This window comes from Arthrobacter sp. AG367, assembly GCF_007828995.1.
Classification (GTDB): Bacteria; Actinomycetota; Actinomycetes; order Actinomycetales; family Micrococcaceae; genus Arthrobacter.
In genome coordinates this window covers 457,921-512,744 of record NZ_VIVE01000003.1, presented here as the reverse complement: position 1 = coordinate 512,744, position 54,824 = coordinate 457,921, and the positions used below count along the sequence as shown (strand labels likewise).

The following is a 54,824-nucleotide window of genomic DNA, read 5'->3' as shown; positions in this document are numbered from 1 at the left end:
TCTAGAATGTTGCGAACTAACGCGAGGAATGCATTGTACTTAGGCTCATAATCATCTAACTTGTCCTGCGGCGGTCGTTCCATCAAGGCAATGGTCCCAACGAGGCCTTTGCCGTTCGGGAGGCTTGAGTATATGTTCCCGTTTAGTGCGTCAGCCGTGATTTCCCGCTTCGCTTCCAATTTAACGGTCCTTGGAATGAAGGACCAAAAGGCAAGTTTCTGGAAGTATCCTGCTAGGTCTTGGGCCGGTCCGTATATGGAATCGGAAGCATCGTACTCGTCGTCGACAAGACCGCGCAGATCTCGGACGGCTGTAGTCGGGGAGATTGAAGCGCCCTTGCATGCGGCCTCAAACTGCTCAAAGTTCGGTACCAATTCGTAACTGTCGTCAAGATAAAAATCAAACCAGCAATATCCGGTCTGGCCGCGAGAATATTCTTCCTGGAGAAAAATCTTTTGGTATATGTCGTCTCCAAGTATCCCCAAGTGCCGCCAAGCATCGTCATCTGCCTCGAAGCAAAGCGATAGTTCCAAGGGATTTCTCGCTTGCCCCGCAGGTATATCCTCATTGCTCAGTGCGCCGCCGAAGTACGGGCGCCCGTCCAGATTCCTACTCTCGGTGCTGAGAGCATTGATTAGACGGAGCAGGGATGATTTCCCTGCATTATTGCGGCCAGCGATAAGGTGCACCTTCGCCAGCGTGCCTACCCTTGACATTCTCGGCCCGAAGCTTCTGTAGTTAGCCACGCCAAACCCGGCAAATTTACACATAGGTATAGAATAGTCGGCGGTGGACACAAGCCTTGGCCGTGATCGCCGCGTTCTGCATCATCCGCACCGTGCCCGCCGGCCGCCCCTTTTAGCGTCCGCGGCGCGATGGACTGGTGGGGCTTCGCCACGAGCGTCTGGCCGGCGCCGGCGAGAACCTCCTCGAAGGGGCGGATGCGTTGGATGCCGATGCGGGGGAGTGTGTCCGAGATGAAGCGTCCGACGCCGCGGCGCCCTGAGGCCGTCCTCCTCGAGTGGCATTAGGGCTTCGGGGGCATGGTGCGGCTGACCGTCATGTCGGCGCCGAGTTCGGTCTCGGAGGGAGCATGGAACCGGGAGAAGGAGCCCGTTGCGGATGTCCTCGGCAATCCGCGAGTAAACCGCCACGCGCAGCGGTGAGCCGGGCTGGGCGGCCACCGGCTCCTTCCATCAGCAGTCTTCTACTGACCCCAGGGTCCGTCAGTTCAACTACCGGAGGATGCGCGAAACGCGAGGTATTGGGCATCGGCGCGTCCCACAAGCTGGCCGAAGGCTTCCACGGCGAGGGGATCCCGGCAGCCCATGTCCGTGGACAGCCACCGGACCAGCAGCCCGGCGTCCCCGCTGGCCGTTACCGCTGAGCCAACAGCCATGTCCAGCTGGTCCCGCAGCAGCTGAACGGCGAGAACACCGGATCGGCTGAGCAGGGGAGCGGTATACTCCTCCAGCGCTTTCGCCACAAGACCCTCACGCAGCATCCGCAGCACCCGCCCCGAATCCGAGCATCCGGCCAGACCGGCAGCAAGCCGGTACGGGTTCGACTCCACCGCGTCGCCCAGCATTGACCGCACCCGGAACATCTCCGTCCGGATCGCCTGCGGCGTACCGGCATCGCCGTGCAGCTCATACGCCAGTTCGTCCGCGCTCCACCCCTGCGACCGGGAATCCAGCAACACCAGAATTTCAGCCCGACGCAGCGTCAGCGGCACCCGGCTCCCATCAGCAAACACCGCGGCAGGCCTGTCGCCCAGCAGCTCCAGCGACGAAACAACAGCACCAGGCCGGCGCGCACCCTGCCGGGACGCACGCCCTGAAGAAGAGGCACCAAGGGAGGAGCCGCCGTCGGACGTTCCCAACAGGGACTCGGCCACCCGGACGGCGCACCGCACCATCCGCAGCGTGTCCGCGCTGATGGTGTCCAGCGGCCCGGAAACATCCAGCACCCCGAGCAGCCCGCCCGTCAAAGGGTCCGTGATGGGCGCCGCCGTGCAGGCCCAGTCGTGGTGGGTGCGGACCAGGTGCTCGGCGGAGAACACCTGCACCGGGCCGCCGGTGACGAGGGCCTCGCTGATCGCGTTGGTGCCGATCCCGGCCTCGGACCAGTCCGCCCCTTCGGAGAACTCCAGCCGGTCCGCCCGGCGCAGGGCCTCCCGGCTGCCCACCCGCCACAGGATCTCACCAGTGGCGTCGGTGAGCACCAGCAGGTGCCGGCCGGAACTGGAATCGTCGGCCAGCAGGTCCTGCAGCGCCGGCATCACCTGGTGCAGCCGGTGCTCGCGCCGCAGCTGTACCACCTCGGACGGATCGTGCAGATGGCGCGGGCTGTGCTGGTCCGGGCTGATGCCCAGCGCCATGGACCGGCGCCACGACTCGGCCAGGGGTGTGGGGATCTCCGGGCGAGTGACACCGGAGATGACCAGCTCGTGGGCGCGGCGCAGGGCACGCGCGTACTTCGCCGGGTCCGAAAACCTCAGGCCGTAGTCCACCGTCTCCTCCTCACCGCCGGCGTCCTTGCCGGCAGTGCCCGTGTAACGCGCTTGTTACCCCCGCCGCGTTCCAATAGTGATGCAGCTCACGACCGCCCCAGCATACCGCAGGGACCCCGGCGGGACGGAGCCGCCCGGACCACCTGAGGGACCGACACAAAGGAGTGGAGATGACCGAAACACCCACCGCCGCCGCGCAGGCCTGGCTGGCCAGCCTGGACGCCGCGCTGCAGCGGCGCGACGTGGACGCCGCGCTGGACCTCTTCGAGGACGAGGGCTACTGGCGCGACTTCGTGGCGTTCACCTGGAACCTGAAAACACTGGAAGGCAAGGCGGATATCCGCCGCATGCTCGAGGCCATGCTGGACCATGTGCAGCCGGCCAACTGGGCGCTCGCGGAGGACGCCACCGGCAGCGCCGACGCCGACGGAACCGTGGAAGCCTGGATCACGTTCGAAACCGGTGCCGCCCGCGGCTACGGCCACCTCCGGCTCCGCAACGGCAAATGCTGGACGCTGCTCACCACCATGCAGGAACTGAAGGGCTTCGAAGAGAAGAAGGGCCCGCGCCGCGAGCAGGGCGTGGCGCACGCAATCATCCGCGGCCGCCGCTCCTGGAAGGAACTCAAGGAAGAGCAGGAGGCGCGGCTCGGCTACGAGGAACAGCCCTACTGCGTGATCATCGGCGGCGGGCAGGGCGGCATCGGCCTCGCCGCGCGGCTGAAGCGGCTCGGCGTGCCCACCATCGTGATCGAGAAGAACCAGAACCCCGGCGACTCCTGGCGCAACCGCTACAAGTCCCTGCACCTGCACGACCCCGTCTGGTACGACCACCTGCCCTACCTCAAGTTCCCGGACGACTGGCCCGTCTTCGCCGCCAAAGACAAGATCGGCGACTGGCTGGAGCACTACACCCGCATCATGGAGCTGAACTACTGGTCCGGCACCGAGTGCGTGGGCGCGGAGTACGACGACGGCACGCAGGAATGGGAGGTCAACGTCCTCCGCAACGGGTCACCGGTGACCCTCCGCCCCAAGCAGCTCGTCTTCGCCCTGGGCGTCTCCGGCTACCCGAACATCCCCGCCTTCGACGGCGCGCAGTCCTTCCTGGGCGAGCAGCGGCACTCCTCCCAGCACCCCGGCGGCGGCGACTGGACAGGCAAGAAGGCCGTGGTGATCGGCTCCAACAACTCCGCGCACGATATCTGCGCCGACCTCTGGGAGCACGGCGCCGACGTCACCATGGTCCAGCGCTCCTCCACCCACATCGCCCGCAGCGAATCACTGATGGACCTGGCGCTGGGGGACCTGTACTCGGAACGGGCTTTGGCTGCCGGGGTGACCACCGAGAAGGCCGACCTGCTCTTCGCCTCCCTGCCCATGCGCATCCTGCCGGAGGCGCAGGTGCCCGTGTACCAGGAGATGGCCAAGCGGGACGCGGAGTTCTACTCCCAGCTGGAGGCCGCGGGGTTCGAGCTGGACTTCGGCGTGGACGGGTCCGGCCTGTTCCTGAAGTACCTGCGGCGCGGCTCCGGCTACTACATCGACGTCGGCGCCTCCCAGCTGATCATCGACGGCCGGGTGAAGCTGAAGAACGGGCAGGTCTCCAAGATCACCGGCAACGCCGTGGTGATGGACGACGGGACAGAACTGGAGGCCGACCTGATTGTCTACGCCACCGGGTACGGGTCCATGAACGGCTGGCTCGCGGACCTGGTCTCGCCCGAGATCGCGGACCGGGTGGGCAAGTGCTGGGGCTACGGCTCCGACACGCCAAAAGACCCGGGCCCCTGGGAAGGGGAGCTGCGCAATATGTGGAAACCAACCAACGTCCCCAACCTCTGGATCCACGGCGGCAACCTGCACCAAAGCCGGCACTACTCCTCCTATCTGGCCCTGCAGCTCAAGGCCCGGATGGAGGGGCTGGAGACGCCGGTCTACGAACTGCAGCCCAGCCACCACACACGCTAACGAAAGAACCCATCATGAAGGCAGCACGATTCCACGCCCGCAAGGACATCCGCATCGAGGACATCCCGGAGCCGGAACTCCGCGCCGGGGCGGTGAAGATCGACGTCGCGTGGTGCGGCATCTGCGGCACCGACCTGCACGAATACCTGGAAGGGCCCATCTTCTGCCCGGCACCCGGGCATCCGCACCCGCTCTCCCACGAGGAATCCCCGGTGACCCTGGGGCACGAATTCTCCGGGACTGTCTCCGAGGTGGGCGAAGGGGTGACGGGCCTGGCGGAGGGGGACAACGTCGTCGTCGAACCCTATTTTGTGGACGGAACCTGCGACATGTGCCAGGCGGGCAGCTACCACCTCTGCCGGCAAATGGGCTTCATCGGGCTGTCCGGCGGCGGGGGAGGGCTGAGCGAGAAGATCGTGGTGGACGCACGCTGGGTGCACCCCATCGGGGACATCCCGCTCGATGAGGCGGCGCTGATCGAGCCGCTGTCCGTGGCGCACCACGCGGTGGCGCGCAGCGGCGTGAAGGCCGGCGACACGGCACTGGTGGGCGGGTCCGGGCCCATCGGGCTGCTCACCGCTGCGGTCCTGAAGGGCATGGGGGTGACCACGATCATCAGCGAGCTCACCCAGGCGCGCAAGGAGAAGGCCACCTCCAGCGGCGTCGCGGACCACGTCCTGGACCCGAGCAAGGAGGACGTGCCGGAGCGGGTGCGGGAGCTCACCGGCGGCACCGGGGCCGACGTCGCCTTCGAATGCGCCGGCGTGAACGCGGTGCTGGACACCATGCTCGACGCCGTCCGGCCCGGCGCCGTGGTGGTCAACGTGTCCATCTGGGGCGCGCCCGCCACCGTGGACATGCAGAAGATTGTGCTCAAGGAGATCGACCTGCGCGGCACCATCGCCTACGTCCGCGACCACCCCGCGGTGATCAAGATGGTGCAGGAGGGCAAGGTGGATCTCAAGCCGTTCATCACCGGCCGGATCGCGCTGGAGGACCTGGTGGAGCAGGGCTTTGACACGCTCATCAACCACAAGGACACGGCGGTGAAGGTGCTGGTGCACCCGTAGGTTCTGCCGGGCGGACCCCCGGCACGGAGGGAAGGAAGGACGACGGCGGGACGCACGTGCCGCCGTCGTGCCGCCTACCCTGCCTGCTGTCCAATGCCCGGGTAGCCGGAAACATAACAAGGGACATTTCCCCCTACCTAGCTGGGGCCTCGTCTGCGGAAGATTACCCCCATGAAAAAACTCTTGCTCGCCAGTCTCGCCGCACTTCACAACAGGTAGTACCGGTCCAAAAGACAGGTACGGGCCAACGGTGACCATGGTTTTGCCTGGTTTATAGACTCCGCTCACGCCGTATTTTCGGCCAGCCGTCAGAGGGTGGCTTCCGATGTCCGCACGCTCCACAACAGAATTCGCTCTTCAAGCAGGGGGAAACGTGATGCAGCTACTCAATACAGGGTCCCGGCGCTACCAAGGACCACGTTCGTTCGCTGCCCGCCTTCGCGGCCGGAGTGTGGCACTCATCGGGACGATCCTGGCGGCCCTCATGCTGGCGGGCAGTACCCCTGCAAACGCTGCAGCCACGGTGACTGCCACGATCCCGGTCGGTTCAAGCCCCAGGGAGGTTGCGTTCACCCCGGACGGGTCGAAAGCCTACGTCACCAACGGGGAAGCCAGGACGGTGTCGGTCATCGATGTCGTCTCGGACACGGTAACCTCCACAATCCCGGTCGGGGTGTCTCCCATCGATCTGGCGATCGCCCCGGACATGTCGATCGCCTATGTCACCAGTGGCGATTCCGACAAGGTGTCCGTTATAGATGTCACTTCGGGCACGGTGACTTCCACGATCACGATCGGCGCGGCTCCGTTCGCCGTTGCGTTCGCCCCGAACGGGATGACGGCCTATGTCACCAGCGGCGGCAGCAGTTCTGGCACAGTGTCGGTCATCGATGTGGCGTCGGGCACGGTGGCTTCCACGATCCCGGTCGGGCCCCTTCCGAATGCCGTTGCGTTTGCGCCGGACGGGTCGACGGCGTATGTCACCAATGGGCAGGATTCCGACATGGTGTCGGTCATTGATGTCGCCTCGGGGACCTGGACCTCCACGATCCCGGTCGGGTCGTCTCCGACCGATGTTGCGTTCACCCCGGATGGATCGGCAGCCTACACTGCCAACAACGAGGGCGATTCCGTGTCGGTCATCGACGTTGCGTCGGGTAGGGTCACCTCCACCATCCCGGTCGGGCGCGCTCCGGACGGTGTTGCCATCGCCCCGGACGGGTCGGAGGCCTACGTCACGAACTCCGGTGCCGACACGGTGTCGATCATCGGTGTGGCCTCGAATACCGTGACCTCGACGGTCCTGAGCGGGGCGCATCCGACGGGTGTTGCCGTCTCCCCGGACGGGTCGGCTGCCTACGTCGTCAACACCATTTCCAACACGGTATCGGTCATCACCGTGGACGCAGCACCGCCGGTGTTCACCGCGGCCACACCGCCCACCAAGGCGAACACGCGGACCGCCTACAACTACACGTTCGCCGCCACGGCTGCCCCCGCGCCGACCTTCCATGTGTCCTCCGGTGCACTGCCTGCAGGCTTGAACCTGGACACCGCCACGGGAGTTCTGTCCGGCACCCCGGCCAAGGCCGGCAAGTTCACATTCAGGGTCACCGCCTTCAACGGGGTCAGCCCCCACGCAGTCACGGACCGCATCACAATCACCGTGACCAAGGCGAAGGCCCGCTGAGCGGACACGCCACGGTCGGTCGAGCACGCCCGCAGGGCTGGAGAGCGGACGCCCGGCACGGAAGGAAGAACGACGGCGGGACGCACGTGCCGCCGTCGTCCTTCCTGCCCTGCCTGCTGGCCACAGCCCGGGTGGCCGGGAAAATATCAAGGGGCTTTCCCCCTATCCAGCCGGGCCACGCGCGCGGATGATAAGCCCATGAAAAAGCTTGTGCTGGCGAGCTTCGCCGCCCTTCTCCTGGTTATTGGCTCCTTTCTGGGCGGTGTGGTCCCCGGCAATGCCGCGGCCAACCCTGCCATCACTGCAGGACAGATCCTGGTCAAGTTCCGCGACAATGCCGCCGCCGCGGGCGCCCTCAGATCGCACGGGCTGACCGACGGGCCCGACGTCGGCAGCACCGGCGCGCACCTGATCACCGTGCCGGCAGGGAAGGAGCTGCAGCTGGTCGAAGCGCTGGGCCGGAACCCCGCCGTGGAGTACGCCGAACCGGACTATGTGGTCACTCCGGCATCGGACGACACCTACTTCTCCAGCCAGTACGCGCTGCAAAACACAGGCCAGTCATTCACGAATACCGCCGGTACGGTGAGTGTAGGCAAGGGCACACCTGACGCCGATGTGGACGCGGTGGAGGCCTGGACCGTCACCACAGGTACCGGGATCCGGGTGGCTGTCCTGGATTCCGGCGTCGCGATGGACAACCCCGACATCAACCCGAAGGTCGTGGCGCGGACCAACTTCACCACGTCCAGGAGCAACGACGACAACTACGGCCACGGAACCCACGTCGCCGGAATCGTTGCCGCCACCGCCAACAACGGCATGGGCGTGGCCGGCGTGTGCCCGGGATGCAGCATCCTGGCCGGGAAAATCCTCAGCGACACGGGGATGGGATCAAGCTCAGGCCTGGCGAACGGCATCAACTGGGCCGTCAAGAACGGCGCGAAGGTCATCAACATGAGCCTGGCGGTCGGCGCGTCAACCACCCTGGAAACTGCGGTCAATAATGCCTGGAACGCGGGTGTGGTGCTGGTTGCTGCGGCCGGCAACGGTGGGAACACCTCCATGAATTACCCGGCCGCGTACCCCAACGTCATTGCCGTGGGCGCAACCGACAACAACGACACGAAGGCGACATTCTCCACCTATGGCACGTGGGTGGACGTGGCAGCGCCGGGGGTCAGCGTCTACTCCACTTTCCCCAACCACAAGTTTGTCCTTGCCAGGGAGTACAACCGATCCCAGGGGTATGACATCGGCAGCGGCACCTCGATGTCCTCGCCTGTTGTCGCCGCGGTGGCCGCGCTCGCCCGCAGTGCCAACCCCGGCGGCACCACCTCGGACATCCGCGCCAAGGTCGAATCCACCACCGACGCGGTTGGCGACATCGGGAAGGACTGGGCCCATGGCCGGGTTAACGCCTGCAGAGCGGTCGGGGCGCTAGGTTGTTGACCCTTCCGGCGGCGTGGAGCCCGTTGTAGGGTCGTGGCGTGATCGTCCCCGATATCTCCCAGAACGCCGTGGCGGTGGCGGATCACTACGACGAGCTCGACCCCATCTATCGCCGGATATGGGGCGAGCATGTCCATCACGGCCTCTGGGTGACCGGCCATGAGACACCCGGCGAGGCCGTCGAGGCGCTGGTCGAAACAGTTGGCGACCGGCTGAGGCTGATGCCGGGCCAGGCGTGCATCGACATCGGCTGCGGTTACGGCTCCACAGCGAGGCGGCTCGCAGTGACACGAGGTGTCCGGGTCACCGGCTTCACGCTGTCCGCTGAGCAGGCCCGCTACGCCGCTGCGCATCCCGTACCGGACGTGGACATCCAGGTCCGCGACTGGCTCGCCAACGGGCTGGCCGACGCCTCGGCCGATGCGGCATGGGCCATCGAGTCGAGCGAGCACATGGTCGATAAACCCAGGTTCTTCGCCGAGGCGCACCGCGTGCTGTCGCCCGGTGGCCGCTTCGTCATCTGCGCGTGGCTCGCCGAGACCGGTGCCAGCTGGTGGAAGGTCCGTCACCTGCTGGAGCCGATCTGCCGCGAAGGGCGCCTGCCCTCGATGGGCACGCGCGAGGAGTATGAGGCGATGGCGAGGGCGGCGGGCTTTGCGGTCACCGGCTATGAGGACGTCAGCCTCCGCGTCGCCCGGACCTGGCCGATCTGCGCCGCCCGACTCGTGAAGTTGTTGCTCACCGACGGCGAGACGCGGCGTCTCGCCCTTGGCGCACGCAACCGCACCTCGTTTCTGGGCATTCCCCGCCTGATCCTGGCCTACCGCACCGGTGCGATGCGATATGGCATATTCACGCTCGCCAAGGCTGCGGAGAGCGGGCCGTAGCCCGCACGCCAACTGCCTCAGGGCAGCGGCTGCCGTTCGCCCACGCTGACGGAGGACGACGGCGGCAGGTACTCACGCCGTCGTCGTTCCATCCGCCGCTGCTGGCCCGGAGACGGGACCCTGGCACGTTTGGCTCGGTTGCACCTGGCACAGGCTGCCACGAAGTTCTGCAGACTGGTGGAACCGCCCTTGGACCACGGGTAAAAGTGGTCGCCGTGCTCGGCCGGGCGGCCGCAGCGACGCCCAAACCCGGCTTCCAGCTCGCATAGCCCGCCAGCGCGGGCCATCCCTTCGCGGCGCTGCTGGCGGGTGAAGCGCCGCACGGGATCCCGGCGTCGTGGGTCCCGGCTGCTGATGATGGCGGCCGTAATGCCAAGAACGACGGCGGCCACGCCGGGGACAGTGACCGCGGCGACGACGCCGTCGAACAGGCTGCGCAACACCCCGGCGGCGGAGGACGCTCCCGCAGCCGGAGCTGCCTTCGGCATGAGCGCTGACATCACCGCGACAGCGAGCCAAACCATCACCGCTGAATACGCCAAGCGAAGCCCCTGCCGGGTCCAATAGATGCGGCTGAGTTCCGGCATAGATCCCCCCTGTTTTGTTCGCCGGAAGCCCCAGATCCCGGTCATCCAGGAAATCGTATAGGCCGGGTGGGCGCGGATGTCCCAGGTTTTACCGAGTTTTTGCTGAACTTCCCGGATCAGGGGCAGCCGCCGCCTCAGGGACTAGCGGCGCTGGGCGATCAGGACCAGAGCGCCGGACGCCAGCACGCCGGCGAGGGCGAAGACGAGCATGCCCGTGAACGAACCACCGGCCGATTGGATCAATGCCCCGCTGACAATCGGACCGATGGAGAAGCCGGTGCCGATCATGAGGTTGGTGGTGTTCATCAGGTGTGCGCCGCTGGAAAGCGAGGACAACGTGGACAGCAGGTACGGCAGGATGAAGGTCCAGGCGAACTTGAAGATCACAGCGGCGACGGCGAATTGGATCAGGGCCGGTGAACCGAAAAGAAGCACGATGCTAAGGGCCATGCCTGCGTAACCTGCCGCCAGGTAAAGCTTCCGGCGCGGCGTCTCACCAAGTGCGGTGGCAACAAGGGCTGACAGGATGCCGCCGACGGTAGCAAGGGAAAGGACAAGGCTGCTGGCGGAAAGGTCGATGCCGGAAGCGGCCGAGATCTGGGCAATGAAAGACCAGACACCGCTGAGCGCGATGTAGAAGAGGAGGACAGCGGCCATTCCCGCGGCCGCTTTGAGCACCGGGACGCGGTTCGCTGCCTGCCCTGGGGCGGGTGCGGCGGCGGTCCGCAGCACCTCGCCGTCGATGCGGTTGACAACCAGGAGGCACAGCACGGCAAGTCCGGCGAGTGTCCAGTAGATCGCTGAAACTGCCGCCCCCGCGAACAGGGAGGGGAAGACGGCAAGAATCAGTGCTCCCATGGCCAGCTGGAAAACGACGAATATTCCAAAGGCGCGGCTGGGGTTGGCGGTTTTGCCACTAAGGGTCAAGATGATCACGGTGATGGAGCCGGCCGCGAGGCTGGTCACCACCCGGGCGATCATCAACAGGCCGAAATCGTCCACAAAGCCGGAAACCACGTTGCCGGCAATGACCACCGCGGTGAAGATATAGCTCGCCGTCCTCAGGTTCAGCCGCCGGAGCCAGAGATAGGCCGGCACGGTGGCCAGGCTGAAGGCGCCGAGCTCCAGGGAGAAGAGCGTCCCCACCTGGACTGGTGTAAGGCCGAACTGCTCGATCAGTTTGCCTGCGATCACCGGGGCAATCAGCAGGACGGTGTACAGGACTGCGCTGAAAACGGCGATATAGGTGTACGTCCCCTTATCTGGGGAGACGGCTGCCCGGGCAGCTTGTGCGGTGGTGGCCATGATGTTTGTCTTTCGGGCAGGACGAAGCGGCGAAGGCCGCCGTCGGCGGGAATTGGGTGTTGATGAGCCCCTGCCGGGCACACACGGAGCAGGGGTTATGCGGAAGCCGTCAGGCGCGCTGCGCTGCGCGTCCTTCGGCCGGGGCTGCGGGGTCCGTTGTTTCTGCATCGAAGACCTTGCGGCCTGCGAACCAGGTCTGGCGGGTTTTGATGTGCGCGATTTGTTCGGTGTCGATCTCGTACGGATTGGCACTCAGGACGATGAAATCCGCCGACTTTCCCGGGACCAGGGAGCCGGTGACATCGTCCAGGCCCATCGCCTGTGCCGAGTCGGTGGTGTACACCCGGATGGCTTCCGGGAGTGAAATGGCCTGTTCGGGCCAGAGCGTGCCAGGGAATTGCCCTGTTGGGTCCTGGCGGGTTACCAAGCCGTAAATCCCTTCCCACGCATTCGGCGACACGCTGACTGGCCAGTCCGAGCCGCCGGCGATGCGGGCCCCGGCGTCCAGCAGGGAGCGGTTGGGCTGCATTTTCGACGCCCTCTCCGCCGGGAGCACCGTGGCAATGGCCTCGGAGATGACACCGGGGAACCACAACGACGGGGAGATGTCGGCGGTGACATCGAGTTCGGCAAACCGGGGGATGTCCTGTTCCTGGACAAACTGGCCGTGGGCGATGTGGTACTTCGGCATGATGTGTCCGGCTGAGCGGACCTTCGCCACGGTGTCGAGCACCAGCCGGACCGACGCGTCGCCCGTGCAGTGGATCTTGGCGGAAATACCACGCTCCGCCGTGCCCATCAGCCAGCGCTCCAGCTCTGCTGCAGACATGGTGGTGCCCCCGCAGTGGCACTCCGGGAAGCCGACATCCGGCAAATAGGGTTCGATGAACGCCGCAGTCCCCGCCGGGGGCACCCCGTCAAGGAAGATCTTGATGAAGTCCGGCCGGTGGTGCCGGGACCGTGTCTCTTCGCGATGGGCGATGATGCCCTCGCCGAGCGGCGTGGTGCCGAAAATAAAATCATTGGCCTGCATGGACGTCACCACCCAGGCAGCGAGTTCACCGGATTCGTCGAGCTCTTTCAGCGCCTGCAACATCTGGAGTGAGGATGCCGCATCCTGGAATCCCGTCACGCCGTAGGAATGGAGGATCTCGATGCCGCGCGCTGCGGCCCGGGAGAGGTCTTGGGTGGACCGCGGCTGCAACCGCGCCAGCGTCTGTTCCGCCAGGACGCCACCGGCCTCGATGAGGACACCGGTGGCACGCCCCGAAGCATCCCGCATTATCTGGCCACCCTCGGGATCCGGAGTGTGCTGGCCGATGCCGGCCAGTTCCAGGCCCCGGGAATTCACCCACCTGTTGTGCTTGCTGTCGTCTTTCAAGATGGCAGGCCGTCCGCCGGTTGCGGCATCAAAACGGAGGAGCGTTTCCACGGAGTTGAGTTCGGCCAGGAGTCCGGAACCCCAGCTTCCACCGACCACCCACTCGTCGTGGCCCAGGCTCCCTGCATACTCTGCGACGGCGGTGAGGAGGTCATCGAGCGACTTGGTGGGCGCCTCGTTGCATTCGAACAAGTCCATCTGCCCTGCCAGCATGTGGTGATTGTGGACGTCAAGCAGCCCGGGCATGACGTAGGCGCCGCCGAGGTTGATGATCTCAGTGCCCGGCCCCGCCGCGGCCTCGGCCAACGATCCGACGGCGTGGACCTTCCCGGCCTTGACCGCAAGTGATGTGACGCGGGGGAGTTCATCGTGCAGGGTGTCAATGACGCCGTTGATCAGAAGAAGGTCAGCTGTGTTGTCCATAATCCCAGTCCCTGAAGGTGCTTTGGATCACAACACTAAGTTGCCGCGCTACTGGTTGCTTGACTCTCCGTGCACGGCATTTGCAAATCCCGGCAGGCCGCCGTCCCAGCCTGGCCTTAGGGGTGGACGGGGGTGGCCGCCTCTTTTCCCAGCACCGTTGTCCAGGGGCGGGCGGTCCAGGACGTCACGACCCCAGCTTTGACGTAGGGATCGGCGGCTGCAAAGGCCTTTGCCGCCTCGAGTGCGTTCTCGCCGGTGAAGATCAGCAACCCGGTGAAGGGGCCGTCACCAACGGCCCCGCCCAGCAGAAGCTCGCCGCGTTCCACTGCTTCCCAGCCCGCCTTGAGGTGGTCTGAACGGTATTGTTCGCGGGTCTGAAGGTAGTTGTCCTCGTAGGTGTATTCGAGCACGGCGTGCATGTGGTTCCGTCCATTTCGTTGAGTGGTTTCGCTCGTTGTAGAAGTAGCGTACCCATGGCTGGCGCTGCTCAGGGCTCCGAATGGACCCCGGGCTGTTCGTGGATGCCGCACCAGCCGGCGATGAACAGGGCGATGCTCTTGGTGATCCGGCGGATGGATTCGACCGAGACCCGCTCGTCGAACCCGTGGATCGACTCTGAAACGGGGCCGTAAACCAGCGCCGGCGTATCGGCATAGAGCGTGAAGACCCGGCCGTCGAGGTAGCCCGGCGTGGTGAAGCTTTTCAGTTCACTGCCGAACACCTGCTCATGGGTGCGCTCCAGCATGGCCTCTGCTTCGCTTCCGGGCTCCAGCACATAGCCCTCGGAGAAGAAACCTGTCTTCACACCGACCGCGTTGATCGGGTCGGGTCCCCGGCCCAGGGAGGCAAGGCAGTCCTGAAGTTCAGCCCATGCCTGCTCCGCGGGGATGCCGGGATATATTGCCGCGCGCACGTCGAACTCGCACCAGGCCGGGACGCTGGAGGGCCAGTCCCCGCCCTGGATGCCGCCGAAGTTGAAGTTGATGGGGTGGTCCAGGTCTTCGAAGTAGCGGTGCTGTCCGCGGTCCGCATTCCACTTCTCTTCGACCTCCCGCAGCGCAGAGATTGCCGTATACGCTGCGTCGATGGCGTTGAAGCCGGTGCCCATCTCACGGGGATGGGTCGGATTCCCGGTGACCCTGACCCTGAACCAGAGCACGCCGACGTTGGCGCGCACCAGCATGTCTTCTTCTGGTTCGGGGATGATGACGGCGTCGGCACGATAGCCGCGCATCAGTGCGGACAGGGAGCCGTTGCCTGTGCATTCCTCCTCGACGACGGACTGGAAGTGAATGCGGCCGGCGGGCTCGAACCCCGCCGCGCGGACGGCGTCGAAGGCGAAGAGGTTGGCTGCGAGACCTGCTTTCATGTCTCCGGCGCCGCGGCCATACATCCATCCGTCGATGATGGGGGCGTCCCAAGGGTAGCGGGACCAGGACTCGGACGGACCCTCGGGGACGACGTCGATGTGGCCGTTAAGGATAAGGGATCGGCCCTGCTCGGAGGCTGGACGGTACGTGCCCACCACGTTAGTCATGCCCGCATAGGAAACCGTTGTGGGCCCGTAGCCCTCATGGGCGGACAGGTCATCGGCGTCCAGCTCCCACCGGTCCATCTCCAGGCCACGGCCTGCCATGGCCGCATGCATCAGGTCCTGGGCGCTGCCCTCCCGGGTGCGCAGCGACGGGTGCTTGACCAGGTCCTGGGTGAAGGTCAGCTGGGCATCGAAGGCGGCGTCGACGGCCTCCAGGATGCGGAGTGTTTGGTCGTCACTGAGCAATATTGTCTCCTAACGAAACGGGGAGCCGTCCGGTGGACGGCTCCCCGTTCTGGTGGTTGAGCATTCGAAAGAGAGTAAAGCTTGGGCTACTGTCTGCGGCCGGCCCTAGCTGCCGGCGACAAGCTTCTTGTCCTGGACCCGCAGGCGCTCGCCGAAGAACCCGCCGACGGCGGTGAGCAGGGAGATGATCGCCAGGATCAGGGCCGCACCCCACGACTGGTTACCGGAGACGCCCAGCATGGCCGTGGCCAGCAAGGGCATGAATCCACTGGTGGCACCTGCGATGTTATAGCCCAGGGCCACACCGGAGTAGCGCAGCTTCGGCGGGAACAGCTCGGTCAGCAGGGCACCGTTGACGGCGTACGCCACCGCTATAAGCATGATCCCGACGGTGATTGCCAGCGTAATCAGCAGTGGGGATTTCGTGTCAATCATGGCGAAGAGGGGGAAAGCGGCGACGGCGCTGACGATACCGCCCCACATGGTGACCTTGCCCGGCCCGATCTTCTCTGCGAGCCGGCCCATGAGGAACGTGACTCCGATCTGGGCCACGGCGGCAACCAGTGTTGCGTTGACCATGACGTTCCGGTCCACCTTCAGGGTGTTGGACCCGTAGCTCACCGCGAAGGTGGTGATCATGTAGAAGCCACCCACGCCGAGGAGGGCCGCGAGTACGGCCACGAGCAAGCGGCCGGAGGCGTGGCGGAAGACCTCGAACGCCGGAACCTTGGACGTTTCACCCTGGGCGAGCAGATCCTTGAAGATGGGGGATTCTTCCACCTTGAGGCGGATCCAGAGCGCGATGCCGAGCATGGGGAAAGCCAGCAGGAATGGAATCCGCCAGCCCCAGGCGTCAAAAGCTTCCGACGGGAATAGGAGGACGAGCGAGAAGGCGCCCGAGGCCAGCAGCGTAGCCACCGGCGAACCGACCTGTACCAAGGCGGCGTACCGGCCCCGCTTTTCAACGGGGGCATGCTCGACGGCCATGGTTACCGCACCGCCCCATTCACCGCCGACAGCCAGGCCCTGGACAAGCCGCAAGACGGCGAGCAGGATGGGCGCCGCCAGGCCGATGCTGCCGAAATCGGGCAACAGGCCGATGAAGGCCGTGGCCGCGCCGATCATGACGATGGTCATCAGCAGCGCGGGCCGGCGTCCGTAACGGTCGCCGATGTAGCCAAAGATCATGGCCCCGATCGGACGGGCTGCGAAGCCGACGCCGAACGTGGCAAAGGAGGCCAGCAGCGCCGCGGTGGGGTCCATATTGGTGAAGAACAGCCGGTTGAAGACCAGCGCCGCAGCCGTGCCGAAGAGGTAGTAGTCGTACCACTCCAGCGCGGTCCCGACGAAGGCGGCACGGGCAATCTTTCCTGCGTCCTTGCCGGAGATCACCGGAGGAGCACCTGCGGCGGGGGAAAGTGAATTTGAGGTGGTCACTGCGTGGGCCCTTTCGAGCGGGGTTGAGTTCTTGCATCTCGGGTCCCGCGGCGGGCGAAGGGCGATGGCCTGCACTGCTGCGGTGATTATTCGAGAGTAGGTGAGTGATAACGCCCTAAACAATGATAATTTCCACCCACTTTCGGCCCCTTTCTTAGGCATTTTCACAAACTAGTCGGTGAACTCGCTGTAGCGGCTGAGGGCGATGAGTGCCCGCGCGGCCTCGCCCGGCACTGTGAGGTCAAGGCCGATCGCCTCGTGAAGGCTGTGGAGGCGGTTCACTACGGTGTTGCGGTGGCAGAACAGCTCCTCCGACGTTTCTTTGATGGATCCGGTCCGCCCATAGCTGCGTGCCACCTCCAGCAGGCGTTGGCGTTCGACGGGCGTGCACTTGTCCAGAGCGTTCTTTATGGAGGTGGAAAAGCCGGGAAACTTCTGCTCCAGGAGGCCGCTGGCGATTCCCATCCATGCGTCCTCCATCGTGGCCAGCCGGGTGCCGCGGCGCTTCTGCTGTGCCAGCACAAGTGCCGAAGCCGCAGCGGAGGGAACGGCATCCAGTCCCTCCACTCCCGGTACGTACCCGGCAGGAAAGGCGGGCGGTTCGTGACGCCAGGTCAGCCCCTTCCGCTGCTGCCGGAAGACATACAGGACTCCGCTGTTCTCGTACATATAGATGCTGTGGTCAGACTCGAACTGCTGCTGGGCCTGGGATACGGCGTCCAAGGTCACTGCGAGCACTTCGAAGGTCCCGGTGGCCCGCACTTCGAGGGCCGCTGCAAGGTCCTGGACTTCACGTGGGGTGCCAGGTCCGGCATTGAACAGCCGGGAAAGCAGGCGCTGGCGGTACAACTGCTTGTTGCGGGCCAGGCGCGCCTCTTCCTCGGCATAGGCCTGTTGGATGCTGGTCACGTAGCCTTCGACGGCGTCCAGGACCCGGTCCATGTTGGCCACCAGGACACCGATCCCCTTGTCCCGCGCGACCCGTTCCAGCCCCTTCCAGAGAACACGGAAGTCATTGCGGATGGCTACCAGGAACGCGTCGAGGGGAACGCCCTGGCGGGCGCGCCGGGCGGCCACCTCGCGGGGAAGCGTCTGCAGGTCCGGGGGGAGCTCCAACCCGGCCATCTGATAGAGGAACATGTCCATGGTGTCCGCTGCGGTCCGGTAGATGTCCTCCTTGGGAACCACTGCTTCACCATAGGAAATGGAGGAAAAACGCTCCAGGAAGTCGTCCACCAGCAGGGATCGATCCTTCCAAAGACTCTCCAGCAACTCGGTCCATTCCGGCTCGGTGGGACGGCCGGGACGGAACTCCCTGGCGGTCGTACCGTAGGATCGCGCATCGTCACCATCATTTGCTGTCATGCAGGCATTTTATGCAAAAGCCTAAAGTTTGACCATGAAACAGCGTTCTATATCCATTGAAGGCAGCGATATCACAGAGTTGAATGGACGGAGCCGCACTTTCAGGCCGCGGCCTTAACTCCTCGGAAAGGCCCGGGGACCCTAGCAAAGAGGATCCATGCCCTTCGATCTCCTGATTCGCAATGCACGCATACTGACCCAGGATGCCTCCCGCCCCACCGCGACAAGCCTGCTCATTCACGACGGCAGAATCCTCGATGTGGATCCCGACGCCAGCCTTTGCGGCCACGCCCTCTGGACCATTGATGCCGCCGGAACCACGATTGTCCCTGGGTTCAATGACGTCCACGCGCACAGTGTCTGGTTCGGTCTGGGGCTCATGGAGGCCAACGCAGGGGCAGCGGCAAATCTGGACGGGCTGTACCAGATCATCGCCGAGGCCGCCGCCGAAATGGCCCCGGGGGAGTGGGTTGTGGCATCCGGTTACAGCCCGCTGCTGCTCGACGGCCAGCAACCGGACAGGGACCGGTTGGATGCGGCGGCAGGGGGACGTCCAGTGTGGATCAAACACTCCTCCGGCCACGCCTGCACGCTCAACGGCGTAGCACTGGAGCTCGTAGCCGCCCAGGCCGATCTCAGTGCACCGATCGAAGGCGGAGCCGTCGTCATGGGCGAAGATGGCCTGCCGACGGGGCTGCTGGAGGAAAACGCCCTGCGCTTGGTGCAGGACATCCTGCTGCCGTATCCGCTGGAGACCATTGAACGCGCACTGGATCTGGCCACGTCACACTACCTCTCCGAAGGAATTACCAGCGTCACGGATGCGGGCATCGCCGGCGGCTGGATCGGCTATTCGCCGCGGGAGTTCGCCGCGTACCAGAATGCCCGCGACAAGGGGATGCTGAGCGTCAGGATGCAGCCAATGCTGGTTATGGATGCCCTCCACGATGTGCCCGGCCACGCCGATGACCCGGCCTCCATAAGCCTCGACGCCGGAATCCGCACCGGCTTGGGCGACGATTGGCTGCGCCTGGGACCGGTGAAGATCTTCAGCGACGGTTCGCTCCTTGGCAGTACCGCCTACATGACCGAGGACTATGTCGGCTGCACCCACAACCACGGCTACCTGCAAATGGACGCGGACCAGCTGCGCGAGTCGGCGCTCAGCGCCTACCGGGCGGGCTGGGCGATTGCGATGCATGCCATCGGGGACCACGCGATCGACCACGCCATTGACATCATCACTGAGGCGCAGGAAAGGTTCGGTTCCAACGCACAGCCCAACCGGATCGAGCACGGCGGCGTGGTCCGCCCCGATCAGCTTGACCGGATAGCCCGGGCCGGCATCGTGCTGGTCCCGCAGCCGCACTTCATCACCGAGTTTGGAGACGGTATGGCCCGCCTGCTGGGCCCCAAACGCACCTCGTGGTCCTATCCCGCCAAAAGCCTGCTGAAGCGAGGAGTTACACTGCCGGGAAGTTCAGACCGCCCCGTCTCCAACGGCCGGCCCCTGGATGTCATGCAGTCGTTCGTGGAGCGGCTGACTCCTTCAGGCGACGTGTACGGCCCGGCCGAAAGGATCACCGCGGCCGAAGCGCTGGCAGCCTATACCACGGGATCGGCCGCCGCCACGGGAACCGGGCACATCAAGGGCCGCTTGGCACCGGGGTACCTGGCGGACCTCGTGTTCCTGGACCAGGACCCCACCGCCGTGGACCCCTCAAACATCTCAGCTACCCGCGTGCTCGCCACCATGGTGGGCGGGCAAATCCGTTTCGGCGAGGAAAATCTGCCGGCGCCGGTCCGCGCCACAGACCTTGAGGCAGCATTGACAGGGAAGGAAACCCCATGAGCACCGCACACGACGAGTTCCTCGCAGACTTCGCCACGATGTCAGGCTTCGGCGCCACGCCCGGGGGAGGCGTGGACCGGCAGGCCGGCACGGCCGCAGACCACGCCACACGGGCGTGGTTCAGCCAGTGGCTGGCCCGGCATGGCTATACCCAATCAGTGGATGAGGCAGGCAACCAGTTCGGCACCCTGGACCTGGTCGCCGGCGCCCCTTATGTGCTGGTCGGCTCACACCTGGACTCCCAGCCGCTGGCCGGCCGGTACGACGGGGCCTATGGCGTGCTCGCAGCGGCCCATGCAGGCGCCCGCGTCGCTGCGGAAGTCCGGGCCGGAAAGCTCCACCCCACCTACAACCTGGCCGTTGTGAACTGGTTCAACGAGGAAGGCAGCCGCTTCGCGCCCAGCATGATGGGAAGCTCTGTCTTCACCGGAAAGCTGCCGCTTGAGGACGCGCTTGCCACCGCAGACCCTGCCGGAATCACAGTGGCGGAAGCCCTGGCGGCGGGACACAGCACTTCGCAAGGAAACGCCCCGGTCCTCGCCGAGGTTGCACGCTATGCCGAGATCCACATCGAGCAGGGCAGGAACCTGGAAGAAACCGGCACCCAAGTGGGGATCGTGGACCGCACCTGGGCCGCCAGCAAGTACCGGGTTACCGTGGACGGAACCCAGTCACACACTGGCGCCACCCGCATGGAGGATCGCCGTGACGCCCTCTTTGGGGCTGCGCTGGTCATCGCCGCCGCTCGTGAACTGACTGCGGAATTCGAGCCCGGGCTGCTGCACACATCGGTATCCGAGCTGTATGTCCTGCCGAACTCACCGGTCACCATCGCCCGCCAGGTCCTGATGAACCTGGACCTGCGTTCCCCCGATGAGTCCGTCCTGGGCGTGGCCATGGAACGGCTGGGCAAGAGGATTGTCGACGCCGAGGCAGATTCCCGGACGGAGATCCGCCTGGACCTGACGCACAACTGGGGTGTGGTGTCCTACCAGTCCAAGGGCGCGGCCTTGGGCAGGGTAAGCGCAGAGAGTCTGGGCTACAGCCACAGGGACGTGATGACCGTCGCCGGGCACGATTCCACCAACATGAAGGATGTGGTTCCGACCGTCATGCTCTTCGTTCCCAGCGTCGAAGGCATCTCGCACAACGAAGCGGAGTACACCCGCGACGACGACGCGTTGCGCGGCGTCGAACTGTTGACGGACGTTACGCGGCGGCTTGTCTGCGGCGAATTGGAAGAGGACTGAGCCGGTAGCCTTTCGAACCAGGCGTTTCGGGGAAGGTTAAGAGGCATGAGCGGTAGGGCCTTGCCCGCTTGGGTGGCCCTACTGTCCTGGCACGAGGGCGCCGGCGCCCCGCCGCAGGCCGGCCGTCACCCCAGCCAAGTCCGTCATGGCGTGGACGGCGTCCTCATTTGCGAGCCCGTTCTCGTGGCAGAGGGAACGCCAGGTCCAGAAGGACACCGCGTGGGCGACGACGGCGCGCAGCCTGGCGCTGCCCGGCTCCGGAAATGCCTCCAGGAGGCGGTCACGGAAGAACGTGTCGCGCTCCCGGAGGCCTGTGCGGTGCTTTTCCGGAAGGGCGGCCCAATCGCCGTAGATGTTCCTGAGCATTGGCTCGCCGTCGCGGTAGAACCGGTACAGGTCTGTGAGTCCGGCATGGAGGCGTTGGAGGGGGTCCGGGTGCTCACACCACGCCGAAGGATCTGGCAGCTGCTGTTGTGAAAGCCAGTGCGAGGAGCAGGCGGAGAACAGCGATTCCTCGTCGGCGAAATGACGGTAGACCGTCAGCCGGGTGACCTGGGCCTGCTCGGCGATGCCCGCAATGGTGGTCCGGGCAGGGCCGACTGACCCGTGGAGCGCCACCGCCGCGTCCACGATGCGCTGCCGGGTGGTGTCCACCTGCTCGGCACGCTTGTTCATCTGGTACTTGCGCGCTTTGGCTGAACGCTGCTGTTCACTCAAAGTATTGACACCGGTCCTGCGTGGGCTGACAATTCGATATACACAACTGTATATCGAAATGGAAAGGGATGGATGCCATGGGCGCTGAGGAGGCTCCGCGGCTGACAGTCGTGCAGCCTGGGGAGGGACGCCAGGGCAGTCTCGGAAGTATCGGGGTTGTCTTCAAACTGTTCGGTGAACACACCAACGAGCAGATCTCCATCGTGGAACACCCGTTTCCGGTGGGGGCCTTGGTTCCAGTGCATATGCACAGCCGCGAGGACGAATACTCAATCGTCCTGGAAGGCGAGATCGGATTCCGGTCCGGTGAGCGCGAGGCAGTGCTGGGCGCCGGGGGCTACATCACCAAGCCGCGCGGCGAACTGCACACCATGTGGAATGCGGGCAAAGTTCCGGCGCGGATGATCGAAGTCATCAGCCCGGCCGGGTTCGAGCATTTCTTCTGGGGACTGGCCGACCAGCTTGAAGCCGGTGGACCGCCGGACCCTGAAGCCATCGGCAAACTGGCCGCAGAATACGGCCTCCAGTTCGGCGAGGCGCCATGGCTGCCGGACATCATCGCCCGGTACGGGCTAAATCCACCGATGGGCTGACGGGAAGGCCATGGGCCTCCAGGTTCCCCTTTACCGAACGGGACGGCGACGTGGCCCGCCGCGCAGAAGCCGGGCGCGCCGCTGGCCGGAATGGCCGCCGTCGTACTTCTGCTGCACGCGGTGGGCTGGGGAGTGCTGGTGCTGGGCGTCGTCCCGCAGAACCTCCTCCTCGGCTCCAGCCAGGTCTTCGGACTGGGGATCGGGCTAGGTGCCTACCTGCTGGGCATGCGCCACGCCTTCGACGTGGACCACATCGCCGCGATCGACGGCACCACCCGAAAGCTCATGGGTGAAGGCCTTCGCCCCGTCACTGTCGGTTTCTGGTTCTCCCTTGGCCACTCCAGCATCGTCCTTGGCCTCTGCCTGCTGCTGGCTGCGGGAGCCCGCAGCCTTGGAAACCAGCTCGGAGATGGCGCCTCGTGGTGGCGGGAGGTCCTGGGACCAGTAGGCGCCACCATCTCAGGACTGTTCCTTTACCTCCTGGCCTTCCTCAACCTTGCCCTGCTGATCCGCGTCGCCACGGACTTCCGGCTGCGGGCAGGGCAGCCGGGATTGGGGACGACTGTCGAGGTCCCGGGCCTTCTGGTCCGCCTGCTGCGCCCGGTCCTGCGCAGCATCACCCGGCCCGCCCAGATGTATTGGGTGGGGCTGCTGTTCGGCCTGGGATTCGATACGGCCACCGAGGTGGCACTGCTGGTAGTGGCCGGGGGAGCGGCGGCGCTGGAACTTCCGTGGTACGCCGTCCTCACCCTGCCCGTCCTCTTCGCGGCGGGCATGAGCCTGCTAGACAGCCTGGACGGATGGTTCATGAACGCGGCCTACGGTTGGGCGTTCGCGCACCCGCGCCGGAGGCTGCTGTACAACCTGGTCCTGACCGGGCTCTCGGCCACCGTGGCGCTGGGTGTGGGGACCGTGGAACTGCTGTCCGTGGTTACGCCGAATACGGGAGCGGTTTCCGGGGTCTTTGCGGCCATCGGCGGCATCGATCTGACGGGGCTTGGCTACGCCGTGGTGGGCTTGTTTGTTCTCGCCTGGCTGGCCGGGGTCTTCATCTGGAGGTTCCGGGGCGGCTCGCCCACTGCTGCCAGCCTGGAGGAGTGAGCCGCCTCTTGGTTCCCGTTTCCTCAGCCTTCCGGCAGGAGGTTGGCCGCCAAGGTACGGGCCATGAATCGTCCGAAATGCTCGGCACTCCAGCCGCGCTTGAGGACCAGGGTTTCGTAGAGCTCGGCTGAGGTGCTCATGAAGAAGACGTCGGCCACCTCCTCCGCCGTCAGGCCCGGCCGCAGGAATCCCCTCCCGAGCACCTGGCGCGCGTTGTGCAGCATCCGTTGGTACCGCCCGTCATCCACGTCGCGCAGGAGCGCGGCCATGTCCTGGTCCCCGCTCGCCGCGGCGTCCCGGATGAGGAGGTAGACGGGGGAGCCCAGCGGGCTCACCTCGGAAATGAAGCGGCCGAACTGCTCCATGAGTTCGCGGGGTTCGGTGACCGTGGCCTGGGCGCGGTCCGACCGCTCTTCCGCCGGCGGGCCGCCGGCGCCCAGCAGGCTCTGTTCGTAGATGGCACGCACCAGCCCAGGCTTTCCGCCGAACCCCTTGTACACGGACTCCTTGGAGACGCCGGCCGCGTGGGCGATGGCAGCGATGGTGGTCCGGCCGTAGCCGTGGGCCAGGAACAGCGCGCGGGACTGGGCCAGCACCCGATTCCTGGCTTCCCCGGCAGCCTCCTGCCGGCGCCGGGCGTCGTAGCTGCGGGAGCGGGGTGGCGCACCATTGACCGCGGGTCCCATCGGGCTTAAGCTCCTTGTATCAGTTAGATACAGCTAACTGTATCAAATTCAGCGTACCAGCCTCTCCGCCTCCCGCGACGGAACCTAAGGAGCAGATCATGGACGCTTCAGGAATCGGGCGCGTCCCCGAAGGCCCGGTCCGGCGCATGCTGGCCGCGGCCAACCGCCATGACCTCGAGGCCATGGTGTCCCAGTTCGCGGAGGACTACCGGAACACCACCCCCGTCCACCCGGCCCGCAGCTTCACGGGCTCCGCGCAGGTCCGGAAGAACTGGACGGCACTCTTTGCCGGCCTGCCGGACCTCACCCTGACGGTCCATGACGCGGCAACCGGACCGGACGGCAAGGTCTGGATCGAATGGAGCAACCGCGGCACCCGGCCGGACGGATCCGTGCAGCAAGCCGCAGGGGTGGCCATCTTCACCCTCCGCGACGACAAAATCGCCGCCGCCCAGTTCTACCTCGAACCTGTGGACCAGGACTCCGGCGACGTGAACCAGGCCGTCCGGGAGGCAGTCCATGGTGCGGCCGGAGGTGACCGGTCATGATCCTGGTGGTCGGCGGCACCGGGCGCCTTGGCCGCGCCGTGGTTCCCCTGCTCGTTGCCGCAGGGCAACAGGTCCGCATCATGGCCCGGGGCAAGTCCCAGCCCTTCCCGCAAAAGATGGGCGACGCCGTCGAACTCCTCCGCGGGGACCTCGGCTCCGACGCGGACTGCAGGCAGGCGGTGGCTGGCTGCAGCGAGGTGGTGTTCGCGGCGTCGGGGTTCGGGATCAAGGACTCCAGCCCGCGCGCAGTCGACCGCGACGGCGCCATCCGGCTGGCCCGCGCGGCGGCCGCGGCCGGAGTGCGGCACGTGGTGATGATGTCCATGCCCGGCGCTGCCGCGGACGGGCCCATCGATTTCCTGCGCTGCAAAGCCGCGGCCGAGGACGCCGTGCGCTCCTCCGGCATGGACTGGACGATCGTCCGGATCGGCGCCCTCCTGGAACAGCGGCTGGAGATCATGACGGCCCCGCTTGAATCGAAGGGCAAGGTGCCCGTGTTCGGCTCGGGGTCCGCCCCGGTGACCTATACCTCGGTCCGGGACGCGGCCGCCGTCGTGGTCCGTGCCCTTCGCGACCCGGCGCTGCGGAACCGCGTCATCGAATGGGGCTCACAGACGCTCCCCGCACATGAGGTGGCGGAGGCTCTGCTTGCCCGGGCCGGCCATGGATCAATCCAGCGGGTTCCGGCTGCCGCCGTCCGGCTGCTGTCCGTGGCGGCCAGGCCGTTTTCACCGTTCCTTGCCCGGGTGGCGGGTGCCGCGGCCTGGGAGGAATCGGGGGCGGCGGCGTTCGAGTTTGGTCCCGCGCGGGCCGAGTTTCCCGACATCCCGGTCACCGGGCTGCAGCAGGTCCTCGAGGCGTCAGGTGCTCCGGGATCTCTCGCCTAGCCGCGTGCAACAATGGCGCCATGACCCCTGAGCAGCATGAAACCGCCGCGCCGGAACCGGACCGCGCCGCCCACCCCGCATTCGAAGCCGCCTACCAGGCCGCCCAAAAGAGCCTGGCCGAGGGCGGGATCCCCATCGGGGCGGCGCTCGCCCGGGACGGCGTGGTGGTTGCCAGCGGGCACAACGAACGGGTCCAGAACGCCGATCCGATCGCGCACGGCGAGATGTCCGCACTGCGCGCCGCCGGCCGGCAAAAGAGCTACCGGGACACCACGCTCTACACCACGCTGGCACCCTGTGCCATGTGCGCGGGAACCATCCTCCAGTTCAAGATCCCCCGCGTGGTGGTGGGGGAGGCACAAACGTTCGACGGCGAACTGGAGCTTTTGCGGTCACGCGGGGTTGAGGTGGTGGTCCTGGACGATCAGCGCTGCGTGGACATGATGCGCACCTTCCAGTCCGACCACCCGGAGCTGTGGGCCGAGGACATCGCCGAGTAGGGGTGCGAGGCAGCTGGTTAGCTGCCCGGGGAGATCGTGTGAAGTCCTGCCCGGGTTGCTGCCCCCAGCAGTTCCTTGTCGAAGGCGATCAACCGGTCAGCTTCAAGCCTGATCGCAGCCGCGAGGTGGATCGCGTCCGCGCTGCGCAATTTACCTGGCAGTGCGGCCGCGTACAGGAGGTCTGAACGCGTCAGGTCCACCAGGTTGATTCCGGTCAACACCGCGTTGACCAGTTCCGGCGGCAGGCCGCGGCGGTTGGCGGCGCAGTGCAACTCCGTGTGAAGGAGCATCGAGGCAACAAGTCGGTCACCCCGCTGCGCCGCCGTTGAAAGAAACTCCGCAGTGGGACCGGACTCAGGTTCCTCGACCACCAGTCTCAGGGCCGCCGACGTGTCGACGTACAGAATCACCGGTCGCCGCGGAGGTCTGCGATTATGTCGGCCGTGCCCACATCAGACGTCACGCGTTGGAGCAACTGGAAGTCGACCGGGCTTTCCGCGGCCTGCCGCACGCTGCCGGACAGGAGCAGACGCTCGAAGGGTGAGGCTGCAGGCGGGATAAGGGTGGCGGCAACTTCGCCGTTATTCGTGACATCGATGGTTTCGCCGTTTTTCACCCGCTCCAGGATTTTGCTGCTTTGATTCCTTAGCTCGCGGTGGGGGATTGTTGTCATGGCACACCTCCGTAGCAATCGTAGCATTTGCTTCGAAGCCTAGGACTCAACGACTGACCGCAGCCACCTCAACCTGTACCCCTGCGTCCCCGAACTTCTGCACCTGGGCGGGGTCGGCGCCGTCGTCCGTCACCAAAGTCCACGGCAGCGCCAGCCGCACCCAGGCGTGGAAGGGGCGCAGCCCCAGCTTGGAGGAGTCGGCCAAAACATAGACTTCCCGGCCGCGCCGGGCCATGAGCTCCTTGAGCCGGGTCTGGGCATGGTCGGCTTCGCAGATGCCGTCCTCGGCCGTGACGGCGTCGGCGCCCAGGAACACGCGGTCAAAGCTCATCCGCTCCAGCGCCGCCTCCGTCAGCGGACCCACAAAACTCTGCGAAAGGCTGCGCAGCCGGCCGCCCAGGCAGTCCACCTCGATGCCCTCGGACTCGGCCAGTTCCTGCATCGTGTTGATGCCCGGCGTGGTGACCGAGAGCTTCCCGAACCCGCGCAGTTCGTGGGCCAGGGCACCCACGGTGGAGCCGGCGTCGAGCAGGATATTTTCCCCGGGCCGGATCACGGCCGCCGCCCAGCGGGCGATGGCGTGCTTCTGCTCGAACGCCTCGCCGGTGCGCTGCCGCAGCGACGCCTCGGGGTGGGCGCCCAGTGCCATGGCACCGCCGTAGGTGCGGGCCAGCCGGCCCTGTCCGTTCAGCAAAGCCAGGTCGCGGCGGATGGTGGAGGCCGTCACCTGGAACCGGGCGGAGAGCTCCTCCACGGAGGCCAGGCCGGTGGTCACGGCAAGGTGGTAGATCTCCTCACGCCGCGCGGTTGCGCTGAGCATTCCCGGTCTCCTTCCCGTGGGCATGGCGGTGGCAGTGCTAACCATGCTAGTTCCGGCTCCGGCAAGTTCCGCAGCCAGGAGCCGGCAAAACGGCCGGTCAGCAATATTACGCTGACCGGCCGATTCTTCCGTGCGGCTAGACGGCCTCGTCGCGCGACGGCGCCAGGTCCACTGCCTGCCGCAGTGCCTCCAGCAGCGACTCATGGTCCGCGATGTTCTTGCCCGCGATGTCGAACGCCGTGCCGTGGTCCACGGACGTGCGCACCACGGGCAGGCCCACCGTGATGTTCACGCCGTTCTCCAGGCCCAAAACCTTGACGGGGCCGTGGCCCTGGTCGTGGTACTGGGCCACCACCAGGTCGAAGTCGCCGCGGCCGGCCAGGAAGAACAGGGTGTCCGCCGGGAGCGGGCCGAAGGCGTCGATCCCGTCCGCCTGGGCCTTCTTGATGCCCGGCTGGATCTTCTCCGCCTCCTCGCCGTAGCCGAACAGCCCGTTCTCGCCCGCGTGCGGGTTGATGGCGCACACGGCGATCCGCGGGTTCTCAATGCCGGACGCGCGCAGCAGTTCATAGCCCCGCTTGATGGTCCGGTACACCAGGTCGCCGTTGATCTTGGCGATCGCATCGATCAGGCCGATGTGGGTGGTCACGTGGATGACGCGCATCTTGGGCGCCGTCAGCATCATGGACACTTCCTCGGTGCCGGTCAGTTCGGCAAGGAGTTCGGTGTGGCCGGGGAACTTGTGCCCGGCCGCGTGCAGCGCCGCCTTGTTCAGCGGCCCGGTGCAGATGGCGTCCACCTGCCGGTCCATGGCCAGCTGGACGGCCTTCTCGATAAAGAGGTAGGACCCGTGTCCGGCGGCGGCGGAGAGCTCACCCCAGGCAAGGTCCTCCGGGATGCAGTCGATGTCCAGCACGTCGATGGTGCCTTCCTCGAACAAAGCCTCGGACGGCTCCAGGACCGGGCGCAGGGTCAGCGGGCTGGCGACGATGTCCGCTGCCAGCCGCATCCGGCGGAGGTCGCCGATGACCAGCATCCGCGCCTTTGACCGAAGCTCCGCGTCAGCAAGCGCTTTGACGATGATTTCCGGGCCAATGCCGGCCGCATCGCCCATGGTGATGGCAACAATCGGGCGTCCCATTATTTGATACTCATTTCAGTCGTGGTGGCAGTAAGGAAGTTGGTGGTCCGGGCCAGGGTCCCGGCGTCGCCGAACGCGCCGGCCTTGGTGACCAGCAGGGGAAGTGACCCGGGAAGCAGGCTCATCACGACGCCGGGCTCAATCTCTCCGAGGACGGTGAAGCTGCCGGCGCCGAGGGCTTTCAGGACCGCCGTGGCCGTCTCCCCGCCGGTGAGGACCAGGGCGTCGCAGTGCCCGATGCCCGCCGCGGTGGCACGGGCCAGGGCCGCCGCCACAACAAGTGCCTGCGACTTGTCCACGGCGCCCATGGGGTCCGGGGTCAGCACCACGTTTGTCCGCGCCATCGCCTGGGCAACCAGGCGCGGAACCGCGGTGCCGTCCAGGGTGGCGTGCTCCAGGGTGATGTGTTCAGCCCCGGCCGCGACCAGCTCACCAATCTGCTGCCGGGCAAGGGCGGAGTAGCTGCCGATCACGGTCAGGGTCCGGCTGACGAGCCGAACCTGCGCGTTTTGCGCAGAGGCTCGTTCTTCCTGGTCCGCGATGTGCCCTGCCAGGCCGCCGGAGCCCACCAGGAGGGCGGGAAAGTCCAGCAGGTCCGCGGCAGCCGCGATGGCCTTGAGGTCATCGTCGGAGACGGCGTCCAGTACGACGGCGTCAATTCCGCGTTCCTGCACGTCCCGCAGGTGCCGCGCGATTTCCTCCGGCGTGCGTCCGGTTGTTCCGGCGACTTCGGCGGTGAGGCCTCCGGCGGCGAGTGCCGCGGCGATGTCCCCGTCAAAGTTCCCTGCGGTGTTGGGAACACCGTTGACGTGCACGATGCCGCCGAGGGTGGTCCGTCCCGTACCCGGGAACGCGGGGGCAACAACGGCCAGGCCTTTGCCGCGGCCCTGGGTGAGCCGTGCCAGGGTTGCCGCGACTTCCACGCCCACGTTGCCGCGCAGCAGTGAATCCATCTTCTTGAAGACCCGCCGGTGCTGGCCCAGGGCCCGGCCGGCCGCCGTCGTGACGGCCTTGGCTGCTTCCGCGGGGGCCAGGTAGCGGCTCTCGGTATTGATCGAAAGGATCTCGGCGTCGGGCCAAGCGCTGTCGATGTCGAGGATGACGGAACTGCTGTGCGTGGGCCCGTAGGCTGCGGCCGCATCCGCCGCTCCCGTCAGGTCGTCGGCAATGATTGCCCAGCGCATGGCTGCGTTGGTGTTCATACTGCTGGGGACACCTCGAGAGTCTCCACGGTCTGCTTGGCTTTCAGGCGCTTAGCGTACCAAGCGACCATGAGGGGGCAGCCGATGGCGGTGACCACCACGGAGGCGGCAACCAGCACGGTGGCGGGGCCGGCTGCGGGAGCGTAGGCCGGATTGGCTGCCGCCACCAGCATTGGAACGGTGGCTGCGTTGCCGGCCGTGGTGGCTGCCTCCAGGCCGGCAATGCCCGAGCCGCCGGTCAGCTTGTCCGCAAGGAAGAGCACGGCGCCGCCGGCGATGAGGACGAACAGGCCGAGCGCCACTCCCAGCAGTCCCGCGTTGACAACCTGTCCCAGGTTCAGGCCGAAGCCAAGCGCGAGGGCGAAGAACGGGATGAGGACGGGGGCCGCGGAGGACAGGAACTTGCGCATGGCCGGATCCAGGGCGCCCAGGATGGCTCCGAGGAGCAGGGGGATGATGGCACCCACCAGGGCCTGCCAGGGGAAGGCGGACAGTCCGGCGACGCCGAGGGTCACCATGGTCAGGAAGGGGCCGGATTCCAGGGTCATGACGGAGTAGGCCGCCACATCCTTGGGCTTGCCGTACTGGCCCATCAGGGCCATGTACATTCCGCCGTTGGTGTCATTGAGGGCCGCCAGGATGGCCAGGACAGAAAGGCCCGACAGGATCCCGCCGTCAATGGGAAGTTCGCCCAGGAACCTGCCGGCGATGACGCCGATGATGATCGCGAACAGGACCTTGCTGCCGAAGAGGACGCCGCCCTTTTTCAGGATGTACGGGGTGGCCTTGATATCGATGCTGGCGCCCATGCAGACGTAGAAGACCGCAAGGATGGTGGTGCCACCGGTGAAGAGTGCGCCGGTGAAGGAGCCGAAGAACTTGGCGGAATCCGGGGCGAAGGTGCCGAGAAGGGCACCGATCAGCAGGGGAATCAGCATCATGCCGCCGGGAACTTTTTCCATGGTGGCCTTGATTGGGACAGACATGAATCAACCTCATTGTTGTTGGGGGAGAGGGGCCGAGCAGTCAGCTCGAAGCATGATGTAGATCATATGCGGCATTGCGCGTTTAGCGCAAGCTACCTTGCGTGAACCGCGCAGCACGTTGCAGGCCGGCATCGCGGCGTTCCGATGTCTCACGCTTCCCGCGAGTAGCATTGCTGCCACTTGACCAGCGTCGGAAGGAAGCAGCGCCATGCAGTACGTCGTCATGCAGGTGATCCTCAAGGAGAAATTGTGGGGAACCGTTCGGGCAACCTGACCTCGCTGGAAAAAGCCATCAACGACCAGGCCGCAAAGGGCTACCGGCTCCACACCATCACCACGTCCAGCAGCGGGAGCAAGGGACTTGGCGGCGGTGACCGCATCCAGGCAACGATGGTCTTCGAGAGCCTGGTCTAGGTCCACACCGCCAATCGAGCCGCGACCCCTGAATAGCACGCCGCGATGAGTCAGGCTGCTGTCCGGGAGGCCCGCCGCCGATGGACTGGAACCATTGGGTGGCCTTTGTTCGTCCTCGCCTCGATGGTCCTTATCGGCTATGGGATTGTGCGCGCCGATTTCTATTTCTGGCTGCCCACTCCGGCGGAGATGGAGGAGTCCTGGGTCGGTAACCGCTTCACCTACGGCGGATGCGTGATGTCGATCGCGGCCGCCATCTGGTCGCACCGTCGTGGCAACCCCGTCTGGGTGACTGTCTGCGTGGGGCTGCCGGGTGTGCTCGTGGGCTGGGCGGCACTGGTGGGGCCCTACAATCTGATGCGCTTCCTGGCCGCCGTCGTTGCGTTCCCACTGGCCCTGGGCGGCGTTGCTGAGGTTATCTGGGCGCGGGGCCGCCGACAACGGGGATAGCTGGGAAAGGCCTTCGGCATTCTTGGGCACCGCTCCCCGCAGGATTCATAGCACTCCACCCTTGACAGCCGGTCCAACGCGTAAGGAGGATCAAGGTGCCGGTGCGCGTGGCTGCCTAATGCACGCCGACCTGCGGTTTCGCTGCTCGAAAGGGGATACGGGATGCGGCAAGCACTCCCTCGCCACAAACCCTTCCGGCATGTAGCCGCAGTTTCCGCAGTCCTGCTGGCGCTCTCTGCCACGGCCTGCACGCCGAAGCCGCCGGAGCCCGCGCCTCCCGGGCCCGATGTCCATATCGCCGCGGTGGGCGACATGAACCCCGCCGACAACGTTGACACTGACAGCCCGTCCGGGCGGAACGGCGCGGCGATAACCAAGCTTGTGGAGAACAATGAGATTGACGCGTTCCTGGGGCTGGGGGACTTCCAGTACGAGACCGGATACTGCGACAACTACGTGAAGACCTGGACACCGCTGTGGGGCGGCACCAAACCCAAGCTGTATTGGGTGTCCGCGCCCAATCACGACTGGGAACCCGGCCGCAACGAAGACCTGGCGAAGTTCATGAACGGCCAATGCCCGGGATCTCCCGAGAAGGCGGCGATCAACCAGGAGCGCGGGTTCATCCCGAACGGCGAGCCGTACTCGAAGGACTTCGGCAACTGGCACTTCGCCTTCCTGTCGTCCGCGCTGTGGCGGTACGACAAAGCGGAAGCTTCGGCTGCAACCACGTGGCTGGACAAGGACCTCGCCGCCGCCCAAAAGGCGGGGAAGTACCTGGCTGTCGTGTACCACGAGCCCTACTTCACCTCGGATACGGAGGAGCACGGGCGGGCCGGGGACCAGAAGCCGTGGATCGACCTGATGTGGAAGTACAGGGTCCGGCTGACTTTGTCGGGGTCGCAGCACAACTACGAACGGTCCTGCCCGGTGAACAACGCGGACAAGTGCGTCAATGACGGGATGACGGCATTCCAGGTGTCCACCGGAGGCATCGATACGCGCCCGTTCATCAGCAAGCCAAAATACATCGCCAAGCGCTTCAGTGACACCCGCGGCTTCCTCCGGCTGACTCTGCACGGCGACGGGTCCTTCGACTGGAACTTCGTCCCCACCACCGGCTCCAGCAAGGACTCGGGAACCCGCTCCGCACCCTAGGGCTGCACCCATGGAGATAGAACCCCGGTGACCTTCGCCTCTACATCCACCGACGCCTGGCAAGCAGACTGGAGCGCAAGAAGTGCGGAGCAGGGAGGTGGCTCGCCGTGCCGCAGTGGGATCTGGGAATTGCCGGCCTGTTATTGCTGGCGGCCATGTCGCTCGCCTTCGGCCTGGTGGCCCACCTGATTGTCGGCAGGCACGTGACCCGCTGGCTCTGGCTCTACGCGGCCCTGGCCTATTTCGTTGCCGGAATCCTGGTCAGCGAAGCCTGGTTCGGCTGGGCTACCGAGGAGGAGCTGCAGCCGAACATTGACGGGCTGTCCTTCGACGAAGTGCAGCTGGTGACTCTCGCCGGCCTCATCGCGGCGCTCACTGCGAGGTTCATGCTCCGGAGGAAAGGCCGCGCCGGAGGATCCGCAGGGAAACCGGCCGGCTGAAGCCCCGACCGCCGGCTGAAGCCCTGACCGCTACTTTGCCCGGACGAGCGCACCGATCCACGTCGTGGCGAGCCAGGTTGAGAACCTCTCGTCGCTCCAGCCGCGCTGCCCCACCAGCTGGGCCCACAGGGTGCCGTCCATGGTGGCGAACAGCACGTCCCTGCATTCCTCCTCGCTGACGCCCAGCTGGCCGGTCGCAGCCGCGGCGTGAGCGTAGCGGGTGGCCACGTCCAGGCGCCGGTCCGCCCACTCGGCGAGCATGGCGGCGGCGTCGGGCTCGCTCGCAGCAGCTCCGGTAAGCGCGTCCAGGAGCGGAAAGATGCGGCGGTTGGTCGCCGTCACGAAGACGGCGTGGCGGCGGATCCTCTCCGACAGGTCCGGCTCGGCCAGGATGGACTGCATCTCCTCCCTGTCATAGAGCGCCACGTCCGCTTCATCCCCCCGGAAATCGACATACCAAACGTGCCTGAGCAGCGACGCCTTGGTGCCAAACGTGGCGTATACGGTCTCGACGGAGACGCCGGCGCGCGCGGCCACCTGCTTGATGGTGGTCTGGCCGTATCCCTGGGCAATGAAGAGTTCGTTCGCCGCCGCGATGATGGTCCGCCGGGTTTCTGCAGCCTGCTCCTGGCGGCGACGGGAATCGTACTGCCTCTTGATCTTCCGTTCCATTGGATGCATTATAACTGTATTCAAAACAGTATGACTGTAATGGAGTTGGTCATGTCCACCGAAACGGATGCATTCCTGGCCGAAATGATTCCCCGGCAGCGGGCCGCGGACGCCGCCATCCACAACGGTGACGTCGCCCCGCGCATCGCGCTTTGGTCGCAGGACGATCCTGTGACGCTCTTCGGGGCGCGGCTCAGCGGCACCGGCTGGGCCGAGGTGGAGCCGATGTTCCACAGCGTGGCCTCGTGGTTCACGCACGCAGACTCCTTCGACCTGGAGATCATCGCTGCCGGAGCAAGCGGCAACCTCGCCTACACCGTGGGCTACGAGCACACCTCCGCCACCGTCGACGGAACACCGCGCCAGTACACCTTGCGGGTAACGCACGTCTACCGCCGGGAGGACGGGAACTGGCGGATCGTGCACCGGCATGCGGACTTCCCGCCGGGGGAGGCCACCGTTCCTTTGCCTGGCGCCCGGACCGGCACCTAAAGGCGGGCGGCCCATGCACAAGGAAGTCATGCACAAAGAAGCCATGCACAAGGAAACGGACGCGTTCCTGGCGGAGATCCTGCCAAAGCAGCGGGACATGACTCTGGCGCTGCACAGGGGAGACGTGGCACCCCGCCTGGCCCTGTGGTCACACCGGACCCCCGTGACGTTGTTCGGTGCACACATCTCCGGAGCAGGCTGGGCGGACCTCGAACCCAAGTTCCGCCAGGAGGCCCGCCGGTTCACGGGATCTGCCGGATCTGAGTTCGAGCTCGTCGCCGCAGGTGCCAGCGGAAGCCTCGCCTACACGGTCGGCCTTGAGCACAGCAGCGCCGTGGTGGATGGCATCCCCGCCGTCTACACGATGCGCACAACGCACATCTACCGCCGCGAAGAGGGTGCCTGGCGGATCGTCCACCGGCATTCTGATCTCCTGGCCGATCAAGACTCCCAGCTGGCCACGAGGGTTTAGCGGGCAGGCTCAGCCACCGAGTTCCAGCGTAAACACCCACAGCAGCACGTCCTTGCCGGGCACATGCCAATCCCGTTCCGGCGCACGGCGGAAGCCCAGCGACCCGTACAGGGCGTGCGCGCGCTCCATGAACGTGGCGCTGGTGATGCTGATGGCCCCGATGCCAGGAAGCTGCCGGAGGTACGCGTCCCGGGTGATGCGCATGACCTCGGGAAGGTCCGACGGCGCCGCCCGCCGCAGTGCCACGCTCACCGTGTGTCCACGGCCGGGGCAATCCGCTCCAGATAGTAGCCCAGCCGTGCCAAATCGGGCCGGGAGGAAGGGTCGCCGACAGCGTCGGCACCCACCAGGTTGGCAACAGAAAGTGCCGAGGTGTAGTCCAGGCCCCGCTGCAGCGCCAGGATCAGGGCGGCGCAGAACGCGTCCCCGGCGCCGATGGTGCAGGTGTTCTGGGCAAGGGATTCAGGGAGTGGCCGGCAGACGTACGGAGGGATCTCGAGCGGAGTCGGGAGCACTTCCTGGACCCGGCAAATTTCGGACGCTGGGATGCGGTCCAGGCAACGACGCATCTGCTGCGGGCCAGCGACGTCGTGGAGGCAGTGCGGCTTACTTCAGCCCGGCGGGCGCCCGTGCCGGAGGTTCCGGGCATGGAGGTACACCATCAGCACCAGGAGCGGAAGGTGGATGGCGGGCAGGTTGTGCGCGAACCATCGCGGCAGGTAGATGTCGGTGACGGAGCCGCGCTCGGCGCCGTAGCGCTCCGCGATTCCGGTGAGCGGACAGCGGAACCCGTTTCCGGCGAACACCAGTGATTCGGCGGCAACCACGGCGGCCGCCCACCCCACCCGCCTGTCAGTGCGGCCGGCCAGGCCGGTGTAGAGCACGTAGATGACGCAGGACTCGATGGAGAACCACGCCAGCGTGTGGACGGCCCTGACCGCCGCCACCGCAGCTTGGCGCCGCAACAGAACGCCTACAGCGTCTCGGGAACCGGGCGTCCGGGGAACAGCGTTGAGTACTGTTTCCGGTACATCCGCCGTCCCACCAGGCGGTAGGCGAGCCGCACCGGCGGAGGGATTTCCTTGAACAGTTCTTTCCGGTCCGCCGGCGGGTTGGTAGCCAGCACCATGCCGAGGTAGCCCACCAGGAATTTCTTGTCGAGTTCCTGGATCCCGTGCTGCCCCACCGCGGCAGCTTCCTTCTCCGTCATCACCCTGTCAGCAACCGGCATCATCTCCGTGACCTCGCGGCGCAGATGTACGTTGAGGACGCCGGACAGGTCTTCATAGCGGGCGGCGAGTTCCGCGCCGGACTCCTCATCCGCCGTCTGCATCCAGCGCAGCCGGACCGGCTCGATGGCCTCCAGCCTCTGCGTGACCTGCCTGTGCTGCTCAAGCATCTGCCCCACATGCAGCGCGCATGCCGGTGCCCGCTCCTTCAGCTGCGGGTACATCAGGAGGTCTTCGCCTTCGTGGTGGATATGCAGCACCTTGTCGAAGTTGCCCAGCACTTCGCCCACGTAGGCTGCCCGGGCAGTGTCGCCGGCGGCGGCGGAGCGCACCAGTCCCGGCGCCTCGCCGTAGGCCCAGAGGAAGAACCGGTGGATGCGCCGCATCGCTGCCGTCCCCGCGCACAGGACGGGTCCCGCCGGCAGGGGAGGCGCCGTCTCGCCGGGCTGCATTGTGAAGAAGTCGGTCATGTGCGTGGCCCTTTCCAGTCTCGCGAGACAAAGGACCTCTCCCCGGGAGCATCGTAGCCCCGGGCTCCACGGCGCACAACGGCTTTGCAGAAGTACGACGGCGACGGACCAGGCCTTAATGCGCGCAGGGCCGGGTGCACCCGGAGGGGCTGCGCGGCAGGTCCTGACACCGGTACTACTTAAGTAGTAAATTAGGTTCATGGAAGGCAAAGTCGCTGCGATGCCGGAGCTTGATGGCGTCACCCACAGATGGATGAACATCCGCGGCATCCGATTGCATATCGCTGAGGCAGGCAGCGGGGATCCCCTGGTTCTCCTGCACGGCTTCCCGCAGAACTGGTGGGAATGGCACGGCGTGATGCCTTTGCTGGCCACACATTACCGGGTGATCGCGCCTGACCAGCGGGGTTTCGGCTGGAGTGATGCACCACAGGGCCGATACTCAGCCGGGTTGCTGGTGGAGGACGTCATCGGACTCATGGCAAAGCTTGGCATCAGCCGAGCCCGCTTCCTCACCCACGACTGGGGTGCCATAGTGGGGCAGCTACTCGCCATGCAGCGGCCTGATCTTGTTGAGGCACTCATCGTTACAGGTGCCCCCGACGTCCACATCAGGCCCAATGCCCGGCTGGTTTTGGTCTTTCCCAAGCTGTGGCACGCCTTCGCCCTGGCCGTTCCATTTATCGGCCCGCGGATCCAGCGGAGCCGGAAGGTGATGCAGCACCTCTTCACAGCATTTGAACCCGCAGGGGGCGTATCCGAGGCGGACATGAACCTCTACAACGCAGCAGCCGCAAAGCCTGCCAGGGCAAGAGCGGGCTCGGCACTCTACCGCGGCACCATCCTGCCAGCCTTCCTGAAGATCATTTTCGGGGTGTACGGCCGGCGCGACTTCACGGTCCCCACCCTCGTCCTTATCGGATCCATGGAACCATCGGCCACCCTGCAACGGATGGGCCACCGCCGCGGCCGGGGCGGCAACGTCACCACCGAGATCGTCCCGGGTGAGGGGCACTTCATCGCCGACCACCGGCCGGAACTGGTCTCCGGCAGAGCTATGGAGTTCTTCAGGACTCCGCGCGCTGCTTGACCCCGCGGAGCACGCCAACTTCCATGTAGTGGTGCAGCGGGTCGCCAATGAAAAGGTCGACGGCGCGTGCCAGCAGCATCGCGCCCGGAACGTTTTGGAGGGTGAAGGCCAAAGCCCGGGTGGTCATGGGAGCGTCGGGCCCGGCACCGCGCGCCGCGGCGCTCAGGTACCCCTTGCCGCGGTACCGGATGATCAACCGGGTGCGGTTCCCTGGCAGGGGCCGCAGGATGAACTGTTCTCCCGCCACCAGGTGCCGGTTGGGCTCAAGCGCGGTGACGGTCGCGTACACGCCTCCGCCATACGGTACCTTGTCGCCCACCTTGAGGTCCTGCAGTTCCGGGTGGATTCGGGTTGCAGACTGTTTGCCCTCGACGTACCGGGCATGGAACAGGGCACGCTCGACCCGGTCATGCGTGTAGAACCCGGCGCGGTAGATTCCCATCTGCACGATCCACGGCCACACGCGCTCGGGCGGGGCGTCGATGCTGATGGCCCTGGTGCTCTGGATCACCGGTTGGGGCTCAAGGTCGTCGCCGGGCAGCCGCTCCACGGCTTCCGTGCCCTCGGTTCCCCAGCGCAGCATGGCCGGACGCCACAGCAGATATGCCGTGATCTGTACGCCGAGCGACGCCGCCAGGAGCTGCAGGCGCCTGCGCCGATTAGCTCCGCCGTCCGTCCGTCGCAAATATCGCAGTCCGGCCATAGCCGCAACATGCCACGGGACCCCCGGCACGCAAAGTGCCGAAGGTCCCGCCGCCCGGGCCACGCAGAAAAGTCACGCAAACGCCCGCCGCGAGGCGTCAGGCCCGCGCCTGCAGCCCCGGCACGCCGTCGCGGATCTCAAAGGAGGCCTTCGTGACAACGGGTGCGCCCGGCGTCGTCACGTGGTCCAGCACGCGGAAGTCCGCGGTCATGGAGTCCCTGGTGATGCGCGTGTTCACATAGCCGCGGTTGTCGTTGTAGAACTTCAGGTGCGGGTTCCAGGCCATGGTGGCGTCCGTGGTGGAGCCCGTGCCGTCACCCGTGGAGGTGATGGACGTGCACACCAGTTCCGAGCCCACTACGGGGGAGGCGGGGTCCTTGTAGTCCACCTTCACGTCGTTGGCCCAGTGCCGGTGCACATCGCCGGTGAGGACGACGGCGTTGCGCACCTTCGCGTCGGTCCAGCCCTGGGTGATGCGGCGGCGGGAGGCCGCGTACCCGTCCCAGCCGTCCATGGAAACGTCGTCGATCTCCGGTGCCTTGTTCCGGTCCCGCTCGGCGAAGAAGACCTGCTGGCCCAGGATGTCCCACCGCTGCGTGGAGTTCCTGAATCCGTCCAGCAGCCACTTCTCCTGCTCGGCGCCGGTGATGGTCCGGTTTTCGGCGAGCCGCTCTGTGACGTTCTTCTTCCAGCCGTCGCCGGCAAGCTGGTCGTCCCGGTACTGCCGTGTATCCATCATGTGGAAGTTGGCCAGCTGGCCCCACTGGATGCGGCGGTAGATCTTCATGTCCGGCCCGGCGGGGAGCGAGGACGGGCGCAGCGGCATGTTCTCGTAGTAGGCCTGGAAGGCTGCGGCGCGGCGCTGCCGGAAGTGCTCCACACTGTCGTTCAACTGGGCGGCGTCCTGGTTCTCCGGAACGTCGTCCGCCCAGTTGTTGTCCACCTCGTGGTCATCCCACACCACCGCCCAGGGTGCGACTGCGTGCGCTGCCTGCAGGTCGGCGTCGGCCTTGTACTGGGCGTGGCGCTGCCGGTACGTCTCCAGCGTGACGGTCTCCGGGCCCTCGTGGTCACGGGGGTTCCCTCCGCCGATCACGTAGCTGCCCTTCTTGTATTCATAAAGGTAGTCGCCCAGGTGCAGTACCAGGTCCGGGTGGTCCTCCGCCAGGCGCCGGTACGCGGTGAAGTAGCCGTGCTCATACTGCGCGCAGCTGGCGAACGCCATGGCCAGCGCGGCGGGCGTCTCGTGCAGGGCAGGGCTGGTGAGGGTGCGGCCCACGGGGCTGACGTACTTGCCGGTGCGGAACCGGTAGAAGTACTCGCGGCCCGGCTGCAGGCCGCGCAGCTCCACGTGCACCGAGTGCGCGGTCTCGGTGCGTGCCTGCTCCACGCCGCGGGCCGCCACCTTCCGCATGCCCTGGTCCTCGGCCACTTCCCACTGCACGGCCACCGGGCGCGACGGCATGCCGCCCAGCCCGTCCTCCGCCACCGGGTTCACGGCCAGGCGGGTCCACAGGACGAAGCCGTCCGGCCACGGCTCGCCCGACGCGATGCCGAGCATGAAGGGATCGGTGCGAAGACCGGCGTCGTCCGCGGTGGAAACGGCGACGGCGGCACTTGGCAGTGCGGCGACGATGCCGGCTCCGATGCCGGCGGAGATGAGGGTTCTGCGGGAGATGTTGTCCATGGCTTCCACGCTATTTCCAGCTGTTGGACAGGTTTCGAGGAGGATATGAATGGCCGGTTAACGGCGTGACAAAACCTGTTGATGGATCCGCCGACGCTGGAGCCAGAGCGGGATGCGGCGCAGGGCCTTTGGACTCTGGCCCCGACGCGGGGTCGCAGGCAGAGTGGCTCACAACCCTAAGAAGCCAGGGAAAGAGGACATCATGCCCCGCACCTCCGTCGTCACCGGCGCAGCCTCCGGCATTGGCAAAGCCACCAGGGAACTGCTTGAGCAGCGCGGCGAACGCGTCATCGGGCTGGATCTCCACGATGCCGAGGTGGTGGCGGACCTGTCCACCGCCGAGGGACGCGACGCGTTGCCGGATGCGGTAAGGAAGGTCAGCGGCGGCAGGATCGATGCCATCTACGCCAATGCCGGCCTCGCCGTTCCGGCCCCCGCCACCGTGGCCGTCAATTTTTTCGGGACGGTGGCAACGCTGGAACGGCTCCGGCCCCTCCTGGTGGGGTCGGACGCGCCACGCGCCGTCGCGGTCTCATCGATGGCCGCCCTCCTGGCCAGCGACAGCGAGCTTGTTGCACTCCTGGCCGCCGGGGATGAACCGGCGGCCATGGCCCGCGCCGAGGTCATGGCCAAGGAACCAGCGACCACGGGCCAGCTCATCTACGCCTCCACCAAGCTGGCGCTCTCCCGCTGGGTCCGCCGCCAGGCCGCAACGGCAGAGTGGGCCGGCACCGGGATCCCCCTGAACGCGGTGGCGCCGGGCGTCATCGCCACCCCAATGACGGCGGACCTGATCGATACCGAAGAGGAACGAAGGTCGCTGCTGGAAGTGGTCCCGATGCCGCTGAACGGCATCGCCGAGCCCATTGTGGTGGCCCGCCTGCTGGCCTGGCTCAACAGCGAGGAGAACACGCACCTCTGCGGGCAGATCGTCTATGTCGACGGCGGCAGCGATGTTGTCCTGCGCGGCGACTCGGTGTGGTGAGTCTCCGGGGAACTCGGACTTTAGTCCCTGTTCTGGACTAACCCTCAGGCGTAGCTTGAAAGTGGTTCCCGCAACCGCGGGGCGAGCAGTCAAGGGGGCGTCATGACCAGGCCCAGGCATTCGGCACTCAGCATTCTCGGGTTCAGCAGCCTGCTGCTCCTTACGGGGTGCTTCGGCCCTCCCGCCCCGGCCCCTTCCAGCAGTTCCCCGGCCCCCAGCCCCACCGCCAGCAGCGCCAGCCCCAGCAGCGCGTCCCCAAACACGACGGCGAGCCCCACCGCATCGGCCACCCCCACCACCCCTGCCAGCACCTCAGCCGCACCCACCACGTCAGCCGCCGCTCCGCCGTCGTCCGCTCCTGCCAGCCCGCCGCCCACGGCGGAACCGACGCCCACCGGGCTGCCCGAGCAGGTGGCCCCGCTGACCATCTACTACGTGGCCGTGGGTGACAACGGCGTCTCCGGGCCCGCGATCGGCTGCGGTGACAGCCTGGTGGCCACCACCACGGCCCCCGTCCGCTTCACCGACCAGGTGGGCCCCAGCATCAACACCCTGCTGGCCAACAAGAGCCGCGACATCGGCCTGTCCGGCCTCATCAACGTCCTGTACCAGTCGAGCCTGACCTATCTGGGTGGCGAGTTGAACGGCAGCACCATCACCATCTGGCTTTCCGGGCAGTTCATGCTCGGCGGCGTGTGCGACATCCCACGCGCCAAGGCCCAACTGGAATACACGGCCATGACGGCATCCGGTGCCACCAGCGCGCAGGTGTTCGTCAACGGCCGTCCCATCGACGAGGTACTGAGCCTCAAGTAGCGATCCTGGGCAGAACGTACGACGGCAGACCTATACGCCCGGCCGAGAGTCTCACGCCATCTGCACATTCGTGCAGTTGGCGCGGTGCTGTCGGAACGGTGCCGGCTCCAAAGGCCACGGGGCCTCAGCCGCACTTAATTGCTACTCACCAGTAACAATGAATATCCCGGCGTGCTGGGGCCGGCCGGGTTGGGGTGGGCCGGACGCGGACCAATTCCCCGCACGTTCGTGCAGGCGGGTCCACCTGCGGGTCCAGGCTGCCTAGCATTTCTAGGACCGCACCCCGGGCACCGGCAGGCACACCGCCGCTGGCACCTCGGGCCGCGGAACCCCTGCTGACACGCGAACAAAGAGGTTTATATGTCACTGCTGAAACGCGCCCTGTCCGTCGCCGCAGCCGCCGTCCTGGCAGGCTCGCTCTCCACGGCTCCCGCCCAGGCCGACACCCTGGACATCGCGCCGCCGGGCGCCAACGACTGGTCCTGCAAGCCCTCCGCCGAACACCCGTACCCCGTGGTCCTGGTGCCCGGAACCTTCGAAAGCATGGCGAAAAACTGGTCCACGCTTTCGCCCTACCTCAAGAGCGCCGGATACTGCGTCTTCGCCCTCAATTACGGCGAGACCAACGGCGTCTACGCAACTGCCCCGGTGGCCGACTCCGCGAAGGAACTCGCCCCGTTCGTTGATGCCGTCCGCGCCGCCACGGGTGCGCCGAAAGTGGACCTGGTGGGCCACAGCCAGGGCGGCATGATGCCGCGCTACTACATGCACCTGCTGGGCGGCGCCAAGTACGTCCACCACCTGGTGGGCATTGCGCCATCCAACCACGGCACCCAGGGCCTGATCGTGCCGCCGCCGGATGCCGTCCCGAATCCCGCCTACACCACCCTGGGCTGCGCAGCATGCGCGGACCAGCAGGCCGGGTCGGCGTTCATGCAGGAACTCAACGCCAAGGGCGATACCGTCGCCGGCCCGTCGTACACCGTGATCTCCACCGTTTATGACGAAGTGGTGATTCCCTACAACAGCCAGTTCCTGGCGGGACCGGCCAGGCAGGTCACCAACATCACCATCCAGGACAAATGTCCTGCCGATGTCTTCGAACACGACCAGACACCCAACGATCCCGTGGTGCACCAGTTTGTGGCAAACGCGCTGGGCCAGGCCTCCGGCCCTGCGGACCCCGCGTACCAGCCCAGCTGCCTGTAGCCCGGACCGCCTTTACCAGCCGCGCCCGGCCCCGGCACCCACGCGCCGTGCCATGATGAGAGCCAGACAGTCCCAAGGAGGTATCCGGATGGACCGCACACCTGGCGGCACGGAGGGCGGGGTGGGGCCGGGCCCGCTGCAGCATCCATTCTTTGCCCGGGCATTTGCCCGGGCCGTGGGTGGCATGGACCGCCGCGGGGCAGCCGACCACCGCCGCCGCGCCCTGGCCGGCCTGCGTGGATCAGTCATCGAAATCGGGGCCGGGGCCGGCTCCTCCTTCCCGCTGTACCCTCCCGCCGTCACCCGCGTCCTGGCCCTGGAACCCGATGACTACCTCCGGGCCCTGGCGCAGAAACAGGCCGCCACGGCCAGCGTCCCCGTAACGGTGGTTGCCGCCGCCGCAGAGAACATCCCCGCGGAGACCGGCAGCGCCGACGCCGTGGTGGCCAGCCTGGTTCTCTGCAGCGTCAAGGACCAGGCCGCCGTGCTTGCGGAGATCCGCCGCGTCCTGCGACCCGGCGGAACACTGGCCTACTACGAGCATGTCCGGTCCCGGCACCCGGTCCTGGCCAGGGCAGAAGACCTCCTGACCCCGCTTTGGGGCCGGTTCATGGGCGGATGCCACCTCAACCGGGACACCCTCGCCGCCATCACCGCAGCAGGCTTCACGGTCCAGGACAACCAGCGCTTCGGCTTCGCCGTGCAGCGGCTGAACCCTCCGCTTGCCCACATCCTGGGCACGGCCACCAGCCCCGGACCACCGGGCTGACGTGCCCCGCTGGCACGCCGCACTGATATGTCATTGAGCGCCTGAACGCCCCGGTCCGCCTGGCCAACCTCGACCTTGGGCCCTTGGCGAGGCCACGCCGTCGTACCCTTGCCCTAAGCTAACGCCACGAAAGCAAACGTCCGAACGGATGCGGCATGACAGAGCTCAATGTCCGGGAGCGGAGCTCCCTCCAGCTGCCGATCACTGACGCCGCGAGCCTGACATCCGGGCAGACGCTGGCGCACCTGGCCTCCGGCCCGGACGGCCTGCCGGAGGAGGAAGCCGCCGCCCGCTTTGGCAGCCTTGGCCCCAATGCCGTCCGCACGCACCGCGCCAACGCCTGGGCCGTGCTGGGCCGGCAGTTCGCCAGCCCCATCCTCATCCTTCTGCTGGTCACCGCCGGGCTGTCCCTGTTCCTGGGTGACGCAACCAACTCGATCGTCATCGGCGTGATCCTGCTGGTTAGCGTGGGCCTTGGCTTCACCAACGAATTCCGCGCGGAGCGGGCGTCCGAGGCGCTGCACGACCGTGTCACCCACCGCGCCGTGGTCCTTCGGGGCGGAACCACCAGGGAAGTGGACGTTACCGCCCTGGTGCCGGGCGACGTCGTCCATCTCTCCCTGGGTGCCATCATCCCCGCCGACATCCGGCTCCTCGCCACCAACAACCTGCTCTGCGATGAAAGCATCCTCACGGGCGAGTCCCAGCCCGCCGCCAAGGACCCCGCTCCCGTGGCCGCAGGCGCGGCACTTGGCGACCTCGCCTCCTGCGTGTTCATGGGCACGGTGATCCAGTCCGGCAGCTGCACCGGGGTTGTGGTGGCCACCGGTGGCCGGGCTGAGTTCGGCCGCATCGCGCTGGGCCTGGGGGAGAGGCAGCCGCAAACCGAGTTCCAGCTGGGACTCAGGCGCTTTTCATTCCTGCTGCTGCAGGTGGCGATGGTGCTCACCACGCTGATTTTCGTGGCCAACCTGCTGCTGCAACGCCCGCTCATTGAATCCCTGCTGTTCTCGCTGGCAATCGCCGTAGGCATCACCCCGCAGCTGCTTCCCGCCGTGGTGAGCACGTCCCTGGCCACCGGTACCCGGCAGCTGGCCAAGCGGAAAGTGCTGGTCAAGCGGCTGGTGTGCATCGAGGACCTGGGGGATATGGACATCCTGGTCACGGACAAGACCGGCACCCTGACGGAGGGGCGGATCAGTTTCACCAGCGCGCTTCCGGTGACGCAGGACGTTTCCGAAGACGACCTGCTCACTTTGGGCCTGCTCGCCACGGAGGCCGACTACTCGGAAGGAAATGCATCCCCGGCAGGGCAGAACCCGCTGGACGCCGCCCTCTGGGACAGCCCCGGCGCCGCCGCCTTTGAACCGAAGCGTCATCAGCGCCTGGACATGATTGGCTTCGATCACCAGCGCCGCCGCACCACCGCGCTGGTCCGTGAAGACGGCGGCCCCGCCCGCCTGGTGACGAAGGGCGCCCCCGAGGACGTCCTTGCCCTGTGTGGGCCAACCCCACCCGCGGTGCAGAGGCTGTTGGACGAGCAGTTCGACGGCGGCTCCCGGGTGGTCGCCGTGGCAACCCGTCCGGCTGCAGGCCTGGTGGAGCTGGCCCCGGCTGATGAGCATGGGCTGACGCTGGCCGGGTTCCTCGTTTTCCTGGACCGGCCCAAAACCAACGCCAGGCAGTCCCTGGATCTGCTGGAGGCCCTGGGTATTTCGGTAAAGATCGCCACCGGGGACAACGCCAAGGTGGCGGAGAAAGTCTGTGCCGACCTGGACGTGCTCTCCGGCGGCACCCTCACCGGTGCCCAGGTTGAGCAGATGTCCGACGCCGACCTTGCCGCCGCCGCGCGGACAGCCACCATCTTTGCGCGCGTCTCGCCCGAACAGAAAGCGCGCATCATCAGCCTGCTGCGCCTCAGCGGCGGCTCCGTGGGCTTCATGGGCGATGGCGTGAACGACGCCCTGGCACTGCACAAGGCGGACATCGGCATCTCCGTCGACACGGCAACGGACGTTGCCAAGGACGCGGCCGACGTCGTCCTTTTGGACAAGGACCTGGGAGTGCTGGCGGACGGCGTGATGGAGGGGCGGCGGATCTTCGCCAACACCATCAAGTACGTGCTGATGGGCACGTCCAGCAACTTCGGCAACATGTTCAGCGCGGCAGCAGCCTCGGTGGTACTGAGCTTCCTGCCCATGCTGCCGGGCCAGATCCTGCTGAACAACCTGCTGTATGACTCCGGGCAGCTGGCTATTCCGGGGGACCGGGTGGACAAGGAGCAGCTGCGGGCGCCGTCCCACTGGGACATCGCCTTCATCCGGCGGTTCATGCTTCTCTTCGGGCCCATCAGTTCGCTGTTCGACTTCGCCACCTTCGCCCTGATGCTGTTCGTGTTCACCGCTGCGCCGGGGGAGTTCCGGGCCGGCTGGTTCATCGAATCCATCGCCACCCAGACGCTGATCATCTTCGCCATCCGCACACGGCGTGTTCCCTTCCTGCGCAGCCGGCCGTCAGCCGGCCTGATTGCCGCGTCGCTCGGCGTGGTGGCGCTGGGAATCTTCCTGCCGCTCTCGCCATTGGCCGGCCTGCTCGGCTTCGACCCGCTGCCTGTCCCGTTCTTCCTGGCCCTGATGGGCATGGTGGTGGTGTATCTGGTCCTGGTGGAACTGGCCAAACGATGGTTCTTTGCCCGCAGCGCCCAGCAGCTGCCCGCCCCGCCACCTCCCGTCAAGCGCCGGCACGCCACGCACCACATCGCCCGCAGGGCCTCCAGGTACAGCATCCCGGTCAAGGTCCCCAAGCCCGCGGTCCCCTCAGGCGTGCCAAGGCTTGGGCGGCGCAAGGCGCGGCAGGGGAGATCTGTCCGTAACCCATAACCCTTGTGGCGACGCCGGGGTTAGCATGGAGGAGAGAGAAGCTGGGGCTTTCGCTGAGATGTTCAAAGCAGGGTGATGAAGGCCGCCTTGGATCATGCTGTTCGAACTTTGGGGTGTACTCTCATGTGGCGTGAACCGATCAGGCGGCGGACCCGGGAACTTCTGCGGGAGTTCGTAGAACGGGCTGATGACCTTGTCCGGGCACAGGAACACGTTGAAGGCCTGCTCGGTGCAGTGGTGTCCCTGACCGAAGACCTCAGCCTGGAAGCAGTGCTTGACCGGGTGGTGCAGTCTGCTTGCGAACTGGTGGGAGCGCGCTACGGGGCTCTGGGCGTCATCGGTGATGACCAGCAGCTCAGCCACTTCATCACCGTAGGCATTGATGATGATGGAGCCCGCCTCATCGGTGACCTTCCAACCGGCCACGGAGTGCTTGGCGAACTGATCCGCGAACCCAAACCACTGCGGCTCCACGATCTCGGCGAACTTCCCATTGCCGTCGGTTTCCCCGCCAACCACCCGCCGATGGGCACGTTCCTGGGTGTTCCGGTCCGTGTCCGGGATGAGGTCTTCGGGAACCTGTACCTGGCGGAAAAAATCGGCGGCCAGGATTTTTCGGGTGAAGACGAAGACCTGGCAGTAGCCCTGGCTTCTGCTGCCGGCGTGGCCATCCAAAACGCCAAGTTGTTCGATGACAGCAAGCGGCGCCAAAAATGGCTTGAGGCGGGCATGGAGGTCAGTGACTGCCTGAAGGACCGGCCACGCTCGGATACCGAAAACCTGGACATGATCGCGGAACGGGCCGTTAAGGCCTCCGCTTCGGTCCTGGGGGTAATCGCATCCGCGGGCGGGGACGGAACCGTCAGGTGCCGTACATCTGTGGGCGTGCAATCGATGCCTGGCGGCCAGGAATTGCCAGCCTCTGACGTGTTATCCGAAGTCCTGGAAAGCGGGGAGTCCAGGGCGCTGGCAGACCCGTCCCTGGTATTTGACCATGAGCTGGCAGAGAAACTCGGGCCGGTCCTGGTTGCCGCCCTGGGAAGCAACAGTGACGGACACCGGGACAGTGTGCTGATCCTGGCCCGGGGGACCGGTGGAAGCCGCTACACGGACGTGGATGTTGAGCAGAGCGCCGTGTTTGCCTCGCGGATCGGCCTGACGCTGGACCTGCTCAAGGCAAACCAGCTGCGGGAAGAGCACGCGTTGTTCATCGACCGCGAGCGGATTGCGGCGGACCTGCACGACCTGGTCATCCAGCGGCTGTTCGCAGCCGGGTTGAGCATCCAGGGCCTGCGCCGCTACACCTCGGACCCCGTTGCCCATGAGCGCCGCATCGCCGATATCACCACTGAACTGGATGACTGCATCCACCAGCTCCGCGACACGATTTACTCACTGCAGGCCAGGAAACCCGACCGGGAACTCCTCAGCGGCCGCGTCCTGCGCGCCGTGCAGGAAGCAGCCAACGCCGGTGGCTTCCTGCCAAGGATCCAGCTCTCGGGCCCGGTGGATGACATCGTGGACGAGGAGGTGGCCGAACAATTGTTGCCGGTGCTGTCTGAAAGCGTCAGCAACGCCGTGCGGCACTCGGGCTCTGAAGAAATTTACGTCCTCCTCGCCGTTCAGGACGGTGACGTGGTCCTTACCGTCCAGGACCATGGCTGCGGATTTGCCGATCCCGGCCGGATCAGCGGACTGAACAACATGAAGAGCCGGGCCAGCCGGCTGGGCGGGACCTGCACCATTGAGAGCGCCCCCGGCCAAGGCACCAGCGTGACCTGGCGGGTACCCCTTCCGGCCTGACGGCGGCCTGCCCTCTCAGGACAGCATTTCCCACGCGCGCGGGATGGGAGCCGGGATCAACGGGCTGCGGCGCCGGAATCCCAACTTTTGCAGTACCGAGGACACAGTGCCAACCACCGCATCTTCGGGGAGCACCAGTTCCTGCCCGATCTGCCGGTTTGTCAGGCCGCGGGCCATGAAGGCAAGCACGTTCCGCTCCCTCCCTGTGAGGCCTTGCAGCCAAGAGGCAGAGGCGGCTGCGTACAAGCTTTCGGCAACCCTTTCCCGGACCTCCGGCCGGAACAGTGATGCGCCGGCGGCGGCACAGCGGATGCTGTCCACCAGATCCTTGCTGTTGCTCACCTGCTTGAGGACGTACCCGGACGCGCCCGCCAGCACCGCCGCCCGCACGGCATGCTGTTCGTCCCAGCCGGTCAGGATCAGGCATCGGACCCCGGGGGCCGTGGCGCGGAGGTCGCGGCAGACCTCGATCCCGGTTCCGTCCGGCAGCCTGTCGTCCAACACAGCGATATCGGGTTTCAGGCTGGGGATCAGGCGCCGGGCCTCTGCGGCCGATCCGCTCTCGCCGGCAATCGTGAACCCATCATTTTCGAGCAGGTCCTTCAGGCCCCGCCGCACCAGTTCATGGTCATTGAGGATGAAGATCCGGGCGGTCCCGGCTGGGGACTGAAAGACATCCCGGGGTTCTGCGGGTGTTTCCATGACGACGCTCTCATTGATTCGACGCCCTCCCCGGCTGCCCGTCTGATGCAGCCGCCCCGGTCGGAAGGATCCTCGTTCAATCATTTCGCGTCCCTCTGCTGTGCCAGCAGGGCCAAAAGTCCGTTCCTGATTCGTCACCAGCCGAAGCCACGGGGAGCCAATGGCCCGGCTGCCTCCTGAAGTTGGCGAAGGGCGCTGCAGCCAGAGCACCTCATGGTGTCTCCGGCCCCCTTTGCCCTGACCCACCGGTGCGATTCCTCCAGCCGGTACTCAAGCCAGCCCGAAAGCTTTTGCAGCCGGTTGAGTGCCACGCTGGCTTTCTCCCAGGAACTCCAGCGTCCCACGACGGCACCGTTGTCCTTGAAAATGACGTTGCACCCGCCATCGCCAATTTCCGCTGGGGCCTGGCCGCCAGGCGCTTCCTGACCGTACACGGCCCTGTACTCTTCAGAAGTTGCCACGGTGCCTCCCTGATCAGGCAGCTTTGGTTTGCGGGCGGGCGAGAAACGCCTCCAATGACTGGAGGGTGATGGTTGCGGCAGTGAAGGCCGGGCTGCCATGCGGGTGCAGGCGCTCCAGCAGGCCACCGTTGTAGCGGAGGCGGCGGAGGGCGGTGGACACGGCACGGATGGCGTATCCCAGGTCGCCCTGGTGCCGGAGCAGCGCGAGCGTCATGCCCTGCATTGATGCCAGTGCGACAGCAAGCACGTTTGCGTCCAGCTGCCGGCCCGCGGCCCGGTGACGGCGCAGCTGGGCGGCAAACCCGTCCCAAACCTCCCGGGCCGCAATCCGGGCCACTTCCGTCCGCGCATCCTTCTCCGCCAAACCGCGGCCCACCAGGTCCGCATGAAGGCATTCGAACCTGCTGCTGAGCTCCCCGGCCCTCCCGCCGGCTTCGCTGCCCGGGGATGTTGAGGGTTTGAAATTGGCAGGATGCAGGAGCATCGCCCGACGGCGGGAGGCGTCCTCCCGCGACAGCCGCGCGGGCTCCAGCGGCGCCTTCAGGGCGGGACGGAGCGTGCGGATGTCAGGCATGCTGGTCCTTTACAAGTGCAGCGAGCTTGCAGCATGTGCCTGCGGGGGCATCATCTGCGGTGACACTGCGGGAATGCCTCAGCGGCAAGGGAAGTGTGTGCAAGTGAACTGTGTGCAAGTGGACTGTGTGCAAGGGAACTGGGTCTCAGGGGAGGGGCGTCAGGGGGAAAGCCACTCCGGCCTCGCAAACCTGAGGACCCGGACGGCGCCCCTACAAGGATGCCAAGGGTCTGGGGTCCCGCTGTAGGGCTGAAAGTCCCGTCATGGGGGAGGACGGGTACAGATTCCCGCGTGGAAGGTTTGGAGATTTGGTTCCCTTGGAAGGCGGGGGCTTTGTGCCCTGTTTCCGGTTGCGGGGCCGCCCTAGCCTGAAATCAGCAGGGCGGCGTAAGGCCGCCTGCCGGATCCGGGAGGCACACGGTGAAATCGGCGAACGCAAGCATTATTGCAGGCCTTGTCCTTATTGGGCTGGGTGGGCTCTTACTGCTGGACCGGCTCGGCGTCATGGACACGGCAGCTTTTGTCGCACCGCTGATCTTCGCGGCCATAGGGGTTTTGTTCCTGTCCCTGTTCGTCCAGCGCCGGGAGAACTGGTGGGCGGCCATCCCCGGGTCCGTGTTCCTGGGCCTGGCAGCGGTCATCACCACCACGCAGCTCACCAACGGCGCATGGGGTGCATCTTTCCTCTTCCTCTTCATGGGTGGCGGGTTCGCCGCCGTGTTCCTCCGCGAGCGCACCAACTGGTGGGCCCTGATCCCGGCGGGCGTCATGTTGACGCTTGCTGTCATCGTGGCACTCCCGCAGGAACTGCAGGGCATGCCGACCGCGGCCGTCCTGTTCCTGGGCCTGGCAGCCACCTTCGGCGCGCTCTCCCTGGTCCCGGTCCGTAGCTCCGGGCACGCTGCCGACCACCCCAGCGAAAGGATGAGTTGGCCGCTGATCCCCGCGGCGGTCCTGACGGTCATGGGTTTGATCTTTGCGCTCCAGGCCACGGTGGTGTTCATTTCCCTGGACTTCGCCTTCCCGGCCATCATGATCCTGGCGGGAATCACGCTGATGGTCTACGCCTACGTCGCCCACCGCGACGGACGGCAGAAGACGCACGGCCCCGGGCCCCGGGCAGGCTAAGGGGCCCAGCGGGCCGGTAGGCCGGCCGGTGAGCCCATGCGGGCCATCAGAGGACCGCCTCCGCCCGGGTCCAGTGCCCACGCAGCAGCGCGGCGACCCTCTGCGGCTCAGCCCGGTGCGGGGGGTCGAAATGGTGGCGGCCCGGGAAGACTTCCAGCCGGTAATCGGAAAAGACGCGGGCCAGCCGGGCGGCGTTGTCGCCCTGCTCGTCCGGACTGCTCATGCCGCCCAGCACAAACAGCACAGGTTTCGTGAAGGAGGCAAGGCGGCCGCGGTCCAGGTCATAGGTGTTGAACGCCTGGAGGAAGGCGTTGATGCCTGCCGGCCGCTTGGCCATCCACGGCGGCGGCGGGCCGGGCGGCGGTGCCGGCAGGACGGCGTCAGGCTTTACCTGCAGCCTGATGAAGGCCGGCATGAACTCGTCCTGCGGCAGGGCGGACAACTGGCCGTAACGCTGCCACAGTTCGGTGTGGGCAGGGCTCCAGTCCCAGTTTCCCGCCCAGGCCGGCTCAAGCAGCGCCAGGCTGCGGAGCCGTCCGGGATGTGAGGCGGCGAGGGCCAACGCGGCAGCCCCGCCGCCGGAATACCCCACCAGGTGGAAGGTGTCCCAGCCATGGGCGTCGGCCTCGCGGAGCACGCCGTCCCCCTCTGTATCCAGGCTCCATCCCGGCGGCGGGGCATCCCCGGCGTAGAGCTCCAGGTCCTTGGCGATGGCGTCCACTCCGGGTCCCAGGACCTGCAGCAGCGCGCCGTAGGCGGGGCCGGCGGGAAGGACGCTGCCGGGAAGCAGGATCACGCGGAGCGGTTCCATGGCATTGTCTTTCGCCGGCGCCGGTCAGCGGCGCGCTGCCAGATGTCCGGTCACGTACTCGGCGTCCGGGCCCGCCCCCACGAGGGTGGCGGAGATATGGCGCGTGAGCCAGGGGAGCCCGACGGCGTACAGGCCCGGGTGCTCCGTCACGCCTTTCGTGTGGCGCGGGTAGTTCCATTCGTCCAGGAGGGGAAGGTCCAGCATGCTGAAGTCCAGCGCGTAGCCCGTGCACCAGATGATGGAGGTGATCCCTTCCGCCTTAAGGTCCAGCCGGGCGCCTGGCTCTGCCGGCAGCCAGTGGTCTTCCTCCGGCACGTCCGCCGCCGGAGCGTCGATCCCGGCAGCCTTGATGTACGCATCGGACAGCCGCCCCAGCCGCTGCCCGAACCCTGCCTCAACCAGTGCCAGGCGCTCGGCGAGGTCGTCGGTGAAGACGAGGACGCCGTCGTCGATTCCCTCGAACCGGCCGTGCAGCCGGACGCCGCGGCGGCCCAGTTCGCGCAAGTGCACGCTGTGGCCGCCGTCGTTGCCGGACAGCAGCGGATTGCACATGAAGCGCCCGGCGGGGGAGGGCAGCCCGTCCACCTGGAGCGCGTTGATGCCGTACTCCGGGCCGTGGACGTTCACCTCCACGATCCAGTGGAAGATGTCCTGCCCCCGGTACCGCCTGGGCGCCTCCGGGCAGCTGGACACGGACAGGTGTACGGCGCGGCCGGCGTCCAGCAGGTCCTCGGTAATCTGGCCGCCCGATTGCCCGGTGCCCACCACCAGCACCGCACCCTGTGGGAGCTGGGCGGGGTTGCGGTAGTCGTGGCTGTGCAGCTGCAGGACTTCGGGGGAGAGGCCGACGGCGGCAGGCGGGGTCCGTGGGCGCTGGAAGGCGCCGCTGGCCAGCACCACGTTCCGGGCGGCCCACGTGCCCCGGTCCGTTTCGAGGGTGAACCCGGCATCCGCCGGGGCGATCCGGGTCACCGTCGTGTCCAGCTCCACCGGGGCATGGATGTCCCGGGCGTAGCGGCGGAAGAAGTCGATGGTGGCGTCCCGGGCGATGAACCCGTCCGGTTCCGGTCCGTCGTAGGCCTTCCCCGGCAGGGAGACTGAAAAGTTGGGGGTGTTCAGGTAGAAGGAATCCCACCGGTCCTGCCAGGCGCCGCCCAGGGCGGGCCGCTGCTCCAGGATCCGGTGTTCCACGCCGCGCTGCGACAGCCAGTAGCTCGTGGCCAGGCCTGCCTGTCCGGCGCCTACTACCACCGTGTTGGTCTCATGGCGGGAAACCGCGGGGGCGGACATGGCTACTGCGCCGCCTTTGCGGTCCTGGACGCACGGGCTTTAGGTTCCTTGGGCTCTTTGGGCGGCAGGGACGCGACGTAGTCCAGCGCCTTCCCGGCCCAGGCCCGCGCCCGGGTGTCATCGCCGTCGCCCTCTTCATTCCACATTTCCGGCAGCCCGGTGTATCCGCCCATGGGCCGCTCGGCCGGCCCGAACGGCACGGTCCGCTCGGACGACTCCAGCACCTCCTTGTCCTTCGGGGAGAGCTTCACGCCGATGGTGGAACCGAACAGCCCGGCGAACATGTTGCCGTTGACGAACGCGCCAAGGTTGCCGAACATCGGCTTCACCACCACCCCCGGATGGTCGGGAACCACGCGCCGGAACCGCTCTTTGTCTTCCTCGGTGGCTTTGGGCATCTCCATGGCTTCATCTCCCGGTGGCAGGGTGTATCCGCAGGATCTGGATGCAGGATATGCCTATTCGGAGGCGGGGTCGAGGGTCCGGGATGCATGCGCCCAGCCGGCAATAAATCCCGTCCTGAGCAGGTTAAACTTCCCGGCGGAGTGCTATATATAGCTCAAGGCAACTATTTTGTGGCTGCCCCGCCAGGTCGCATGGATCCGGGATTGTCCCGGGGGCTGGAGGCAACGGTGCTGAACACGCCGGCCTCCGCCCCGGCTGCAGGAATCCGGTGCCGCCCGGCCAACCGTCCCGCCACTGCACCCCGGCTCGCGTTCGTTGCCCTCGCCGCGCTCGTCCTCCTCACCGGCTGCAGCGGCGGCACCAGCCAGTCGGTGGCCACCGCTGTGAAGGACAGCTCCTCCGCGGTGGCCACAGCCCGGATCGCGCTCCGGCAGGATATGGACGGCAAGCTGACCCGCGCCGCCACCTCCACCGCCCTCGACGATGAGCTAAAAGAAGTCCAGGGGAGCCGGAACACCGTCCTCAACCTCTCGCCGGCAACGCAGGAGGACCGCGACACCCAGAAGCAGGCACTGGACGTGCTGGACCATTGCGCCGCGGGGTTCGCCGTGGCGCGCGCCACCCTGGCAGGGAACGACGGCGGCGCCCCCTCCCTCGCGGACGGTGACAAGGCGCTCGCGGACGCGCAGGACGCCCTGAAGCAGCTCGAAGGCAAGGTGGGGTCACAATGAGGGCGGAACCGTGAAGCGGCTCCTCGGCGTCGCGCTCGGGATCCTCACCGCCATCGGCGGGTTCGTGGACATCGGGGACCTGGTGACCAACGCCGTTGTCGGTTCCCGCTTCGGCCTGTCGCTGGTGTGGGTGGTGGCCGTCGGCGTACTGGGCATCTGCCTCTTCGCC

General features: G+C 66.4%; 59 protein-coding genes (2 of these 59 only partly in view). 28 read left to right on the top strand and 31 right to left on the bottom strand.

Annotation, left to right across the window (positions count from 1 at the left end; translation table 11 throughout):
• Positions 1 to 770, bottom strand: the beginning of a protein-coding gene (locus FB478_RS12085) for an ATP-binding protein (RefSeq protein WP_144600625.1). 994 nt of this gene lie to the left of the window's left edge; 770 of the gene's 1,764 nt are visible here — the first part of the coding sequence; it begins with the start codon at positions 768 to 770; its stop codon lies off the left edge, out of view.
• A 461-nt stretch (positions 771 to 1,231) separates the two neighbouring features.
• The gene (locus FB478_RS12075) at positions 1,232 to 2,512 is read right to left on the bottom strand and encodes a GAF domain-containing protein (protein WP_144600623.1); all 1,281 of its coding nucleotides are present in this window, start codon (positions 2,510 to 2,512) and stop codon (positions 1,232 to 1,234) included.
• A gap of 170 nt (positions 2,513 to 2,682) precedes the next feature.
• On the opposite strand from FB478_RS12075, the gene FB478_RS12070 reads away from it, so the two are divergent.
• The 5 genes from FB478_RS12070 to FB478_RS12050 all read left to right on the top strand — a co-directional run bounded on the left by FB478_RS12070 (position 2,683) and on the right by FB478_RS12050 (position 9,581).
• Positions 2,683 to 4,482 (top strand): NAD(P)/FAD-dependent oxidoreductase, encoded by a 1,800-nt coding sequence (locus FB478_RS12070; RefSeq protein ID WP_144600621.1) that lies wholly within the window; start codon positions 2,683 to 2,685, stop codon positions 4,480 to 4,482.
• 14 nt (positions 4,483 to 4,496) lie between these two features.
• Complete coding sequence (locus tag FB478_RS12065; RefSeq protein ID WP_144600619.1) at positions 4,497 to 5,552, top strand: 2,3-butanediol dehydrogenase; 1,056 nt, start codon at positions 4,497 to 4,499, stop codon at positions 5,550 to 5,552.
• Between the two features lie 376 nt (positions 5,553 to 5,928).
• Positions 5,929 to 7,242: a beta-propeller fold lactonase family protein gene (locus FB478_RS12060; protein ID WP_261377397.1), complete on the top strand. Its 1,314-nt coding sequence runs from the start codon at positions 5,929 to 5,931 to the stop codon at positions 7,240 to 7,242.
• 198 nt (positions 7,243 to 7,440) lie between these two features.
• Entirely contained in the window at positions 7,441 to 8,694 is a 1,254-nt protein-coding gene (locus tag FB478_RS12055; protein WP_144600617.1) for a S8 family serine peptidase, read from the top strand.
• 38 nt (positions 8,695 to 8,732) lie between these two features.
• Positions 8,733 to 9,581 carry a class I SAM-dependent methyltransferase gene (locus FB478_RS12050; RefSeq protein ID WP_144600615.1) on the top strand — a complete coding sequence of 283 codons (849 nt, stop codon included), beginning with the start codon at positions 8,733 to 8,735 and terminating at the stop codon, positions 9,579 to 9,581.
• Between the two features lie 17 nt (positions 9,582 to 9,598).
• On the opposite strand, the gene FB478_RS12045 is transcribed toward FB478_RS12050, so the two are convergent.
• The 7 genes from FB478_RS12045 to FB478_RS12015 all read right to left on the bottom strand — a co-directional run bounded on the left by FB478_RS12045 (position 9,599) and on the right by FB478_RS12015 (position 17,859).
• Positions 9,599 to 10,168, bottom strand: coding sequence for an HNH endonuclease (locus FB478_RS12045; RefSeq protein WP_144600613.1), 570 nt, complete (start codon positions 10,166 to 10,168; stop codon positions 9,599 to 9,601).
• Positions 10,169 to 10,309: 141 nt separating this feature from the next.
• Positions 10,310 to 11,473 (bottom strand): MFS transporter, encoded by a 1,164-nt coding sequence (locus tag FB478_RS12040; protein ID WP_144600611.1) that lies wholly within the window; start codon positions 11,471 to 11,473, stop codon positions 10,310 to 10,312.
• A gap of 109 nt (positions 11,474 to 11,582) precedes the next feature.
• Positions 11,583 to 13,277, bottom strand: a complete 1,695-nt coding sequence (locus FB478_RS12035; RefSeq protein WP_144600609.1) for an amidohydrolase — start codon at positions 13,275 to 13,277, stop codon at positions 11,583 to 11,585.
• Positions 13,278 to 13,393: 116 nt separating this feature from the next.
• Entirely contained in the window at positions 13,394 to 13,696 is a 303-nt protein-coding gene (locus FB478_RS12030) for a YciI-like protein (RefSeq protein WP_142068239.1), read from the bottom strand.
• Positions 13,697 to 13,764: 68 nt separating this feature from the next.
• Positions 13,765 to 15,057, bottom strand: a complete 1,293-nt coding sequence (locus tag FB478_RS12025; protein WP_144600607.1) for an ArgE/DapE family deacylase — start codon at positions 15,055 to 15,057, stop codon at positions 13,765 to 13,767.
• Positions 15,058 to 15,162: 105 nt separating this feature from the next.
• On the bottom strand, positions 15,163 to 16,494 hold the full coding sequence (locus tag FB478_RS12020) for an MFS transporter (protein ID WP_018770459.1): 1,332 nt from the start codon (positions 16,492 to 16,494) through the stop codon (positions 15,163 to 15,165).
• 171 nt (positions 16,495 to 16,665) lie between these two features.
• Positions 16,666 to 17,859 carry a helix-turn-helix domain-containing protein gene (locus FB478_RS12015; RefSeq protein ID WP_231377437.1) on the bottom strand — a complete coding sequence of 398 codons (1,194 nt, stop codon included), beginning with the start codon at positions 17,857 to 17,859 and terminating at the stop codon, positions 16,666 to 16,668.
• 157 nt (positions 17,860 to 18,016) lie between these two features.
• Between FB478_RS12015 and FB478_RS12010 the strand changes: the two genes are divergently transcribed.
• On the top strand, positions 18,017 to 19,711 hold the full coding sequence (locus FB478_RS12010) for an amidohydrolase (protein ID WP_144600605.1): 1,695 nt from the start codon (positions 18,017 to 18,019) through the stop codon (positions 19,709 to 19,711).
• Positions 19,708 to 20,961 (top strand): M20 family metallo-hydrolase, encoded by a 1,254-nt coding sequence (locus FB478_RS12005; protein WP_144600603.1) that lies wholly within the window; start codon positions 19,708 to 19,710, stop codon positions 20,959 to 20,961. The genes FB478_RS12010 and FB478_RS12005 overlap by 4 nt, the downstream gene beginning before the upstream one ends.
• Before the next feature lie 78 nt (positions 20,962 to 21,039).
• On the opposite strand, the gene FB478_RS12000 is transcribed toward FB478_RS12005, so the two are convergent.
• Entirely contained in the window at positions 21,040 to 21,678 is a 639-nt protein-coding gene (locus FB478_RS12000) for a TetR/AcrR family transcriptional regulator (protein ID WP_144600601.1), read from the bottom strand.
• A gap of 77 nt (positions 21,679 to 21,755) precedes the next feature.
• Here FB478_RS12000 and FB478_RS11995 point away from each other — a divergent pair, with 77 nt between their 5' ends.
• The gene (locus FB478_RS11995) at positions 21,756 to 22,271 is read left to right on the top strand and encodes a cupin domain-containing protein (RefSeq protein WP_026265952.1); all 516 of its coding nucleotides are present in this window, start codon (positions 21,756 to 21,758) and stop codon (positions 22,269 to 22,271) included.
• Positions 22,272 to 22,361: 90 nt separating this feature from the next.
• The gene (locus tag FB478_RS11990) at positions 22,362 to 23,372 is read left to right on the top strand and encodes a HoxN/HupN/NixA family nickel/cobalt transporter (protein WP_144600599.1); all 1,011 of its coding nucleotides are present in this window, start codon (positions 22,362 to 22,364) and stop codon (positions 23,370 to 23,372) included.
• 23 nt (positions 23,373 to 23,395) lie between these two features.
• Here FB478_RS11990 and FB478_RS11985 read toward each other — a convergent pair whose 3' ends face one another.
• Complete coding sequence (locus FB478_RS11985) at positions 23,396 to 24,058, bottom strand: TetR/AcrR family transcriptional regulator (RefSeq protein WP_144600597.1); 663 nt, start codon at positions 24,056 to 24,058, stop codon at positions 23,396 to 23,398.
• Positions 24,059 to 24,156: 98 nt separating this feature from the next.
• Between FB478_RS11985 and FB478_RS11980 the strand changes: the two genes are divergently transcribed.
• Genes FB478_RS11980 through FB478_RS11970 form a run of 3 tightly spaced genes read left to right on the top strand, consistent with a single transcriptional unit; the run spans position 24,157 to position 25,993 of the window.
• Complete coding sequence (locus tag FB478_RS11980; protein ID WP_144600595.1) at positions 24,157 to 24,606, top strand: nuclear transport factor 2 family protein; 450 nt, start codon at positions 24,157 to 24,159, stop codon at positions 24,604 to 24,606.
• Entirely contained in the window at positions 24,603 to 25,493 is an 891-nt protein-coding gene (locus FB478_RS11975) for an NAD(P)H-binding protein (RefSeq protein ID WP_144600593.1), read from the top strand. Before FB478_RS11980 ends, FB478_RS11975 begins: the two co-directional genes overlap by 4 nt.
• 20 nt (positions 25,494 to 25,513) lie before the next feature.
• A complete protein-coding gene (locus FB478_RS11970; protein ID WP_144600591.1) occupies positions 25,514 to 25,993 on the top strand; it encodes a nucleoside deaminase in 480 nt (159 codons plus the stop codon).
• Positions 25,994 to 26,010: 17 nt separating this feature from the next.
• Here the strand turns inward: FB478_RS11970 and FB478_RS11965 are convergent, their stop codons facing one another.
• The 6 genes from FB478_RS11965 to FB478_RS11940 all read right to left on the bottom strand — a co-directional run bounded on the left by FB478_RS11965 (position 26,011) and on the right by FB478_RS11940 (position 30,815).
• Positions 26,011 to 26,403 (bottom strand): type II toxin-antitoxin system VapC family toxin, encoded by a 393-nt coding sequence (locus FB478_RS11965; RefSeq protein WP_144600589.1) that lies wholly within the window; start codon positions 26,401 to 26,403, stop codon positions 26,011 to 26,013.
• On the bottom strand, positions 26,400 to 26,666 hold the full coding sequence (locus tag FB478_RS11960; protein ID WP_026265951.1) for a type II toxin-antitoxin system Phd/YefM family antitoxin: 267 nt from the start codon (positions 26,664 to 26,666) through the stop codon (positions 26,400 to 26,402). The genes FB478_RS11965 and FB478_RS11960 overlap by 4 nt, the downstream gene beginning before the upstream one ends.
• A gap of 46 nt (positions 26,667 to 26,712) precedes the next feature.
• The gene (locus FB478_RS11955; RefSeq protein ID WP_144600587.1) at positions 26,713 to 27,486 is read right to left on the bottom strand and encodes a DeoR/GlpR family DNA-binding transcription regulator; all 774 of its coding nucleotides are present in this window, start codon (positions 27,484 to 27,486) and stop codon (positions 26,713 to 26,715) included.
• Between the two features lie 136 nt (positions 27,487 to 27,622).
• On the bottom strand, positions 27,623 to 28,627 hold the full coding sequence (gene pdxA, locus FB478_RS11950) for a 4-hydroxythreonine-4-phosphate dehydrogenase PdxA (protein WP_144600585.1): 1,005 nt from the start codon (positions 28,625 to 28,627) through the stop codon (positions 27,623 to 27,625).
• Complete coding sequence (locus FB478_RS11945) at positions 28,627 to 29,829, bottom strand: four-carbon acid sugar kinase family protein (RefSeq protein WP_144600583.1); 1,203 nt, start codon at positions 29,827 to 29,829, stop codon at positions 28,627 to 28,629. Before FB478_RS11945 ends, pdxA begins: the two co-directional genes overlap by 1 nt.
• On the bottom strand, positions 29,826 to 30,815 hold the full coding sequence (locus FB478_RS11940) for a 2-keto-3-deoxygluconate permease (RefSeq protein WP_144600581.1): 990 nt from the start codon (positions 30,813 to 30,815) through the stop codon (positions 29,826 to 29,828). The genes FB478_RS11945 and FB478_RS11940 overlap by 4 nt, the downstream gene beginning before the upstream one ends.
• Positions 30,816 to 31,064: 249 nt before the next feature.
• Between FB478_RS11940 and FB478_RS11935 the strand changes: the two genes are divergently transcribed.
• The 4 genes from FB478_RS11935 to FB478_RS11920 all read left to right on the top strand — a co-directional run bounded on the left by FB478_RS11935 (position 31,065) and on the right by FB478_RS11920 (position 33,277).
• Positions 31,065 to 31,229, top strand: a complete 165-nt coding sequence (locus FB478_RS11935; RefSeq protein ID WP_261377389.1) for a DUF4177 domain-containing protein — start codon at positions 31,065 to 31,067, stop codon at positions 31,227 to 31,229.
• Between the two features lie 45 nt (positions 31,230 to 31,274).
• A complete protein-coding gene (locus tag FB478_RS11930; RefSeq protein ID WP_235509869.1) occupies positions 31,275 to 31,679 on the top strand; it encodes a hypothetical protein in 405 nt (134 codons plus the stop codon).
• A gap of 162 nt (positions 31,680 to 31,841) precedes the next feature.
• Positions 31,842 to 32,837, top strand: a complete 996-nt coding sequence (locus FB478_RS11925) for a hypothetical protein (RefSeq protein ID WP_144600579.1) — start codon at positions 31,842 to 31,844, stop codon at positions 32,835 to 32,837.
• Positions 32,838 to 32,944: 107 nt separating this feature from the next.
• Positions 32,945 to 33,277, top strand: coding sequence for a hypothetical protein (locus FB478_RS11920; RefSeq protein WP_144600577.1), 333 nt, complete (start codon positions 32,945 to 32,947; stop codon positions 33,275 to 33,277).
• Positions 33,278 to 33,307: 30 nt separating this feature from the next.
• Here FB478_RS11920 and FB478_RS11915 read toward each other — a convergent pair whose 3' ends face one another.
• Entirely contained in the window at positions 33,308 to 33,949 is a 642-nt protein-coding gene (locus tag FB478_RS11915) for a TetR/AcrR family transcriptional regulator (protein WP_056393330.1), read from the bottom strand.
• A 51-nt stretch (positions 33,950 to 34,000) separates the two neighbouring features.
• Here FB478_RS11915 and FB478_RS11910 point away from each other — a divergent pair, with 51 nt between their 5' ends.
• Positions 34,001 to 34,441: a nuclear transport factor 2 family protein gene (locus FB478_RS11910; protein ID WP_056393331.1), complete on the top strand. Its 441-nt coding sequence runs from the start codon at positions 34,001 to 34,003 to the stop codon at positions 34,439 to 34,441.
• Between the two features lie 28 nt (positions 34,442 to 34,469).
• Complete coding sequence (locus FB478_RS11905) at positions 34,470 to 34,913, top strand: nuclear transport factor 2 family protein (RefSeq protein ID WP_261377388.1); 444 nt, start codon at positions 34,470 to 34,472, stop codon at positions 34,911 to 34,913.
• Positions 34,914 to 34,922: 9 nt separating this feature from the next.
• Here FB478_RS11905 and FB478_RS11900 read toward each other — a convergent pair whose 3' ends face one another.
• The 4 genes from FB478_RS11900 to FB478_RS11885 all read right to left on the bottom strand — a co-directional run bounded on the left by FB478_RS11900 (position 34,923) and on the right by FB478_RS11885 (position 36,612).
• Complete coding sequence (locus FB478_RS11900; protein ID WP_144600575.1) at positions 34,923 to 35,165, bottom strand: hypothetical protein; 243 nt, start codon at positions 35,163 to 35,165, stop codon at positions 34,923 to 34,925.
• Entirely contained in the window at positions 35,162 to 35,428 is a 267-nt protein-coding gene (locus FB478_RS21345) for a PfkB family carbohydrate kinase (protein ID WP_056393336.1), read from the bottom strand. Before FB478_RS21345 ends, FB478_RS11900 begins: the two co-directional genes overlap by 4 nt.
• 96 nt (positions 35,429 to 35,524) lie before the next feature.
• On the bottom strand, positions 35,525 to 35,878 hold the full coding sequence (locus FB478_RS11890) for a hypothetical protein (protein ID WP_235509870.1): 354 nt from the start codon (positions 35,876 to 35,878) through the stop codon (positions 35,525 to 35,527).
• 8 nt (positions 35,879 to 35,886) lie between these two features.
• Complete coding sequence (locus tag FB478_RS11885) at positions 35,887 to 36,612, bottom strand: hemerythrin domain-containing protein (RefSeq protein ID WP_018770432.1); 726 nt, start codon at positions 36,610 to 36,612, stop codon at positions 35,887 to 35,889.
• A gap of 199 nt (positions 36,613 to 36,811) precedes the next feature.
• Here FB478_RS11885 and FB478_RS11880 point away from each other — a divergent pair, with 199 nt between their 5' ends.
• A complete protein-coding gene (locus FB478_RS11880) occupies positions 36,812 to 37,702 on the top strand; it encodes an alpha/beta fold hydrolase (RefSeq protein WP_261377387.1) in 891 nt (296 codons plus the stop codon).
• Here the strand turns inward: FB478_RS11880 and FB478_RS11875 are convergent.
• Both FB478_RS11875 and FB478_RS11870 read right to left on the bottom strand, forming a co-directional pair.
• Positions 37,680 to 38,405 (bottom strand): hypothetical protein, encoded by a 726-nt coding sequence (locus FB478_RS11875; protein WP_235509872.1) that lies wholly within the window; start codon positions 38,403 to 38,405, stop codon positions 37,680 to 37,682. The two genes, FB478_RS11880 and FB478_RS11875, sit on opposite strands and share 23 nt — an antisense overlap.
• A gap of 97 nt (positions 38,406 to 38,502) precedes the next feature.
• Positions 38,503 to 40,092, bottom strand: a complete 1,590-nt coding sequence (locus tag FB478_RS11870; RefSeq protein WP_056393583.1) for an alkaline phosphatase — start codon at positions 40,090 to 40,092, stop codon at positions 38,503 to 38,505.
• Between the two features lie 202 nt (positions 40,093 to 40,294).
• Here FB478_RS11870 and FB478_RS11865 point away from each other — a divergent pair, with 202 nt between their 5' ends.
• Positions 40,295 to 41,077, top strand: coding sequence for an SDR family oxidoreductase (locus tag FB478_RS11865; RefSeq protein WP_056393343.1), 783 nt, complete (start codon positions 40,295 to 40,297; stop codon positions 41,075 to 41,077).
• Positions 41,078 to 41,166: 89 nt separating this feature from the next.
• Here the strand turns inward: FB478_RS11865 and FB478_RS11860 are convergent, their stop codons facing one another.
• On the bottom strand, positions 41,167 to 41,505 hold the full coding sequence (locus FB478_RS11860) for a hypothetical protein (protein WP_144600571.1): 339 nt from the start codon (positions 41,503 to 41,505) through the stop codon (positions 41,167 to 41,169).
• Here FB478_RS11860 and FB478_RS11855 point away from each other — a divergent pair.
• From FB478_RS11855 to FB478_RS11835, 5 genes are all read left to right on the top strand, one after another.
• Positions 41,489 to 41,893: a GerMN domain-containing protein gene (locus FB478_RS11855; RefSeq protein WP_056393347.1), complete on the top strand. Its 405-nt coding sequence runs from the start codon at positions 41,489 to 41,491 to the stop codon at positions 41,891 to 41,893. The genes FB478_RS11860 and FB478_RS11855 overlap by 17 nt on opposite strands.
• A 360-nt stretch (positions 41,894 to 42,253) precedes the next feature.
• On the top strand, positions 42,254 to 43,102 hold the full coding sequence (locus tag FB478_RS11850; RefSeq protein ID WP_144600569.1) for a triacylglycerol lipase: 849 nt from the start codon (positions 42,254 to 42,256) through the stop codon (positions 43,100 to 43,102).
• Between the two features lie 88 nt (positions 43,103 to 43,190).
• Positions 43,191 to 43,871 (top strand): class I SAM-dependent methyltransferase, encoded by a 681-nt coding sequence (locus FB478_RS11845; RefSeq protein WP_134164611.1) that lies wholly within the window; start codon positions 43,191 to 43,193, stop codon positions 43,869 to 43,871.
• Positions 43,872 to 44,026: 155 nt separating this feature from the next.
• Complete coding sequence (gene mgtA / locus FB478_RS11840; protein ID WP_144600567.1) at positions 44,027 to 46,750, top strand: magnesium-translocating P-type ATPase; 2,724 nt, start codon at positions 44,027 to 44,029, stop codon at positions 46,748 to 46,750.
• A 123-nt stretch (positions 46,751 to 46,873) separates the two neighbouring features.
• On the top strand, positions 46,874 to 48,553 hold the full coding sequence (locus tag FB478_RS11835) for a GAF domain-containing sensor histidine kinase (protein ID WP_144600565.1): 1,680 nt from the start codon (positions 46,874 to 46,876) through the stop codon (positions 48,551 to 48,553).
• 15 nt (positions 48,554 to 48,568) lie between these two features.
• Here the strand turns inward: FB478_RS11835 and FB478_RS11830 are convergent, their stop codons facing one another.
• From FB478_RS11830 to FB478_RS11820, 3 genes are all read right to left on the bottom strand, one after another.
• Positions 48,569 to 49,255 carry a response regulator transcription factor gene (locus FB478_RS11830; RefSeq protein WP_018770421.1) on the bottom strand — a complete coding sequence of 229 codons (687 nt, stop codon included), beginning with the start codon at positions 49,253 to 49,255 and terminating at the stop codon, positions 48,569 to 48,571.
• Positions 49,256 to 49,389: 134 nt separating this feature from the next.
• Complete coding sequence (locus FB478_RS11825) at positions 49,390 to 49,716, bottom strand: hypothetical protein (protein WP_134164607.1); 327 nt, start codon at positions 49,714 to 49,716, stop codon at positions 49,390 to 49,392.
• A 13-nt stretch (positions 49,717 to 49,729) separates the two neighbouring features.
• Complete coding sequence (locus FB478_RS11820; protein WP_144600563.1) at positions 49,730 to 50,290, bottom strand: hypothetical protein; 561 nt, start codon at positions 50,288 to 50,290, stop codon at positions 49,730 to 49,732.
• A gap of 420 nt (positions 50,291 to 50,710) precedes the next feature.
• On the opposite strand from FB478_RS11820, the gene FB478_RS11815 reads away from it, so the two are divergent.
• A complete protein-coding gene (locus FB478_RS11815; RefSeq protein WP_056393356.1) occupies positions 50,711 to 51,418 on the top strand; it encodes a hypothetical protein in 708 nt (235 codons plus the stop codon).
• Between the two features lie 46 nt (positions 51,419 to 51,464).
• Here the strand turns inward: FB478_RS11815 and FB478_RS11810 are convergent, their stop codons facing one another.
• The 3 genes from FB478_RS11810 to FB478_RS11800 are packed head-to-tail and all read right to left on the bottom strand — an operon-like array spanning position 51,465 to position 53,923.
• On the bottom strand, positions 51,465 to 52,229 hold the full coding sequence (locus tag FB478_RS11810) for an alpha/beta fold hydrolase (protein WP_144600561.1): 765 nt from the start codon (positions 52,227 to 52,229) through the stop codon (positions 51,465 to 51,467).
• A 24-nt stretch (positions 52,230 to 52,253) separates the two neighbouring features.
• The gene (locus tag FB478_RS11805; protein WP_144600559.1) at positions 52,254 to 53,519 is read right to left on the bottom strand and encodes an NAD(P)/FAD-dependent oxidoreductase; all 1,266 of its coding nucleotides are present in this window, start codon (positions 53,517 to 53,519) and stop codon (positions 52,254 to 52,256) included.
• A gap of 2 nt (positions 53,520 to 53,521) precedes the next feature.
• Positions 53,522 to 53,923: a TfoX/Sxy family protein gene (locus FB478_RS11800; protein WP_144600557.1), complete on the bottom strand. Its 402-nt coding sequence runs from the start codon at positions 53,921 to 53,923 to the stop codon at positions 53,522 to 53,524.
• 192 nt (positions 53,924 to 54,115) lie between these two features.
• Between FB478_RS11800 and FB478_RS11795 the strand changes: the two genes are divergently transcribed.
• Together FB478_RS11795 and FB478_RS11790 are read left to right on the top strand one after the other, a co-directional pair.
• Positions 54,116 to 54,655 (top strand): hypothetical protein, encoded by a 540-nt coding sequence (locus tag FB478_RS11795; protein WP_144600555.1) that lies wholly within the window; start codon positions 54,116 to 54,118, stop codon positions 54,653 to 54,655.
• A 10-nt stretch (positions 54,656 to 54,665) separates the two neighbouring features.
• Positions 54,666 to 54,824 carry the 5' portion of an Nramp family divalent metal transporter gene (locus tag FB478_RS11790; protein ID WP_144600553.1) on the top strand. 1,068 nt of this gene lie beyond the right edge of the window, so only the first 159 of its 1,227 coding nucleotides appear in the window; it begins with the start codon at positions 54,666 to 54,668; the stop codon falls past the right edge of the window.

What these genes read in the sequence shown, in the direction of transcription:
- FB478_RS12010 (WP_144600605.1), top strand. Translation starts at nt 18,017, where the DNA reads ATGCCCTTCGATCTCCTGATTCGCAATGCACGCATACTGACCCAGGAT.
- FB478_RS11910 (WP_056393331.1), top strand. Translation starts at nt 34,001, where the DNA reads ATGTCCACCGAAACGGATGCATTCCTGGCCGAAATGATTCCCCGGCAG.
- FB478_RS11880 (WP_261377387.1), top strand. Translation starts at nt 36,812, where the DNA reads ATGGAAGGCAAAGTCGCTGCGATGCCGGAGCTTGATGGCGTCACCCAC.
- FB478_RS11885 (WP_018770432.1), bottom strand. Translation starts at nt 36,612, where the DNA reads ATGACCGACTTCTTCACAATGCAGCCCGGCGAGACGGCGCCTCCCCTG.
- FB478_RS12035 (WP_144600609.1), bottom strand. Translation starts at nt 13,277, where the DNA reads ATGGACAACACAGCTGACCTTCTTCTGATCAACGGCGTCATTGACACC.
- FB478_RS11860 (WP_144600571.1), bottom strand. Translation starts at nt 41,505, where the DNA reads ATGGTCAGCGGGGCCACCTGCTCGGGCAGCCCGGTGGGCGTCGGTTCC.
- FB478_RS11810 (WP_144600561.1), bottom strand. Translation starts at nt 52,229, where the DNA reads ATGGAACCGCTCCGCGTGATCCTGCTTCCCGGCAGCGTCCTTCCCGCC.
- FB478_RS11835 (WP_144600565.1), top strand. Translation starts at nt 46,874, where the DNA reads ATGTGGCGTGAACCGATCAGGCGGCGGACCCGGGAACTTCTGCGGGAG.
- FB478_RS11925 (WP_144600579.1), top strand. Translation starts at nt 31,842, where the DNA reads ATGCGGCAAGCACTCCCTCGCCACAAACCCTTCCGGCATGTAGCCGCA.
- FB478_RS11875 (WP_235509872.1), bottom strand. Translation starts at nt 38,405, where the DNA reads ATGGCCGGACTGCGATATTTGCGACGGACGGACGGCGGAGCTAATCGG.
- FB478_RS11985 (WP_144600597.1), bottom strand. Translation starts at nt 24,058, where the DNA reads ATGGGACCCGCGGTCAATGGTGCGCCACCCCGCTCCCGCAGCTACGAC.
- FB478_RS12065 (WP_144600619.1), top strand. Translation starts at nt 4,497, where the DNA reads ATGAAGGCAGCACGATTCCACGCCCGCAAGGACATCCGCATCGAGGAC.
- FB478_RS11945 (WP_144600583.1), bottom strand. Translation starts at nt 29,829, where the DNA reads ATGAACACCAACGCAGCCATGCGCTGGGCAATCATTGCCGACGACCTG.
- FB478_RS11795 (WP_144600555.1), top strand. Translation starts at nt 54,116, where the DNA reads ATGGATCCGGGATTGTCCCGGGGGCTGGAGGCAACGGTGCTGAACACG.
- FB478_RS12030 (WP_142068239.1), bottom strand. Translation starts at nt 13,696, where the DNA reads ATGCACGCCGTGCTCGAATACACCTACGAGGACAACTACCTTCAGACC.
- FB478_RS11970 (WP_144600591.1), top strand. Translation starts at nt 25,514, where the DNA reads ATGACCCCTGAGCAGCATGAAACCGCCGCGCCGGAACCGGACCGCGCC.
- mgtA (WP_144600567.1), top strand. Translation starts at nt 44,027, where the DNA reads ATGACAGAGCTCAATGTCCGGGAGCGGAGCTCCCTCCAGCTGCCGATC.
- FB478_RS12070 (WP_144600621.1), top strand. Translation starts at nt 2,683, where the DNA reads ATGACCGAAACACCCACCGCCGCCGCGCAGGCCTGGCTGGCCAGCCTG.
- FB478_RS11980 (WP_144600595.1), top strand. Translation starts at nt 24,157, where the DNA reads ATGGACGCTTCAGGAATCGGGCGCGTCCCCGAAGGCCCGGTCCGGCGC.
- FB478_RS11915 (WP_056393330.1), bottom strand. Translation starts at nt 33,949, where the DNA reads ATGGAACGGAAGATCAAGAGGCAGTACGATTCCCGTCGCCGCCAGGAG.
- FB478_RS11850 (WP_144600569.1), top strand. Translation starts at nt 42,254, where the DNA reads ATGTCACTGCTGAAACGCGCCCTGTCCGTCGCCGCAGCCGCCGTCCTG.
- FB478_RS11870 (WP_056393583.1), bottom strand. Translation starts at nt 40,092, where the DNA reads ATGGACAACATCTCCCGCAGAACCCTCATCTCCGCCGGCATCGGAGCC.
- pdxA (WP_144600585.1), bottom strand. Translation starts at nt 28,627, where the DNA reads ATGGGACGCCCGATTGTTGCCATCACCATGGGCGATGCGGCCGGCATT.
- FB478_RS11990 (WP_144600599.1), top strand. Translation starts at nt 22,362, where the DNA reads ATGGCCGCCGTCGTACTTCTGCTGCACGCGGTGGGCTGGGGAGTGCTG.
- FB478_RS11830 (WP_018770421.1), bottom strand. Translation starts at nt 49,255, where the DNA reads ATGGAAACACCCGCAGAACCCCGGGATGTCTTTCAGTCCCCAGCCGGG.
- FB478_RS12005 (WP_144600603.1), top strand. Translation starts at nt 19,708, where the DNA reads ATGAGCACCGCACACGACGAGTTCCTCGCAGACTTCGCCACGATGTCA.
- FB478_RS11800 (WP_144600557.1), bottom strand. Translation starts at nt 53,923, where the DNA reads ATGGAGATGCCCAAAGCCACCGAGGAAGACAAAGAGCGGTTCCGGCGC.
- FB478_RS11805 (WP_144600559.1), bottom strand. Translation starts at nt 53,519, where the DNA reads ATGTCCGCCCCCGCGGTTTCCCGCCATGAGACCAACACGGTGGTAGTA.
- FB478_RS11930 (WP_235509869.1), top strand. Translation starts at nt 31,275, where the DNA reads ATGAGTCAGGCTGCTGTCCGGGAGGCCCGCCGCCGATGGACTGGAACC.
- FB478_RS11940 (WP_144600581.1), bottom strand. Translation starts at nt 30,815, where the DNA reads ATGTCTGTCCCAATCAAGGCCACCATGGAAAAAGTTCCCGGCGGCATG.
- FB478_RS11845 (WP_134164611.1), top strand. Translation starts at nt 43,191, where the DNA reads ATGGACCGCACACCTGGCGGCACGGAGGGCGGGGTGGGGCCGGGCCCG.
- FB478_RS11995 (WP_026265952.1), top strand. Translation starts at nt 21,756, where the DNA reads ATGGGCGCTGAGGAGGCTCCGCGGCTGACAGTCGTGCAGCCTGGGGAG.
- FB478_RS12040 (WP_144600611.1), bottom strand. Translation starts at nt 11,473, where the DNA reads ATGGCCACCACCGCACAAGCTGCCCGGGCAGCCGTCTCCCCAGATAAG.
- FB478_RS11865 (WP_056393343.1), top strand. Translation starts at nt 40,295, where the DNA reads ATGCCCCGCACCTCCGTCGTCACCGGCGCAGCCTCCGGCATTGGCAAA.
- FB478_RS11820 (WP_144600563.1), bottom strand. Translation starts at nt 50,290, where the DNA reads ATGCCTGACATCCGCACGCTCCGTCCCGCCCTGAAGGCGCCGCTGGAG.
- FB478_RS11975 (WP_144600593.1), top strand. Translation starts at nt 24,603, where the DNA reads ATGATCCTGGTGGTCGGCGGCACCGGGCGCCTTGGCCGCGCCGTGGTT.
- FB478_RS12045 (WP_144600613.1), bottom strand. Translation starts at nt 10,168, where the DNA reads ATGCCGGAACTCAGCCGCATCTATTGGACCCGGCAGGGGCTTCGCTTG.
- FB478_RS11960 (WP_026265951.1), bottom strand. Translation starts at nt 26,666, where the DNA reads ATGACAACAATCCCCCACCGCGAGCTAAGGAATCAAAGCAGCAAAATC.
- FB478_RS12015 (WP_231377437.1), bottom strand. Translation starts at nt 17,859, where the DNA reads ATGACAGCAAATGATGGTGACGATGCGCGATCCTACGGTACGACCGCC.
- FB478_RS12060 (WP_261377397.1), top strand. Translation starts at nt 5,929, where the DNA reads ATGCAGCTACTCAATACAGGGTCCCGGCGCTACCAAGGACCACGTTCG.
- FB478_RS11905 (WP_261377388.1), top strand. Translation starts at nt 34,470, where the DNA reads ATGCACAAAGAAGCCATGCACAAGGAAACGGACGCGTTCCTGGCGGAG.
- FB478_RS12055 (WP_144600617.1), top strand. Translation starts at nt 7,441, where the DNA reads ATGAAAAAGCTTGTGCTGGCGAGCTTCGCCGCCCTTCTCCTGGTTATT.
- FB478_RS11955 (WP_144600587.1), bottom strand. Translation starts at nt 27,486, where the DNA reads ATGCTCAGCGCAACCGCGCGGCGTGAGGAGATCTACCACCTTGCCGTG.